This window comes from Streptomyces sp. NPDC059564 (assembly GCF_042735575.1).
Classification (GTDB): Bacteria; Actinomycetota; Actinomycetes; order Streptomycetales; family Streptomycetaceae; genus Streptomyces.
On the sequence record NZ_JBHWBP010000028.1, the window covers coordinates 1 to 41,995 of the forward strand.

The following is a 41,995-nucleotide window of genomic DNA, read 5'->3' on the forward strand; positions in this document are numbered from 1 at the left end:
GGCCCGCCAGCTTGGTGACGGTGCCGTTCTTCTGCACCGACTCGGCAGCGCCGCCGACCGTGTCGACGATCGGGTCGACGGCCTGCGGGGCGCTCTCCACCACCTGGACCGCCATCCGGGGCCTCGCGAGGCCTTCGAGCGGGCCTTCCCGGCCTGACCGCGGCCGGCCCCGCCGTAGCCGGCTCCGCCGCTGCCCGCCGGTGGGCAGCGGCGGGCAGCGGCTGGGCCGGGTCACTGCCAGCCGTAGCGCTCCCGAAGACGGTCCGTGACCAGCCGGAACCGGCCCCGGTCCAGCGCGCAGGCCTCGCGGCGCATGCCCGACTCGTGCACCCGCAGCACCCGGTCCAGGTCCACCCAGGACTCCCGCCCCGCGGCGTCCCAGGGTCCGGAGCCGATCGGCACCCACTCCCGGTCGGCGTCGTGCCGCTTGCTGGAGAGCTGGACGGCGAGCAGGGTCCGCCCGCCCGCCTCCCGCGCGACCACGAGCACCGGGCGGTCCTTGCCGCGTCCGTCGTTCTCCTCGAAGGGGACCCAGGTCCACACGATCTCGCCGGGGTCCGGATCCCCGTCCGGATCGGGCGCGTACTCCATGCGGACCGGTCCGATGGCGCGCGGGTCGGCCTCGGCGGTGGCGGCGGAGCCGTCCCGTCCGGGCTGCTCGACGTGACTGTTGCCGTGATGCGAAAGTGCCGTCATCCGGGGCAGGTTACTGGGTTTCGCGGCGCCTGTCGCGCAGCGTCCGCCACCCCGGGCGGGAAACCCCCTCGGCGGTGAAGCCCCTGCTCAGCGCCTATGGCGGGCCGGTCCCCTGGCATGATCGAGTCCGAGATCGAGGGAGATTCATGCGCAGGGAGAAAGAGGCGCCGCCGAGCGGAGCGGCAGCCGGCGGCGTACGGCGCCGGGGCGCGGGGCACGCCTTCGCCCAGAGGATCACCGACGGCCTCGAACCCCGTACGTGGATCGTCGCCGTCGCGGTGCTGACCGGCTGGCACGCCGCGGGATTGGCCGGAGTCGGGTGGGGCGTGTTCTCCGCGTTCTTCTGCGGGGTCGTGCCGATGCTGTGGATCCGGTGGGGGCAACGGCGCGGGTACTGGGGCGACCGGCACGTGCGCCGCCGCCAGGACCGGCTGATCGTGCTGCCCGGAGTCATCGCCTCCGTGGCCCTCTGCATCGGCGGCCTCGTGCTGCTCGGTGCGCCCCGGGAGATGACGGCCCTGGTCGTGGCGATGCTCGCGACGCTCCTCGGGATCCTGGCCGTCACCACCCGCTGGAAGATCAGCGTGCACACCGCGGTCGCGGGCGGAACCGTCGCCATCCTGGCCCTCACCTACGGGCCCTGGCCGCTGGCAGGCAGCGTCCTGGTCGCCCTCGTCGGCTGGTCCCGCGTCCGGCTCGGCGACCACACCCTCGCCCAGACGCTCGCCGGCGCGGCCCTGGGCGCCGCCCTCGCGGGCGCGGTCTTCCTCGCCCTGCGCTGATGTCGGTTCCGCCCGGCTTTCCTTGGCGTCTCCTTACCGCCGCCTTAAGCGGAACCTAAGGTTCGTCGCGATCGGGCGGGGAGGGCCGAATGTCCGTTTCGCTGGGGCTAGCGTGCTGCCGCACCCCCAACTCACCGGTAATACAGAGGCAGGCACGCGATGGGCAGTACGAGCGGTCACCGCCGCAGGACCAGCGGCAAGGCGAAGGCGACGGGAGCGATCGTGGTGGCGGCGGTGATCGGTGGCGCCGCCTTCGCGTTCACCGGCACCGCCCAGGCCACGTCGGTCGGCGCCGTGTACACCACCTCCAGTTCCTGGAGCGGGGGTTACACCGGCCAGTACGTCGTCACCAACAACACGGCCGAGGCCCAGCCGGACTGGACCCTCCGCTTCGACCTGCCCGCCGGCACGAAGATCGACTCCCTGTGGAACGGCACCCACACCGTCGACGGGCAGCACGTGACCGTCCGGCCCGCGAGCTGGAACCGCACGCTGGCACCCGGGGCGTCCGTCACCATCGGGTTCGTGGCCAGTGGGGCCGGCAGCCCCGGGAGCCCGAAGGGGTGCCTCATCAACGGGGTGAAGTGCTCCGTCGACCAGGGCGCGACGCCGCAGCCCAGCGGACGCCCCACCGGCGCCCCCACCCCCGCGCCGACGGCCCCGACGGCCACCCCGACCCGGACCGCGACGGCGACCCCGACTCCGACCGCGACGTCGACGGCGACCCCGACCGTCCCCGCACCCGCCCCCGGCGCCGGGGCGCGGTTCGCCCCGTACGTCGACACCTCCCTCTACCCGGCCTACGACCTCCTCGAGACCGCGGCGCGCACCGGCGTCAAGGAGTTCCACCTCGCCTTCGTCACCTCGGGCGGCGGATGCACACCGCTCTGGGGCGGCGTCACCGACCTGGCGAGCGACAAGGTGGCCGCGCAGATCGGCGCGCTGCGCGCCAAGGGCGGTGACGTACGCGTGTCGTTCGGCGGTGCCTCCGGGCGCGAGCTGGCGCTCAACTGCGCGAGCGCCGACGAGCTCGCGGCGGCGTACGGGAAGGTCATCGACCAGTACCGGCTCACCAAGGTCGACTTCGACATCGAAGGCGCCGCCCTGCCGGACACCGCCGCCAACTCCCGCCGCGCACAGGCCATAGCGAAGCTGCAGAAGGCCCACCCCGGCCTGGACGTGGCGTTCACCCTGCCCGTGATGCCCGAAGGCCTGACCCAGCCGGGCGTCGCCCTGCTGGCCGACGCCCGCAAGAACGGCGTACGGATCGACGCGGTCAACATCATGGCCATGGACTACGGCCCGGCGTACAGCGGGGACATGGGGCAGTACGCCATCCAGGCCGCGACGGCGACCCAGGCCCAGATCAAGGGGGTGCTCGGACTCTCCGACCAGGCCGCCTGGAAGGCCGTGGCCGTCACCCCGATGATCGGGGTCAACGACGTGGCGACGGAGGTCTTCACGGTCTCCGACGCCACGCAGCTGGCGGAGTTCGCCGCGGCCAAGGGGATCGGGCGCCTCGCCATGTGGTCCGGGACCCGTGACAAGCAGTGCGCGGCCGGAGCCGTCAACTACGCGGACGCCAGCTGCAGTTCCATCCTCCAGGAGCCGCTGGCCTTCACCAAGGCGTTCAGCGCCCTGCGTTAGAGGCGCGCAGCACCGCCAGCACCTGCGCCGTGATCCCGTTCTCGTTGCGCTCGAAGTCGGCCCCGGTCAACTGGCCGGGGTCGGCGGGCAGTCCGGTGAGCACCGGGGTGTGCAGGTGGCCGCCGGGCAGGTCCGGGCGGAGTTCGAGGCGCAGCCGGTTGGAGCGGTACGCCACCTCGTTGGAGAGGTAGCCGCCGCCTCCGCCCGCCACGGCGCGCGAGCCGGGGGTCGGCCCGTCCTCCCGGTCCACGGGGCCCTGCTGCCCGGCCGGTATCTCGGTGACGGCGGTGTTCAGGCGTACGGGGTAGGGCGTCTGGACGGTGGTCATGGCGTCCGTGGGCAGGCTGGTCCGCAGGAACTCCGCTCCCGGGCCGAGCCCCGGCGCCGTGACGGGGTGGTCGTACGTACCCCCCGAGAGGGCGGCCGCGTTGTCCGGGTACGGGTCCGCCGAGCGGGCCCGGCCCGCCCAGGCCTCCAGGGTGAACAGCCCGGGATAGCCCTGGCTGATGCTGGTGATCATGTCGGCGGAACGCGGGCCCGCCGCCAGCCGGGGGCCGTAGGCGCGCTCGACGATCCCGGCGTCGAAGTCGGCGTACCGGACGGGCAGGACGACCGCCCGGAACTCGGCCACCGTCCCGTCGGCCAGCGTCATCCGGCGGCCGTTGAGCTGGAGCGCCGCCGAGCCGGACGGGTTGGCCCGGCGCAGCTCGGCGTCCAGCCCGAAGGGGTCGAACCCGCTGACGAAGATCCGCCGTACCCCCTGGGCGGCGCGGAACTCGTTGGAGGTGAGACCGCGCGAGGCGTCCTCGAAGCGGGACTTCAGGGCCGCCCGGTCGACGGGGAACGCCGGCTGCCAGCGGGCGAGCCGTACGGTCATCGCCAGCCGGGCCCAGTACAGCGGCCGGTCGTCGCCGGTGGCCAGGTCGCCGCCCGGCCGCCGCCCCTGCGCCCGGTTCACGGCGGCCTGCCACAGCGCCTCGCCCCACGTGCCGAGCAGCCGCTCCGCCTCGGCGGCGTCGCGCGCGGAGCACAGGGCGGCCGGGAAGCGGCGTACGAAGGTGTCCAGCCCGGCCTGTTCGGGGAACGCGGCGGTCCGGGGATCCGCGAGGCGGCTCTGCTCCGGGTCCGGCGCGGGTACGGAGTCCGCGGTGACGGTGCCGCGGCAGCCGGGCGCGGTGTCGGCGTGGGCGGCGGCCGGCGGGAGGACGGCGGTGACGCCGAGGAAGGCGGCGGCGAGGGCCGCACGACGTAAGAACATCATGCGGTGTGACATTACATAGGCCTCGCGCAGCCACGGAGGAGGAGTTCCGGCCTTCCGGTCCGGCCTTCCGGTCGGGCCTTCCGGTCCGGCCTTCCGGTTCCGTGTTCCCCCAGCGCCGTCCGGTCCGCTACGGAGCCCCGTGCTCCGCCGCCGCCCCCGGCGGCCAGTGCTCCGCCCAGCCCTCGGCCGCCTCCAGCTGCGCCGCCAGAGCCAGCAGCCTCGGCTCCGCGTTCGCCGGGCCCAGCAACTGCGCGCCCAGCGGCAGCCCGTCCGGGGTGAACCCCGCCGGGACGCCGATGCCCGGCCAGCCCAGCACGTTCCACGTCCACGCGTACGGGCACGCCGCGATCATCGCCCGGTCCGTGGCCAGCGCCCCCAGACCGGCCAGGGCGCCGATGCGCAGCGGCGGCGTGGCCGTCGTCGGGGTGAGCACCACGTCGAAGCGGCCGAACAGCTCTCCGACCCGGCGCCGCAGCAGCCCCTCGGCCCGCCGCGAGAGCCGTAGCGCCGCCCCGCCCAGCAGGCGCCCCGTACGGGCCGCCCCGTGGGTCCGCGCGTCCAGCAGCGCGGGATCCGGAACCCGGGCGGCCAGCTCGCGCACCCCGGCCGTGGCGCGCGGGACGAAGGCCAGCCCGATCGGGCCGTAGCGCGGATCCTCGGCAACCACCTCGTGCCCCAGCGCCTCCAGCCGCCCCGCCAGCCGCTCCACCGCCGAACGGACCACGGGGTCGAGGGGAGTGGCCGACGCCGTGAAGGCCGTCCCGAAGGACAGGGCGATCCGCAGCCGGCCCGGCGCGCGCCCGGCCGCCTCCACGGCGGAGAAGGGGGCCGGGCGGTGCAGGTCCCCGGGGTCCGGGCCGCTCGCCGCCTCCAGGAGCAGGGCGGCGTCCGCCACCGTGCGGGCCAGCACGCCGTTGACCGTGAGCCCGTGGAAGGCCTCGGGCTCCGGCCAGGTCGAGATGCGCCCGCGCTGCGGCTTCACCCCCACCAGGTGGGTCCAGGCCGCGGGGATCCGTACCGAACCCGCCCCGTCGGAGCCGAGCGCCGCCGGCACCAGCCCGGCCGCCACGGCGGCGGCCGAACCGCCGGAGGAACCGCCGGGCGTGCGGGCCGGGTTCCAGGGATTGCGGGTCTCGCCGAAGGCGTGCCCCTCGGTGAACGGCCACTGGCCCAGTTCCGGCGTCTGGGTCTTGCCCACGATCACCGCTCCGGCCGCGCGCAGGCGGCGTACCGCCTCGCTGTCGGCCGTCCGCGGCGGGAAGTCCCCGGCGCAGCCGAAGGCCGTGGGCTCCCCGGCGACGTCCATGTCGTCCTTGACGGCGATCGGCACGCCCAGCAGCGCCAGCCGTGCACCGCGGGCCAGCCGTGCGTCCGCCGCGTCGGCCTCGGCCAGCGCCGCCTCGGCGCGGACGACCCGGAAGGCGTTGAGGGAGGCCTGGGACGCGGCGATCCGCTCCAGCGAGCGCTCCGTCAACTCCCGTGCCGTCACGTGACCTTCGGTCAGTGCGGCCGCCATCTCCCGCAGCCCCGCCGGGCCTCGGCGCACGGCACCGCCCAACACCCCCGGCGCCTCCGCGGAACCGGACGCACGCGACGTACCCGCCATCGGACTTCCCCCCTTACCGATCGGTAGTACCGACGGTAAGGGGGGAGGCCGCGATCCGGAAGGGACGAAGGATCTAGACCCAGCCCTCCAGTGAGGCCATGAACCCGTCGAAGTCGTCCCGGTGGATGGTGTGTCCCGCTCCGGCGACCGAACGGACCTCGAATCCCCGCTCCCGGAGCAGCGCGGCCCGCTCCGGGGAGATCAGGAAGCTCGGATCGGCGAGCTGGACGAGCGAGGGGACCACCGGCGCGGCCGGCAGCAGGTCCCGGCCGGTCAGCGGGGCCAGGCTCAGCGCCGTGGCCTCGTCCCACACCGCCAGGGTCCGCTGCTCCACGTCCACATCGGCCTCGTCCCAGCGCGGGTTCATCGCCCGGATCTGCTCCTTGCCGGCCGTCTTGAACGAGGCGAACACCTCGGGGCCGAAGCCCGGTTCGGGGAAGGCCAGGTGCCAGGCCGGGTCCGAGTACACCGCCCGCGCCGGCCTCAGCCGGTCCACGGCCAGGGCCAGGGTCAGACCGCCGAGGGAGTGTCCGATGGCCAGCTCGGCGCCCGTCGGCAGGCTCTCCACGACGTCGTCCGCGAAGAGTTCGGGGCTGTACTCGCCCCGCCCGCTGGCACCGTGGCCGCGCAGGTCGACGGCGATCACCCGGTAGCCGAGCCCGGCGAGGGCGGGACCGACCCGGCGCCAGGTGCGGTGGTCGGCCATGATGCCGTGGACCAGGAGGGCGAGGCGGTCGCCCTCGCCCCAAGTCTGCGTGTGCAGCTGCACGGTGGAGCCTTTCTCGGAGGAACGGAGCAATGCGATAAGGAGGAGAAGAAGTCAGCGGACCCCGCGGATCGGCCGGACGGCAAGGGCGCCCGCCACGGCCAGTACGGCGGCGACGATGAACAGCGCCGTGTACCCGCCGCTCACCGAGACGATCAGCGAGGCGATGAAGGGCGCGACGATCTGCGGTCCGGCGTTCGCGACGTTGAGCACGCCCATGTCCCGCGCCGCGTCCTCGGCCTTGGGGAGCACCATCGTCACGAGCGCGGTGTCCACCGCCATGTAGCAGCCGAACGCCAGCCCGTTGACCACCGAGAAGGCCAGCATCGCCGTCCAGCTGGCCGACACGGCCGGGATCACGAGCGCGACCGCCGACAGCAGGGCCGAGGCGCCGACGAACAGCTTGCGGCGGTTCATCCGGTCGGACAGGTAGCCGCCCAGGACGGTGGAGAGGACCATCGCCACGCTCGTCAGCGGCATCAGCAGCGCCACAGCGGCCTCCGGCTTCATCCCCTCCGGCAGCACGGTGTGGTCCTGGAGGATGTACAGCTGGTAGCCGCTCACCGCGAAGTAGCCGAGCACGAGCAGCGCCCGCCCGATGAACGCCCAGCGGAAGTCGTGGTCCCGCAGGGCGCTGCTGAAGGCCGCCAGCTGGGCCCGGGCGGGCAGCGGGGCGCGGGCCGGGAGCCGCTGCTCGCGGGCGCAGGCGGTGAACAGCACCGCGGAAGCCGCCACGAGCGCGCCGAAGACGAGGTAGCCGGTGCGGTAGTCGTCGGAGAACGCGGCTCCGGCCAGCGCGCCGAGGGTGGACCCGAAGGGCAGCCCGAGGCCGACGGCGGCCGAGGCCTTGCCCCGGGCCGTCAGCGGGATCCGGTCGGGCACCACGGAGGTGAGGGCGGCCTGGTAGACGTTCATCACGGCCTGGCCGAGGCACCAGGCGATGGTGATGAGCAGGACGGTGTCGGCGAATCCCAGCAGGAACATCGCGGGGACCGCCGCGAGTCCGCCGCCCAGGATCCACGGATTGCGCCGTCCGCTGCGGTCGGACAATGCGCCGGCGACCGGGTTGAAGACGGTCGCGAAGATCGCCGAGACCCCCGCGATCAGGCCGAAGTTGGAGACCTTGTCCGCCGGGTCGATGTGCTCGACCTGGAGCGCGAGCAGGATGCCGGCGACACCGACGTAGAGGGCGTACATCGCGGAATTGCCGACGAGCAGCAGCGGCAGCAGGCCTCGCGTGGGGGCGGGAGCGGCGGACGCGTCGGAGGTGGCGGCGGCGGTGCCGGTGCCGGGGGAGGAAAGGGCCACGGTGCCCTCCTGGGCAGCGAGTGCGAGCGGATGAGGGGGTGCGCGCCACCCCGTCGCGACGGCGGGGGTGCGTCGGAGCGCGACGGGGCGGCGGCACGGCTGGGCACGACGTCGACACGTGCGGCGCCACCTCGTGAGGAAGGGAATGTGACGCCTGGGTTACACGTGTCAATGAATCGTGTAACCACTGTGTAGCATTCGTTTCAGGCCATCCGCTAGACCCCGGTCGTGATCGGTCTGGAAAGATGCGACGGCAATGTCTCACTCACCGAACCCGCCGACCAGCGCCGACGTCGCCCGCCTGGCCGGCGTATCGCGCGCGACGGTCTCGTACGTGCTGAACAACGCCGAAGCCGTGCGCATCAGCGAGCCGACGCGCCGCAAGGTCCGCGAGGCCGCCGAGGAGCTGGGCTACGTCCCGCACGCCGCCGCCCGCAGCCTGCGCGCCGGGCACACCCGGATCGTCCTGCTGCCCACCTCGCACGTACCGGTGGGCCCCCTGTACAGCGCCTTCCTCAACGAGCTGCAGTGGGCCCTGCGCCGCCTCGACTACACGGTGGTGCAGTACGGCAGCCTCGGCCTCGGCGGCGACGAGGCCGCGCGGGCCTGGGCCGAACTGCGGCCGGTGGCGGTGATCTCGCTCGGCGAGATCACCCTGTCCGCGCACAACGTCGCCACGCTCAAGCGGGCCGGTGCCCGCGCGGTGATAACGCTGGGCCCGGTCGCGGTGCCGGGGGCGCACGCCCTCGTGATGGACCAGACGGAGGTGGGCGCGAAGGCCGCCGCCCACCTCGTCGAACGGGGCCACCACCGGATCGGCGTGATCGTTCCGGAGGAGGGCGGGCTGGAGCTGTTCTCCGCACCCCGCCTGGCCGGAGCCGGGACGGTGCGGGGCGCGCGGATCGAGGCGCTGCCGATGGCCTACACCGAGGAGTCGGCGGCCGCGCTGGCGGCCCGGTGGCGCTCGCTGGGCCTGGACGGGGTGTTCGCGTACAACGACGAGTACGCGATGCTGCTGATGCGGGCCCTGCAGGACGCGGGTCTGCGGATCCCCGAGGACGTGGCCGTCATCGGCGCCGACGACCTGCTCCTCGGGCGGCTGCTGCGGCCGAGGCTGAGCACGGTCCAGATCGAGATGCCCTCGGGGGACCACCTGGCCTCGCTCGTGGACCGGGCGGTACGGGAGCCGTCGGAGATCACCCGGAGGCACGACCTGATGGCGGCGGTGGCGCTCCGGCGCGAGTCCACCTGACGCCATCGGCGCCTCCCCGGTACGCCGCGGGGGGCCGTTGACAGGCGGCGACGCTGGGGCGGAGACTGCGGGCGCGCCCCACCGGGCGTGCCCGGCGGCGTGCCCCGGTGCCCACACCGGCACCGCCGCGCCGCCGCCCGTACGGATCCGCGCAGGAGAGACCCCATGAGCATCCGCACCGTCCGCGACGTGTACGTCGTCGACGCCGTCCGCACCCCGATCGGCAAGTTCGGCGGGGCCTTCGCCGGGGTCCGGCCGGACGACCTGGCCGCCCATGTGGTCCGCGCCCTGGTGGACCGTACGCCCGACCTCGACCCGGCCCGCATCGACGACGTCGTCTTCGGCGACGCCAACGGCGCGGGCGAGGACAACCGGGACGTGGCCCGCATGGCGGTGCTGCTGGCCGGGCTGCCGGTGACGGTGCCCGGCGTGACCGTCAACCGGCTCTGCGGATCGGGCCTCGAAGCCGTCGTCCAGGCGGCTCGCGCCATCGCGCTGGGCGACGCCTCCGTCGCCATCGCGGGCGGCGTCGAGTCGATGAGCCGCGCCCCCTGGGTGGTGCAGAAGCCCGAACGGGCCTTCCCCGCCGGGCACCAGCAGATGTGGTCGACCACCCTCGGCTGGCGGATGACCAACCCGCGCATGCCCGCCGAGTGGACCGGCTCCCTCGGCGAGGGCGCCGAACTGATCGCGGAGAAGCACGGCATCAGCCGCGAGGCACAGGACCTGTTCGCCCTGGAGAGCCACCGCAAGGCCGCCGCGGCCTGGGCCGCCGGCCTGTACGACGACGAGGTCGTCCCCTACCCGGGCGTCGGCCTCGTGCGCGACGAGTGCATCCGCGAGGGGTCCACCCCCGAGTCCCTGGGCCGCCTCAAGCCCGCCTTCCGGAGCGACGGTTCGGGCACCGTCACCGCCGGGAACTCCTCCCCCCTCAACGACGGCGCCGCTGCCCTGCTGCTCACCGACGAGGCCGGGCTGGCCGCCACGGGCCGGGAGCCGCTGGCCCGGATCGGGGTCTCGGCTGTCACCGGCATCGAGCCGCAGCTGTTCGGCCTCGGTCCGGTCGACGCCGTCGAGCGGGCGCTGTCCAGGGCCGGCCGAGGCCTGGCCGACCTGTCCGTCATGGAGCTCAACGAGGCTTTCGCCGCCCAGGCGTTGGGCTGCCTCGCGGCCTGGCCGGAGCTGGACCCGGCCGTCGTCAACCCGCGTGGCGGGGCCCTCGCGATCGGCCACCCGCTCGGTGCCTCGGGCGCCCGCCTCGCGGGCTCCGTCGCGCACCAGCTGGCGGCCGCCGGGTCGGGCACGGGCATGGCGGCGCTGTGCATCGGCGTCGGGCAGGGCATCGCCCTCGTCCTGGAGCGCTGAACCCGCGCACGCCCACCGGCCGAGGCCTCGGCCGCCGCCTTGGCCGCTGCCCCGGCCGCCGCCTCCCGCGCGGCAACGCCCGGACGTCCCACGGAAGTCGATCATTTCCAGTCACCGGACCCCGTCAACTGCCCAATAACTGAACAGAAGTGGTGCCCCCGGTCTGGCACGATGGCGCGTGCTGCCGCCCCCCGCCCCGCCCACCCCCTTCCGGAGGCCCCGCGTCATGCCGCTGCTCGATCCGACACTCTGGCAGGACGGACCCACCCTCACCGGAGGTACGGCCCCGGTCGTCGAACCCGCGACCGGCCGTACCCTCGCCACCCTCGACCTGGCCGCTCCCGCCGACGTGGCGGAGGCCGCCGTACGCGCCCAGGCCGCGCAGCGCGACTGGGCGCGGGCCGGCCACCTCGAGCGGGCGGCCGTACTGCGCCGCGCCGGGGACCTGTTCGCCGCTCACGCCGGTGAACTGCGGGACTGGCTGGTCCGGGAGTCGGGCTCGATACCCGGCAAGGCGGACTTCGAACTGCACGTCGCCGCCCAGGAGTGCTACGAGGCCGCCGCGCTGGCCTCCCGCCCGGCCGGTCAGGTGCTGCCCAGCGAGGCGCCCCGGTTCTCCTTCACCCGCCGGATCCCCGCCGGGGTGGTCGGGGTGATCGCCCCGTTCAACGCCCCGCTGATCCTCTCCATCCGCTCCGTCGCGCCCGCGCTCGCCCTCGGCAACGCCGTCCTGCTCAAGCCGGACCGCCGCACCGCCGTCGGCGGGGGCCTCGCGCTCGCCGCCGTGTTCGCTGCCGCCGGACTGCCCGCCGGGCTGCTCCACGTCCTGCCCGGTGGGGCCGAGACGGGGGCCGCGGTGGTGGCCGACCCGCGCGTGCGCGTGCTGTCCTTCACCGGCTCCACCGCCGCCGGACGGTCCGTCGGGGAACTGGCGGGCCGTCACCTGACCCGCGCACACCTGGAGTTGGGCGGCAACTCCGCACTCGTGGTGCTCGCCGACGCGGACGTCGAGGCCGCCGTCGCGCAGGCCTCCTGGGGCTCCTTCTTCCACCAGGGCCAGATCTGCATGACCGCCGGACGCCACCTCGTCCACGCCTCCCTCTACGACGAGTACGTCGAGCGGCTCGCCGCGCGCGCCGAGGCCCTGGCCGTCGGGGACCCGTACCGCGAGCGCGTGCACCTGGGCCCGCTGATCGACCGGACCCAGCTGGAGCGGGTCCACGCCCTGGTCGAGGCCAGTCTCGAACAGGGCGCCAAACTCGTCGCCGGAGGCACCCACCAGGACCTCTTCTACCGGCCGACCGTGCTCGCGGGCGTCGCCGACGACACCCCCGCCTACTGCGAGGAGGTCTTCGGCCCCGTGGCACCCGTACGGTCCTTCGCGACGGAGGACGAGGCGGTGGAGCTGGCCTCGGCCGGCCCCTACGGGCTCTCCCTGGGCATCGTCACCCGAGACGCGGCGCACGGCCTGGAGCTGGCCGGCCGCATCCCCACCGGCATCGCCCACATCAACGACCAGACCGTGAACGACGAGGCCGTGGCCCCCTTCGGCGGCATCGGCGCCTCCGGCACGGGCGCCCGCTTCGGCGGCGAAGCCAACCTCGACGCCTTCACCGAGCTGCGCTGGACCACCGTCCGCACCACCCCGCCGGGCCACCCGTTCTAGTACGGGCCGGTACGGGCGGAATGCGACGGACCGGTCGATCGTTCACCCAGGACACGCAGCAATCAGGAGGTCTGGACACCGTGGCTACAGTCGAGCTCACCAAGGAGAACTTCGACCGGACGGTCAGCGAGAACCCGTTCGTACTGATCGATTTCTGGGCCGGCTGGTGCCGCCCCTGCCTCCAGTTCGCCCCGGTCTACGAGAAGGCCGCGGAGGCCAACCCGGACCTGGTGTTCGCGAAGGTGGACACCGAGGCCCAGCAGGAGCTGGCCGCGGCGTTCGACATCACTTCGATCCCGACCCTGATGATCGTCCGGGACCAGGTGGCCATCTTCGCGCAGCCCGGAGCGCTGCCGGAGGCGGCCCTGACCGACCTGATCGGGCAGGCCCGCGCCCTCGACATGGACGAGATCCGCGCCAAGATCGCCGCCTCCGCGTCGCCCTCGCAGGGATCCTCGCCCGAGGCCGAGGGGACGTCCGGCACGCCGGAGGCCTGAGATTGCCGGACGCGGCCCCCGGCCTGCGGTGACACTGGACCGCATGACTGAAGCCGTGGAGTACGACGTCGTGGTGCTCGGCGGGGGACCGGCAGGCGAGAACGTCGCCGACCGGACCCGCGCCGCCGGGCTCAGCACGGCGCTGGTGGAGAGCGAGCTCGTCGGCGGGGAGTGCTCGTACTGGGCCTGCGTCCCCAGCAAGGCCCTGCTGCGCCCGGTGCTGGCCCGCTCGGAGGCCCGCCGGGTGCCGGGGCTGGCGGGTGCCGTCCAGGGCCCGCTCGACGCGGAAGCGGTCTTCGCCCACCGCGACGAATGGACCGGGCACTGGAAGGACGACGGCCAGCTCGACTGGCTCGATTCCATCGGCGCCCACCTCTACCGCGGCCACGGCCGCCTCTACGGCATCCGCAAGGTCGCCGTCACCAGCCCCGAGGGGGAGCACCACGTGCTCTCCGCCCGGCACGCCGTGGTCGTCGCGACCGGCACGCGGGCGATGGTTCCCGACCTTCCCGGCCTCGCCGGGGCCCGGCCGTGGACCAGCCGCGAGGCCACCTCCGCGCGCCGGGTGCCGGGCCGGCTGCTGATCGTGGGCGGCTCCGTCGTGGCCGCCGAGATGGCCACCGCCTGGCAGGCCCTCGGCTCGCGGGTGACCGTCCTCGTACGGGGTTCCCGGCTGCTGCCGAGGATGGAGTCCTTCGCCGGGGAGCTGGTCGCCGAGGCGCTGACCGGGGCCGGTGCGGTGGTGCGCACCGGAGTGTCCGTCGAGGCCGTCGTACGGGACGGCTCGACCGGGCCGGTGACGGTGGTGCTGGAGGGCGGCGAAACCCTGGAGGGCGACGAGCTGCTGATCGCGACCGGCCGGGAGCCGCGCACCGACGACATCGGGCTGGACACGGTCGGGCTGACGCCCGGCGGCTGGATCGGCGTCGACGAGAGCTGCCGGGTCGACGGCCACGACTGGCTGTACGCGGTCGGGGACGTCAACCACCGCGCGCTCCTCACCCACCAGGGCAAGTACCAGGCCCGGATCGCGGGCGCCGCCATCGCCGCCCGCGCGGCCGGAACGGAGCTGGACACCGCCCGCTGGGGCGCGCACGCGGCCACCGCCGACACCGCGGCCCTGCCGCAGGCCGTGTTCACCGACCCGGAGGCCGGCGCGGTCGGCCTGACCCTGGACGAGGCGGAACGGGCCGGGCACCGGGTGCGCGCCGTGGACCACGACCTCGGCAAGGTTTCCGGGGCGGGCCTGTACGCCGAGGGGTACCGGGGGCGGGCCCGGATGGTCGTCGACCTCGACCGGGAGGTGCTCCTGGGCGCCACCTTCGTGGGCCCGGGCGCCGCCGAGCTGGTGCACGCGGCGACCGTCGCGGTGGTGGGGGAGGTGCCGATCGACCGGCTGTGGCACGCGGTTCCGTCCTTCCCCACCATCAGCGAGGTGTGGCTGCGGCTGCTGGAGACGTACAGGGGGTAGGCGCAACCCGCTGAGCACAAGAGGACCGCCCCCGGGGCGTTCGCCGTCCCGGCCGCAGTGTGTGTCACGTGGCCCAGGTACCGTCGCTCCGGCACCGGCTAGACGTGACTTTCCGTCACCATCGCCGCCCGGCAAGATCTACCTCACCAAGCGGAACACCGGCAGGAAGCCGGACCGGACAGGGTGGAGGTGGTGACGGTGCGGCGTGAAGTACGAGCGTGCTCCCGGCCGCCTCCACCGCTTCGAGTCGGCCGCCCTCCTCCGGTCCCAACTGAGCTGAAACCCAACGGTGTTGCGGCCGGGATCCAGTCCGCCCGGCCGCCCGCCCGGCGCCGTGGCCGCGCCCGCCCGAGGCCGCCGTCCGCCACGAGTACCACCCGCACCGAGCTGGAGCAGACCGTCGCCGGCACCTTCGGCGAGAAGCCCGCCGGTCACCTCGCACCGATCACGGTGGGTCGCCACCACGAACCTCCACGCCCTGACGTAGGGCCCGTGCGCCCGCACCCGTACCGCGCCGTGCCGGTCCGTCCGACGTACCCCTTCCCCCTCATCCGAAAGCAGCCCCTCATGAGCGCCGTTGCCGCCCGTCTGAAGAAGTCCGCCACCGCCACCGCCCTGGCCGCCACCCTCCTCGCCGGGGCGAGCGCGACGCTGGTCGCCACCCCGACCCCGGCCGCCGCGGCCGATTGCTCCGGCAAGGACGGTGTAGAGGGGGGCAACTGCACCAGCGCCCTGATCGGGGCCGTCTTCGACACCGTCCGGTTCGTGCTCGGTTCGGCCAAGCAGGCCAAGCTGGAGAACGCCGCGTTCACCCAGGGCATGGTCACGAAGCTGAGCAGCGTCGCACCCGGATACAACATCCTCGTCTTCAAGACCAACGGGACGGACGCCTACGACACCCCGTGGTTCAAGAACGACTATTCGGCGAACATGCGCGGGGTGATGTACGAGGACAGCGTCCGGCTGAACCACCTCGATGCCGAGGGCGGGCCGCAGGGCTACGACGACTTCAAGATCTGGGTCTTCGCCGGTGAGTCGACCTTCGTCAACTACGGTGACGGCGGCTTCATGAACTGGTCCTTCCTCGGCTACGACTCGGACACCAGCGCGCACGGCGGCCGGACCATCCACTTCCCGGCCCGGGTGGTACCGGCGTCCGACGGCAGCGTCACCCCGCCCCCCGGCACCCCCTCGACGCCCAAACTGCCCTCAGGCGGCGCGAACATCATCCCCGCCGTCACCAACCTCAACGGCACGACCCCCGGCATCCCCGCGCACAACGATGACGACACCGGCTCCGTCATCCACACCCGGATGGGATTCGGCACCGGCGACTCGGGTGCCGCCCAGCTGACCGGTACGTTCCACCCGGGGGGCAAGAACGGCCGGGTTCCCGCCGCCACCAGCCCTACGGGCGGGACCGTCACCGCCGCCACCAGCGCCGCGGCCAAGTCCACCGGCTGGCTCTTCACCCAGGACACCGCCACCGGGCGCTACAAGATAACCAACGCCGTCACCGGCCTCGCCCTCACCGAGAACACCAAGAGCTACCTGGCCGAGGCCCGGCCCTGGACGGGCGCCGCCAACCAGAAGTGGGAGCTGTACTCCCTCGGCGACTACCAGTACCAGATCCGCGTCAGCGCCGACGACTGCCTCACCTACGACGAGGACAACAAGGCCCTCGGCGTCTGGACCTGCACCAACGACGCGAACCAGCGCTGGACGGTCAAGCCCTGACCATCCGGCCGCCCGACTCCGCCCCTGCCCGGCCCTGCCGGCGGGGGCGGGCTCGTGTCCGTGCACCCGTCCCGGGATCACGTCAGGAGGCTGGGGGGAGGCCGTGGCCGTGGCTGAAGGCGAACAGGGCCAGCTGTACGCGGTTGGTGGCGCCGGTCTTGCTGCGGATCCGCCGCAGGTACGTGTCGACCGTGTGCGGGCTGAGGTGGAGACGGTGCGCGATCCCGTCGTACGTGGCTCCCTCGGCCAGGAGCTCCAGTACCTGGACTTCCCTGCCGCTCAGGGCGGGGGTGGCGGTTGCGGGTCTGGACATCTGAGCACTCTCCTGGCTGATGGGGCGTCGGATGGGCACGGCGGTGACGGCGACGCTCAGTGCAAGGGCTTGCAGAGGTTCTCGCACCCGCCGCCCCACGACGTGTCGTCCGTGTGCGAGATGCCGCCCGCGCCCGCGGGGTTCTGCGGTTCGGCGAGCGCGGCCGGTGCGCTGATCCCGAGAAGTGCCGTGAGCAGTACGGCCACGGTGAAGAAACGCTTCATGAAGTCCTCCTGGAGGGATCCCGGAACAGCTCGCCGAGCGATCTCGGCCTGTGATCTAGCATGTCGGGCTAGGTGATCCGGCGGCCATCGGCCGACCGCCTCACCAAGCTGGGTGGCAGCAAGATGACTGGGGGACGAACGTGCATCTTTCCGATGAACCGGACGTGCGGGCGGACGGAACGGAACCCGATCAGGTCGACGTGGCGGTCTACTCCTGGGTACTGGAACACCACAGGCTCGAACCCGCCGCCATCGCCGCCGAGTTGGGACTGGACCCGGACAGCGCCGCCGCCTCCGTACGCCGGCTGACCGACCTGCGCCTGGTGTACCCGGATCCGCAGGACCCGGTGGCGGGCCATGCCGTCGCGCCGGAGACCGCGATGGCCCGGCTCGCCGCCCCCGTCGAGGCCCGGATCCGCCGCCAGCAGGAGGAGCTGGCCAAGGGGCAGGCCCAACTGGCGGGCTTCTTCCCGCACTACCGGCGGCGCGGGCGGGCCGGCGCCGGTGAGGGGGTCGAGGTCATCACCAGCCTGGAGGAGGTACGGGCGGCGCTCGACCGGGCTTCGGACAACTGCCGGAGCGAGGTGCTGGCCAGCCAGCCGGGCGGCGGCAGCCGCGTGCCGGAAGCCATGGAGGAGGCCCTCGGCCGCGACCGGGCGCTGCTCGCCCGCGGGGTGCGGATGCGCACGCTCTACCACCACACCGCGCGCTTCAACGGCCCCAGTCAGGCGTACGTGGCAGCGGCCTCGCCGCTCGGAGGCGAGTACCGCACCGTCCATGACCTGTTCGGCCGCGTCATCATCTTCGACCGCGAACTCGCCTTCGTCCCCACGAGCGACGGTTCCTGGGGCGCGGTGGCGGTGCGTCAGGAGTCGCTGGTGGCCTACCTGCGCGAGATCTTCGAGCAGTCCTGGTCCTGTGCCCGGCCGTTCTCCGCCGCCATCGAGGACGGCCTGGAACAGGTCTCCCAGGAGATCGACCAGACCATCCTGCGGCTGCTCGCCGCCGGGCTCAAGGACGAGACGATCGCGCGCCGTCTGGGAATGTCCCTGCGCACCGCGCGGCGCCACATCGCGGACATCATGGGCCAGTTGGACGCCGAGAGCCGGTTCCAGGCAGGCGTGGCCGCCACCCGCTCGGGGCTGCTGGGCGAGTAGCGGTACCCCGTGCCACCCGGGTCACGCGCTCCGTGACCGCAGGCCCGGGACCGGGTTCGCGTGACTGTCCCGGCACCCCCTCGGAACCCATGATGGAGCTCAGCGAAGGGCAGCCGCCCGACGCGGGACTTCAGGAGCGAGGACGACGGTGCAGTGGGGACAAGAGGACCAGGAGCACGAACCGGCCGGTGAGAGCGGCTACCTCCTGGAGCTCGCCGCCTTTCTCTCGGCCCGGTCCGGTGGACGGCCGGCCGTCCTCTGGACGGACTACGAGCCCCCCGTCACCGGCGATCCGTTGATGGCGGAGGACGCGGCAGGCCTCGCCGCCGGGCTGAGCGCACTGCTCGGCCGCACCGTGCGTGCCATCCCCCAGGACCCCGGGGATCCGCACGCGGCTCGCATGCGGCGGGCGGAGTCGGAACTCCTGGTGCTCCAACTCTCCTCCGCCACCGACATCCTGGTCGGTGCGCCGGCCAACCCGAGTACCAGCGCGACCGGTTGTGCCGACACGGCCGACGTGCACCCGGCGCCGGTGGCGGTCCGGCTTCGGGGCGGCCAGGCACTCTTCGTCCCCCGCCGCTCCACCTGCACCCTGCGCCCCGAGCCCGGCTCCCGCCACGCGGTGCTGCAGATCGCGACACCGCTAGCCGGGTGAGGCCCCGCTCACCGCGCCCGGCGGTAGCTGCTGCCGTCGCGGGTCCGGGTGAGGAGGCCCGAGGTGATGAGGTAGCGGCGTAGCGCGGAGCAGTCCTCGTGCACGGTCCGCAGGGCGTCGTTCACCTCGGGCTCCGTGTACGCGCGGTCCGCCTCGAAGAGGGTCTCGGCGAGGTGGGCGAGGAGCTGCTCGCGACGGGCGGCCTTGCGCGGAACGGCGACGAGCCGTCCGCCGGAGAAGAGGTCCTGGACCCCGCGTCGGCCTTGATCCGCGGACGGCTGTTGCTCGGTGATCTGTGACATGCCGTCGAGCTTCACCCGCCCCCGTGCCGCCGGGCAACGCATTTTCCGCCGCCGCCGCCGCCCGCCCGCCGCCCGCCCGCCCGCGCATGCGGAACGCGCCCCACCCTTCCCGGGGGCGGTGGGGCGCGAGGGGTGTGGCGCCGCGGAGGGTCAGGGGGCGACGGTGATCTGCTGGGCCGGGTCGGTGGTGTCGGTGACCTTGTATACGGCGTTGAAGGTGGAGAAGGTCGCGCTCGTGGGGCAGCCGAAGCCACCGGTGACCGTGACCGGGACCGAGGCGTTGGTGAAGGTCAGGCTCGGCGGCGCGCCGTTGGTCCAGGTGCCCGGGACCGACGCCGGACCGGCGGGGGCCGCGGTGACGGTGCAGGTCGCCAGGCCGGTGGTGTGCACGACGAGCCCGCCGGTCGGCACCGTCATGGTCGCCGTGACGGGGGAGCCGTTCTGCATCGACACCGCCCAGGCGCCACTGGTGGTCACCGTCGGGGTGACCCCCGGGATGCTCGACGTACACGAGCTGTAGGTCGGCGGTGAGATGGGCGACGAGACGGGCCCGGCCGCGTTCTGGTTGCCGGGGGCGGCCGGCACCATACCGGTGGCGACGGAGACCGAGCAGGTCACCGTGACCGAACCGGCCTTGAGGGTGGCCTTCCCGCTGAGGGTGGCCTTGAAGGCGTGCCCGGCCGGGGTGACGGTGGTCGACCCGGCCAGCGGTAACGGCGCGGCGGTGGCGGTGGCGGAGGCGACCGTCAGGGCGGCCGCGGCCGCCGTCCCGAGGGCGAGAGCGGTACGCGTACGGCTCATGGCTGTGCTCCTTGGGGATCGTGGTGCGGGGTGGGGGCGGGAGCGGAGGATGCCCCGGGGGCGGAGGGATCCCCGGGAACGGCGGAACCACCGGCAACGGCGGAACCGCCGGGGGCGGCCGGACCACCGGGAGCGGCGGAGCCCCCGGAGCGGCGGCGCCGGGCCGGGCCGGGCTGCCAGGCGAACATCAGCCCGCCGCCGAGGATGCCGAGCAGCGTGCCGATCAGGAACCCGCCGAGGTTCGACAGGACCAGCGAGGCGGTGGCGATCAGCGTGGTGAGGACCCCGGCGAGGGAGCGCTGCCGGGGGGAGAACCAGGCGGTCAGCCCGAGGACGATCATGATGACCCCCATCAGGACGGACGGAATGCCCGCCACCCCCTGCTGGAGCATGATCTTGAGCGGTGCGAGCGGGAGTACGCAGATCCAGGCCCCGGCCAGGACCGCGAAGAGCCCGCCCCAGAAGGGCCGGGCGCGCCGCCACCGCCGCCAGCGGCTCAGAAGCATTCCTTCTTGCCCTTGCTGATGTTCATGCTCAGCCCGGAGAGCTTGAAGGTGCCGGCGTTGGTCGCCCACGCCGTCTGCTGGAGGTTGGCGATGGTGACCGTGTCCGCCTGCTGGGCGAACAGGTCCTGCAGGCCCACCGCTTCGGCCGGGCCCTTGTCGAGGGTGGAGGCGTCGCGGCCGATCTCGATGTTGCTGAAGACCGCGTCACCGGAGAGCTGGGTCGCGTCCACGAACAGGTTGCTGGCCTCGACGGGATCCTTCTGACCTGCCGTCAGGTTGAGCGAGATGTCCCCGATGACCGGCAGGGTCGTGACCACCGACTGGCAGAGGCTGTGCAGCTTGGCCTCCTTGATGGCGGTGACCGCCACCGGGATGAGCTCCTCGCGGGCATTGACGTCGACGCTGCCGTACTGGGCGAAGCCCTCGCCCTCCAGGCTCTTCGCCGACACCTTGAACTGCTGCCCCGACACCGCGAAGGAGGCGGCGAGCGCGCCCTGCGCGAGGGCGATGCCGAGTCCCGCGGTCACCGCCACGGCGGGCACGGTCAGCAGGGCGAACCGGCGCCAGCGGACCCGGCCCTCGCCTCTGTCCCCCTCGCCGGGCGGTTCGGATAAGTTCGGTGATTCTGCCATGAGATCGTCCCTTATCTCGGCTGTGCACCTTTGTTACCGACGAGTTGAATGTAAGAGTGCCAATGGTGGTTGGCAAGGTTGCGCGAGCGCACCCTTTCGGCCGACTCCTACTGCTCCGTACGCAGTAGTTCGGCGACCTCCGCCTCCACCCGCCGCCCCATCGCCCGGGCGAACTCGGCGGCCACGACCTCGCCCGCCACCGGCCGCAGCGCCGCCACCGCCTCCCGGATGTGATCCAGCTGGGTGGCCGAAAGACGCTCCAACCCCTCGGAGCCGATCACGTGCCGCCGGAACAGTGCGACGAACCGGTCCGCGAGCGCGGCCGCCTGCACCTGTACGAAGTCCCCCGCGTCCAGGATCTCCGCCATCGGCACCCCCTGCCGCACCAGCGCCACCGTGGCCTCCAGCAGCCGCCGGCTCGGATGCGTGACCCGGTCCCCGTCCAGGCGTACGTAGCCCAGCTCGGCCGCCCGCCGGGTGTCCTCGGCCGAAGCCGCCGGGCCGAAGAGCTCGCGCAGCTCGGCCCGGGTCATCGTGACCGGGTCCTCCTGCACCCAGTCCCGGGTCATCTCCCGTTCCAGACCCAGCAGTTGGGACAGCCCGCCGCCCTGCTCCCAGGCCGCCAGCAGCTCCGCGATGCCGTTGACGGTGTAGCCGCGCCCCAGCAGGTCGCTGATCAGCCGCAGCCGCGTCAGGTGGTCGTCGGAGTACCAGGCGATGCGGCCCTCGCGACGCGGCGGGGGGAGCAGCCCGCGCTCCTGGTAGTAGCGCAGGTTGCGCACCTTGACGCCCGCCGCCGCGGCCACGTCCTCCTGGCGGTAGCGCCGCTCGCCGCCGGCGGCGCCCTTCCCGCCGGCGGCGCCCCTCCCGTCGTCCGGCCTGCCGTCCGTCTGCGCCTCGGTGCTCACGCGGCCGAGTGTAGGAGCTACCGGCAGGTCACATCGGCTGCTGCCGCGCCTCGCGCTTGACGGCCCGCAGGACCACGAACTTCGGCTCGCTCGCAGCGACTTCGCTGTTCCCGAAGAGGCGTCGCAGGTGCGTGTGGTAACCCATGTGACGGTTGGCCACCACCCACAGCTCCCCGCCCGTGCGCAGCACCTTGCGGGACTGCGCGAACATGCGCAGCGCCGTCGCGTCCGTCGTCGCCTGGTGGGAGTGGAAGGGCGGGTTGCACAGCACCAGGTCCACCGAACCCGGCTCCAGCATCGCCACCCCGTCGCCGACGTGGAACTCCGCCGTCCGCCGGCCCTGGGGGACGTTGGCCTCGTAGGTGGCCCGCGCGGAGGCGACCGCCTGGTACGACTCGTCGGTGAAGACGACCGCCGCGTCCGGATCGGCGACCGCGACGGCCGTGCCGACGACACCGTTGCCGCAGCCCAGGTCCACGACCCGGGCCCCGTCGGTGTTGGTCGGGATGCTCTGCAGGAAGAAGCGGGTGCCCACATCCAGACGGTCCGCGCAGAAGATCCCGGCGTGGTTGACCACGGTCAGCCCGGCGCCCGAGCCGCCGTCCGCGTCCACCGTGTACGTCAGCGGCCACGGTCCGGCGCTCTCCGGCCGGGTCGCGCCCGGGGTGCCGGGGGTGCAGAAGATCAGCCGGGCCTTCTTCTCGGCCAGGGAGGTCTTCGTCGGCCCGAGGATCTTCTCGAAGAGGCGCAGCGTGGAGGTGTGGATCTCCTTGACCATGCCGGTGCCCACGACCACGGTGCCCGCGTGCACGTGCGGGGCCAGCCGGTACAACTGGTCCTCCAGCAGCGCCAGGCTCTTCGGCACCCGGACCAGCAGGACGTCGATCCGCGCGGGGGGTGCGTCCTGCGTGGTCAGCAGGGTCACCGTGGACTTCGAGGTGCCGATGCCGGCCCGGTCGAGGTTGGCCTCGGTGGCGGCGCGGGCCAGCGAGGAGTCGGTGATCTGCGTGGGGTGGTGGGCGGCCAGGGCGGTCGTCAGCGTGCCCCAGCGGTCACCGATGACGGTGATCTGCCCGGCGCCGGCCAGGTCCACCGGGCCGCGCTCGCCGGTACCGGCCGCGAGGTGGCGCAGCAGGTACTCGTCGGCGGCGTCCCAGGCCTGGAGCCGATCGCGCGGGTCGATGGGGAAGCGGGTGAGTTCGTAGGAGCCGAAAGGCGTGGTCAGGCGGTTCATATGGGACCCAGGCTAGCCGAGAGGGCCCCCCGGCCCCGCACACGCGGGGCCGGACGGTGCGCTACTGCGGGAACTCGCCGGCCATCGCCGCCGCGATCCGCAGGTGCGGACGGGCCTCGTCGGCCCGGCCGCGCCGCTCCAGGGTGCGGCCGAGCATGAGGCGCGCGTAGTCCTCCACCGGCCACCGCTCCAGGATGGCGCGCAGCTCGCGCTCGGCGCGGGAGAGCTGCGCGGAGTGGTAGTAGGCGCGGGCCAGCAGCAGCCGGGGCGCGAGCTGCTCGGGGGCCTCCTCGGCCACCCCGGCCAGCACCTGGGCGGCCGTCGCGTACTCCTTGGCCTCGAAGAAGAGCTGCCCGCGCGCCCAGCGCTCCGCTGCCGTCCCGTGCTCGTAGTAGGTGTCCTGCGGCGCGTTCATCGCGTCCATGGCGGCCCTTCCGCTCGTCCCTCTCACTGTCGGTGCCTGCAACACCGGGCCGGGCCCGTACATTCCGTAGGCTCCCGTTCCCCTCCAGCACTAAGTTGTGCGGTATGAGCAATCTCGATCGCCAGCCCGCTCTCGCCACCTGTGGCGGACGCGGCTTTGTCGTCGCCGAACCGGTACGCGAACTCCTCAGCCCGCGCACCGTCAAGCTCGGGGAGTCCACCGAGGTCCGCCGCCTCCTGCCGAACCTGGGCCGCCGCATGGTGGGAGCCTGGTGCTTCGTCGACCACTACGGCCCCGACGACATCGCGGACGAGCCCGGCATGCAGGTCGCCCCGCACCCGCACTCCGGCCTCCAGACGGTCAGCTGGCTGCACGAGGGCGAGGTGCTGCACCGCGACAGCGTGGGCAGCCTCGCCACGATCCGCCCCCGCGAGCTGGGCCTGATGACCTCCGGCCGGGGCATCAGCCACTCCGAGGAGAGCCCGCGCCCGCACGCCCGCTTCCTGCACGGCGCGCAGCTGTGGGTGGCCCTGCCCGACGCCCACCGCGACGTCGCCCCGCACTTCCAGCACCACGCGGAACTCCCGACGGTCACGGCCCCGGGCCTGACGGCGACGGTCATCCTGGGCACCCTGGACACGGCCACCTCGCCCGGCACCGCGTACACCCCGATCGTCGGCGCGGACCTCACCCTCGCGGCGGGCACCGAGACCAGGCTCCCCCTCGACCCGGACTTCGAGTACGCGGTCCTCTCGATGTCCGGCGAGGCCCGAGTCGACGACGTCCCGGTCCTCCCGGGCTCGATGCTCTACCTCGGCTGCGGCCGCACGGAACTCCCCCTGCACGCCCTCTCGGACGCGAGCCTGATGCTGCTGGGCGGCGAACCGTTCGAGGAGGAGATCGTCATGTTCTGGAACTGGATCGGACGGTCACACGATGATATCGCGCAAGCTCGCGAAGACTGGATGAACGGGTCCCGATTCGGTGAGGTGAAGGGCTATGACGGCCCTCCGATTCCGGCCCCCGAGCTCCCGCCGACGCACCTGAAGGCACGCGGACGGGTACGCTGACCTGCGGTTTTCTGGCACAGGTCGACCAGCCGAGATCAGCCGAGGAGAGGTCGTACCGCGTGCGGAGACCGTTCCGGCGGGGCGGGCTGCGAAGGGCTCCGGGAAGGCCTCTCCGGGCCCTCGACGTTTCCCAGGTGTGACCAGCTGGGGTCAGCTTTGCCAGGACCAATGCTGACTTTGGTGACAGTTCGTCAGGACGCTGGGTGACCTTCGGTGGCAGCGAAGGAGGCGGGGCCGGGGTTCTCGGGCTGGGTGTGGCGGGTTGCGCGGAGCGTAGTCGTCAGAGGTTCGCCGCATGTCCTGGATGCAGAGGGCGTGTGCGGCGTTCGATCGGTCCGGGGGTAGGCGGCTAGTGATCCCCCGGCCGGCGTCGACGTGGCCGACGCGCTCACTCGTCGAGAGTCGGGGTCCGCCCGCGTGGGCAGCCGCGAGGTGTCGAGCTTTTTGCCGAGCTCGCCGATCGCGCCCAGGGGCTACTGGGTCGACAGCGCGGAGCGGCCGTAGGGGGCTTGCTGATCCGCCACGGTTCGCCGAGCGGCATGAGGACCTCCGCGCCAACGACGCCCCGTGTCCGCTCTCCCGGGACGGCGGCGGTTTCACGCCACCCGATAGGGGGCGGGCCGACTGAGACCTGTATATCGCTCACAGTGCGCAAGTGGATACTTTCCGTGATGCATGCTGATCTGTGTGCCAGTTCGGGCGGCCGTAAATGCCGAGTTGCGGGGCCGGGACTGTTCTCCGTTGACTTGAGGAGGGTGTTCGTGGCCGTTACGACGACTGCGGGGCGTGAGGACGACCAGAACCTGTGGCGTTCGGTGTTCACGACGGCCGGCGGCTGGGGAGCGGACGGGATGTTCGCCGACCACAAGAGCGCGGCAGCCCCGGCCCTCGCGGCCACGGGCGACGGGACGCTGGTGTGCGCCCACCGCGGAGCCCGCAAGGGCGACGAGGAAGTCCTGCCGCTGCGCTGGACGTCCTACAAGCCCACCGACATGCAGCCGCTGCTGGACCGGGTCGCCGGGCTGAAGGCCCGCCGGACCGAGGAGCCGGCAGGGTCGGAGCCGCAGGCCCTGGACAAGGAGCTCCGGGCGGCCACGGGCGACCTTGATGTGGCCCGCACATGGACCCCGGACGCGGACATCAGCGGGCAGACCGCTTGGGAGACCCCTGCCCTCGGATGTCTCGGCGGTACCCTGGACTGCGTCTACCGGGGGCACTTGGACCGGGGGCTGCCGCTCCTGTACTCCACCTCGTTGTACAAGAACGCATGGTCTGAGCCGCGCGCACTCGACCTCAGCGATGTGATCGAAGGCGACCAGACGGCGGCCAGCGCGCCCGCGCTCGCCGTCTACCAGGGCAGGCTGCACCTCGTGCTGGTCCTCGCGAACCTGGGCATGATCATTCACTTGTCCCGCGACAGCTCCGCAGAACGCTTCCAGACGGAGATGGACAGTCGTTGGAGGGCGGTGAAGGACGACAAGGGCTCCGAGGTCGTCGGACCCCCGGTAGAACGCGTCACGAGCGACTTCCACCTGGACGGCTACCCCGCCAACCTCGCCCTGGCCGAGCACGACGGCCTCCTGCACCTGCTCTACCGCCGCAGCACGGGCGACACGCGCCTGTGGCACGCCACCTTCAACGGCACCAAGTGGTCCAAGGGCGCCGCCCTGGAGGGCCACACCAGCCGGCACGGCGCCGCCCTCGCCGTCTACGACGGCAAACTCCACGCCGTCCACCCTTCCCCGGACGACGACCTGCTGCGCCACGCCGTCTACGAGAACGGCAAATGGAGCACCGGACAGCCCATCGCCGGCCACGAGAGCCGCAACACCCCCGCCCTGCTCACCTACCGCGAGGCCGACGGCGGTGAGAGCCTGATCCTGGTCCACCGAGGCGTCGACACCTACGTCGCCCCCGTCCCGCCCGTGTACGTACCGGCCCAGGTCGAGACGCTCCATGAGAGCACCTACAGCGCCAAGGGCTCCGACTACGCCGCCGGCGGCTGGACATGGACCGGGCACCAGATCAAGCTGACCCGAGCCACCTTCGACAACGGCTCCCAGGGGCTCGTCGCCTGCTGGGCGGCGGACGTCCAGTACCACTCGGGGGTCTTCTGGCACTACGACGGCGGCATGCTCTCCGGCGAACTGCGCCTGCGCAGGAACGGTAGCGCCGAGGTCATCGGCACCCGGTCCGTCGGCACCACCGACCTGACGGGGCTGCACGAGTCCACCGTCACCTGGTCAGGTCTGGAGCCCGGCTCCTACGAAGTCACCCTCTCCAAGGGTGCCAAGAGCGGAGGCTACTGGTCCTTGCGGCGCCACGGAGACGCCACCCACCGCGCAGCCGCCGACGTGGAACTCTGGGCCATCCGAGTCGGCATCGACATCCCCTCCTGACCCACCTCTCCACGGCGGAGCCACGCCCTTTGCTCGAAGGTGGCTCTGCCGTGTCCGGGAGAGCCCGCCGGTGGCTCGGGCGGAGTGGCTCAACGCGTCCGGCGAGGAACCGGAGGAGTGCCCCGATGCGTCCGCACCCTGAGCGGGCACGGCCACGCCCGGGGCCTTGCGCGAGGCGGCCCGTGCCGCCCGACGTACGGACGGACCGGCCGGTCTCCACCCGCGCCAGCGTGCGCTGGACGTCACCGAGGTCGTCCAGCAGCCTCATGCTGCGGAACTCCCAGGCGCGTGCCCCCGGTACCGGGCCGGTGCGCCCGGAACCGGGGGCGACCCGGATTCCGGCGGATGCGGTCGCCGGGCCCCGGGTTCCTTCTGATGCCGCGTCTACTCGGTCGCTTCGTGAAACGGGATCGGCGCGTCGAAGACGTCCACGACGAACTCCGAGGACCCGTTGCCCTCGTAGTCCTCGTCACGATCACTGCGCAGCAGCGTGTGAACCCTGACCCACTGTCCTTCCCCGCTCGCGGCCTCCGCCAGCTCGAGCGCGCAGCGCACCGGGCCGAGACCGCCAAGCGGCTGCTCGCTGGTCCAGGTGCTCAGAAGCTTCACGTCGGCGGGAAGAGCCCAGGTACGGGGTTCGGCGCTCGCCGGGACGGACACCTCGTCGTCGCGCAGCTGGAGTACCCATTCGACGTCGCCGTCGGACCGGCGCTCGTTCGACATGCGGATCCCGAGCCCGATCATGTAGGCGCCGTCGAGGTACTCCTCGAGCTCGCCGTCGATGGCCCTGAAGTAGACGGCTTCCCGAACGATGCCGATGGGCCCGTACGGTGTGAACGTTCCGAGTTCCGGCGCGGGCCTGCCCTGGAGGTACTGCCGTACGGCCATGCGTACCGGGTGCGGAGCCCGGTCGAGCACCGTCCCGAGGGCAGCTCCGTCCTGGTCGAAGAGGTGACCGTTGAGGGCCTCGACGAGTTCGTCGCTCAGGGCCAGGTCGGCCGATCCCAGCGTGGTGACCACTTCCAGGCGCTCGTGGGGGTCCTTGACGAGGGCGAATACCCTGCATCGTCCGGGGCTCATGTGCGCGATAAACGAATGGATCATTTCCGGTCTCGTTTCACGTCTCGGCACGGCAGCGCGACGCGCCTCCGCATCGGTACCGCCGTCGTAGTCAGGGGAGAGGGCCCGCACATCGACGTGTCGCGCGAGTTGCGTACTCGTGCGCATGGCCGACAGACAAGCCGCATGTCAGGCCCGGCGCTTGAGCCCGGGTCCGCGTAGCGACGTGAGGCTATCACCAGTGGCTGTACCACCGTGGAGGATTGGGTTTCCTACGCGGGTGCGCCCTCGGCTGCTCCCCGAAAGAGGACTGTGGAACAACGGAGCGGCGCTCCCGTCACTCGCAGCGGTGAACGGAGCCGGCCAGGGCGACCGCCGACACCGCGCCCTGCGGAAGAGTACGTACGAGTAGCGCTGTTGGCGGGGTGGCTTCCGGCGGCCGCCGCCAGCCCGCGCCGCTGGCCGGCTGCCGCGTGCTCTGATGAGTGGCATGGCCGGTTCGCCGGAGACGGCCGACTGCATGAGCAGGGCGAACGCCTTGGCGTGGAGCTCGATCTCCCCCGGTTCGTGGTCAGCTGCGGACGCGGTTGACCCGGCCCTCATCCCACACCGGTTCATCCGCCTCCACCACCCGGCCGTCCTCCCGGAAGACGAGGAACCGGCTGAACACCCTTGCGAACCAGCGGTCATGGGTCACTGCCACCACCGTCCCGATGAAGCCGGCCAGAGCCTGCTCCAATGCCTCGGCCGAGATCAGGTCGAGGTTGTCGGTCGGCTCGTCCAGCAACAGCAGTGTCGCACCGGCGAGTTCCAGCAGCAGGACCTGGAAGCGTGCCTGCTGACCGCCCGACAGGGTTTCGAAGTTCTGACGGCCCGCGCCCGCCAGGCCGTAGCGGCTCAGGGCTGACATGGCGCCCTGGAGGTCCAGTCCGGGGCGGTCGCCCTCGCCGGCGCCGAGGATGTCGGCCGGTGTCCGGCCGGCCCATTCCGGGTGCTGGTGAGTCTGGGCGAACAGCCCGGGCCGGACGCGTGCGCCCAGTCTGCACTCACCGGTGTGCGCCACGGTCGTGGCCGTGTCCGTGGAGACCTCGCCCAACAGGCGCAGGAAGTGGCTCTTGCCGGATCCGTTCGAACCCAGGACGCAGACCCGGTCTCCGAAGAACACCTCCAGGTCGAACGGACGCATCAGGCCGCCGAGTTCAAGGTTCTTGCAGGTGATCGCGCGGATGCCGGTCCGGCCGCCGCGCAGGTCCGGTGCGACCCGCTGCCGGCGCGGCGGCGCGGGTGGCGGTCCGACTGCCTCGAACTTCCCCAGTCGCGTCTGGGCCGCGTGGTACCGCGAGGCCATCTCGTCACTGATGGAGGACTGTTGGCGCAAGGTACGGACGAGCTCCTTGAGCTGTTCGTGCTTCTCGCTCCAGCGCTGCCGCAGCTCCGCCGCGCGCTGCCAGCGGGCTTCCCGGGCCTCGCCCCAGGTGGCGAATCCGCCGCCGTGGGTCCAGGCCGTTCCGCCCTCCAGCGTCACGACCTGGCCGGCCGTGCGGCTCAGCACCTCACGGTCATGGGTGATCAGCAGCACGCCCTGCCGGGTCTGGGCGAGTTGCTCCTCCAGCCAGCGCTTACCCGGAACATCCAGATAGTTGTCCGGCTCGTCCAGCAGCAGCAGTTCGGCCGGGCCGCGGAGCAGGGCCTCGAGGACGAGTCTCTTCTGCTCCCCGCCGGACAGCGTCGAGACCTCCCGGAACTGCGCGGCCTGGAAGGGGACGCCGAGTGCGGCGACCGTCACCGTGTCCCACAGCACCTCGTGGTCGTACCCGCCTGCCTCGCCCCAATCCACCAGAGCCTGGGCGTAGCTGACCTGGGTGGGCTCGTCGTCGGCCTCCATCATGGCCAGCTCGGCCGCGTCGAGAGCGGCGGCGGCTCTCCGCAGCGGCGGCGGCGCGACGGTGAGCAGGAGGTCCCGGACGGTGCGGTCGTCGCGCAGGCTGCCGATGAACTGTGGCATGACCGCGACGGCGCCCTGACTGCGGAACGATCCGCGCTGCGCAGGGATTTCGCCCGTGAGGGTGCGTAGGAGAGTGGTCTTGCCCGCACCGTTGTTGCCGATGAGAGCGACCGTTTGACCTGCCGGTACCCGGAATGAGACGTCACGGAACAGTTCGCGGCCGTCGGGGAGAACGTGACCGAGGGAGACGGCTTCGAGGTAGCCCATGGTGCAAATGCTAGCGGCCGAACATCCGGGAGGCGATTCGGTTCCGGCGGCCTGCCCGATGGATTTCCGATCTCGTGACGTATCCTCAGTTCTTTTTCATCGGCTGATACTTATTCGTCTGATCAGGATATTCACTCGCCCGGTTTCTGTGCCGCCCCGATCCTTGCATCATGCACTGGCCGTACGGGAGGGTTGTGCTCGAAAGGAGCTTCGGGGAGAGGCCATGTGATCTCACCCGGGGTGACCTGCGCCTGCGTAGATGCGGATGCGTGCGCGGTGTTTCGTTCCTTGTTCAGGCGTGCCACCTCCCCCATGGAAATGCGAGAGCCAGTCAATGCCGTCCATTGCCGCCACGCACTCCGCGGTCCCTGCCGCGCGGGTGGATCCCGTCACCGTCGCGCTCGTCGGAGCGGAATTCGGATGGGGAAGCTCGGGAAAGCTGAGCGCGGTGCTCTCGGCGCTGCGGGACCGGTCGACACCTCCCCTGCGGTTCGTCGGAATGGCGTCGGGACTGGGCCGGCCCCTGCTCGCCGAGCACGCGGTCGACGGCTGGCACGACCTGCCGGACGATCCCGGCCGGTTGGCCCCCGCGGTAGGGGAGTTCGTGCGGTCACAGGGGGTGCGGGCCGCCGTGGTCGTCCTGGACGGCGCGGCCGCGACGGCACTGCTGGCCGTCGGCGTGCCCACGGTTTTCGTCGACAGCCTGCCCTTCCTCTGGTCCGAGGGTGACCGGGCCGCGCTGCCGCTGGACGCGACGGTGTATTGCGCCCAGAAGAGCGTCGAGCTGCCGCCAGAGTGCCGGGCCGTCCTGGCAGACGCCCGGGGGCTGCGCTGGGTCGAGGCCGTCATCGCCCGACCCCGTGCCTCGGAGCCGGAGCCGGAGCCGGAGCCCGGCGCCCGGCGGGGCGCCGGCCGCCCGTACCGCAGGGCACTGGTCAACCTGGGCGGTCTGCGGGCGCCGAGTCTCGTCGATCCGGAGCAGTACCCCCGCCTGGTCGTCCCGGCCGTCCTGGAGGCCCTTGCCGCCTACGGCATCGAGGAGGTCCACATCGCCGGCAACCTGCCCGGCGACCTGGCGGGCCGCCTCGTCGACTCGTCCGTCACCCCGCCGCGAACGACCGCCGGCCCGCTCGGGCACAGCGAATTCCTGGAACGGCTGGAGGCCTGCGACGTACTGCTCACCTCGCCCGGTCTGACCACCCTGCTCGAAGCGGGCGGGCTGAACGTGCCCACCGTCTGCCTGCCGCCGCAGAACCTCAGCCAGATCTTCAACGGCCGGTACCACAGCCAAGCGCTCGGGACCCGGCTTCGGGTGCTCTGGCCCAAGGACGTGCTCGTCGAGGACGAGGCCCTGGCGCTCCGTTCGGAAGGCGAGGACCACGCCCTGGAGCGGATCTACGGGGCGATCCGGGCGGCCGCGCAGGGCGACGGCCGGCAGGACGTCAGCCACGCCCTGCGCGACGGCGTGCTGGGCGCGCTGCACCGCTCCGCCGACGTCGACGAGTGGGGCGCGCTCACCACCGCGGTGGGCACCGGTGGCGCGGCGCAGGTCGCCGACGCGCTGCTCGAGGTCCTGGGTGCCGCCGGTCCGCTCTCCTGACCCGCCCGAGCCGCGCGTTCCGGCCGACCCGGTCACCGCCCGGTGCCGTTCCACCCGCACCGTCCCACCCGTCCCGTGAGCCGAAGGTCTCCACCCCGTGCGTACACGCGATCGCTACCTCTTCATCCGGATCCTCGAAGCCTGCAACGCCGACTGCTTCATGTGCGAGTTCGCCCTTTCCCGCGACACGTTCCGTTTCTCCCGGGAGGACTTCGACGACCTGGTGCCCAAGGCCAGGGACGCCGGGGTGGGCTACGTCCGGTTCACCGGGGGCGAACCGCTGATGCACCCGGAAGTGGTGGAGCTGGTGCGCGCGGGCACGGCCGGCGGGATGAAGATGTCCCTCATCACCAACGGCTCGCTGCTGCCCCGCATGGCCGCCGCCCTGGCCGAGGCGGGCCTCGCCCAGGTGATCGTCAGCCTGGACGGCGCCTCGGGCGCCACCCACGACGTCTACCGGCGTTCCCCCGGCATGTTCGACAGCGGGCTGCGGGGTCTGCGGGACGCGGCCGCGCTCGGTGTCCTCCCCAGGGTCAACACCGTGGTGGGACCGCACAATTACACCGAGATGCCACGTCTCCAGGAGGTCCTGACGGAGGCGGGGGTGCGCCAGTGGGAGCTGTCGGCGCTCAAGCTCGACCGCACGATCACCTACCCCGACGCCGGCCACGTCCGCAGCGTCTGCGATCCGATCTACGACGCCGACCCGGCCGCCCTGCTGGTACCGATGGGCAAGCGCTTCTACGGCGACACCCCGCGGGAACAGGAGCGGTACTTCACCGGGTCCGTCACCCCGCGCGCCGCCGAACCGCTCTGCCACGTCGCCGACGACGTCATCTACGTCGACGGCAAGTACGGGCGGATGTACGCGTGCAGCTGCATCCCCCACCGGGAGGGCGACGACGGGCCCGGTGGTGCACCCCTGCGGGAGCGGGGAGTGATCCGGCTGGACACCCCGGTGTTCCGGGCGCACGCCGACTACTTCCGCGAGCGCGGTCCCGAAGTGTGCAGCGGGTGCTCCACCACCGCCGCCGGATACAGCGACGACGTGGCCCGGCTCGGGGCGGTGGGAGCATGGCACTACTGAACCCGGCAGGGGCGCCCCCGGCCGCGCCGGACGGCGGCGGCGCCCCCGGCCCGCGGGTGCTGCTGAGCGCCCGCGAGGACCAGCTGGACTCGACCCTCGCCCTCGGCCGGGTTGCCGCCCACCTCGGCGACCTGCGCCGGACCGGCTGGTCCGAACTCGAACCCCCACCGGTCGCGGCGCTGGTCTGCGACGACGTGGCCGCCACCGAGCGGCTCCTGACGCTGGGCGTACCGGTGGTGCACTTGCGATCGGGGCCCGCGAGCACACCCGCCGGCGAAGCGCCGCCGGACCGGGCGCTCGTACGGGTGCACCGGCCGGGGTGGTTGCCCCCGCCCGCGCCGCCGGCCCGGGGCGCACGGCCCACCGGAGTCCTCGCGCCGCGGCGCACCGGCCGGAGCCGGACCCGCTCGGGCACCCTCCTGCTGATGTCCCTGTGGCACGTCCCCGACACCGAAGCGGAGGCCTTCGCCTCCGGAGCGCTGCGGGAGCTGGTCGCCGCCGCGCTGCACCACACCGGGAGTTGCACCGTGGTCGCCGACACCGGGCTCGCACGCGTACGGTCCGCCCTGGCGGAACATCCGGGCCTCCGGGTGCTCCGGGCCGCCGAGGCCGACCCGGACGCGCTCCACGCCGACGCCGCCGTGTTCCTCGCCTCGCCGGTGCTCGGGGCGCTCGCCCTCGCACAGGCGCGACGGGCACCACTGGCACTGCTGCCACCGCTGGGACTCGCTCAGCGGGCCCTCGCCGAACAGGTCGGCGAGGTCCTGCCGCTGCCATCGGCCGACGACCCCGAAGATCCGCGCCTGTGGGCACCTGCGGCGTCAGCCGGTCCGTGGCACCTGCTCGACCCGGCCCTGGACGACCTGCGCGGTGCGCAGCGGGTCGCCCGTACCCTCCGCCAACTCGCGCTCGCGCCCCTGTGAGCCCTGCCCCGCGCCCGCCCACCGCGGGGCCGTGGCGCCCCGTGCGTTCACGCCGCCTCATCAGCCCGCCGGTCCGGCCCCGCCGTTTCCGGCCACCTCACCCACGTCGTCCGCGTCGTGCTGGAGCCGCCATGTCCGACACCCTCCGCGAACCCGTACCCGCCACCCGCCCCGAACTGATCCGCCCCAGGGTCCCGGAGACCGACTGGGGCGACTGGCGCTGGCACATGCGCCGACGCATCACCAACGTCGAGAAGGCCAGGCAGTGGATCAACCTCAGCGCCGACGAGGAGGAGGCCATCGCCGGGGTGGCGGGCAAGTACCGTTGGAGCGTCACCCCGTACTACGCCTCCCTGATGGACCCGGACGACCCCGCCTGTCCGGTCCGCCTGCAGGCAGTGCCGGCGCTCGGGGAGCTGATGGAGTTCCCCGGGGCCGAGGTCGACCCCGTCGGGGACACCTACTACCGCAAGACCAACCGGGTCGTGCACAAGTACCCGGACCGCGTGATCATGCTGATCACCGAGGCCTGCCCCGTCTACTGCCGCCACTGCACGCGCAAGTTCCACACGACCGACGTCGACGGCACCTACTTCCGTGACGACGAGGGCGGCTCCTTCGACGAGGACCTGCGCTACATCGCTGACCACCCGGAGATCCGGGACGTCCTGCTGACCGGCGGCGACCCGCTGTCCTACCAGGACGGCAAGCTGGAGGAGATCGTCGCCGGGCTGCGGGCGATCCCCAGCGTGGAGATCATCCGGATCGGCAGCAGGTTCCCCGTGCTGCTGCCGCAGCGGATCACCGAAGACCTCTGCTCGATGCTCTCCCGCTACCACCCGGTCTGGCTGAACACCCATTTCAACCATCCGAAGGAGATCACGCCGGAGGCCTCGGCGGCCGTGGACCGCCTGCTGCGGCACGGCATCCCGGTCGGGAACCAGACCGTGCTGCTGCGCGGGATCAACGACGACGTCGCCACCATGCGCACCCTGATGACCGAGCTGCTGCGGATCCGGGTCCGGCCGTACTACCTCTACCACTGCGACAACGTCACCGGGGTCTCGCACTTCATGACGACGGTGGAGAAGGGCTGGGAGATCATGGACGGCCTCCAGGGCCACATCACCGGGTTCGGCGTCCCCCAGTACGTGCTGACGACCAGGATCGGCAAGATCCCGATCGCGCGGCCCTCCTTCACCCCCACCCCCGAAGGCCTGCTGCTCCGCAACTACCGAGGCCAGGAAATGGTCGTCGGCGGTGACGCGCAGCCGATCACGGAGCGCGACACACCATGAGCACACTCGACAAGCGGCTCGGGCAGCGCTTCCTGCCCTACGGAGCGAACTACCTCGACTGGTCCGACATGGCGGAACTGCGGAAGGTGATCGAGCACCAGGTCCTGTTCCGGTACCAGACCGAAACCGAGAGCATGGCCTCCCGCCTGGAGCGGACCGTGGCCGAACGCCTCGGTGCGGGCCACGCGCTGGCCGTGCACAACTGCACGGAGGCGTTGAGGCTGGCGCTGATCTCCACCCGCCCGGCCATCGGCGACCTGGTGCACATCCCGGCGGTGACGTTCGTCGCGGTGGCCGGTGCGGTGCTGTCGTGCGGTCTGATCCCGGTGCTGGTGGACGCAGACGACTCGCTCTCCATGGACCCGACGCTGCTGCCGCCGGACGCGCAGCGGGTGATCACGGCCCATATGGAGGGCACCGTGGCGCCCCTGCCGGTGGACGTGCCCTACCTGGTCGAGGACTGCGCGCAGTCCCTCGGCGCGCGCCTCCCCGACGGCCGGTACGTCGGGACGGCGGGCTACGCCGGGACGTTCAGCTTCCACCACAACAAGGTCCTCACCTCGGGCGAGGGCGGGCTCGTCCTCACCAACGACGACGAAGCCTGGGCGACCATGCGCCGCTATCACGACCACGGCTCGGCGCGGGTGCCCGGCCGCTACCCGACGTGGGACGAGGACGCCCAGTTCGGGGAGAACTTCGTGACCAGCGAGCAGGTCGCGGCCGTCCAGTGCCAGCAGTTCCGGCACCTCGACGAGCTGCTCACCGGGTTGGAGCGGATGTACGCGATCGCCATGAACGAACTGCCCGGCCGGCCCGACCTGCAGGTCCGGCCCCGGGCCGCCGGCGACGTGAAGGTCAGCCTGCGGTTCCGGTGCGAGAGCAAGGAGCTGCGGGACGCCGCGGTGGCCGCGCTCACCGAGGCCGGCATCGCCAACTGGACGCTCGGCAAGTACCTGCTGCCCGAGCATCCCGTGCTCACCGGCCGTCGTTCGCTCTACCGTGACGGCTTTCCGTGGAACCACGCACCGGAGGGACCCCTCACCCTCAGCCGCGACGGCTTCGCCCGGACCGGGGACCTGCTGGACCGCACCCTGTGCGTGCCGCTCTCCCCGGAACTTCCGGAGGAGGAACAGGCGCTCGCGGCCAAGGCCGTCCGCCAGGTGCTGGAGGCGGTGTGAGCGGCGCCGAGGTGCTGTTGATGGTGGACGACCGGCCGTCGTCCTTCACCCGTTACGCGGCCCGGGAGCTGGCCGGCCGGCTGGTTCTGCTGCGGTTCGCCGACACCCGGCCGGACCTGCCGGAGGACTACCTGCTGGAGACCGCGCACCTGCCCGCCTTCTGGGTGCGCGAGGACGCCCCGGTGGCCGAGGAGGCCCGGCGGTACCGGGAGTGGGCGGCCGGGCTGCCGGTACCGCCGACCCGGTTCTGCAACCCGTCGGAGCCCCGGCAGGCCGAGGCCCAGCGGTTCGCGGAGCTGGCCGGCCTGCCGCACCTGACCGAGCGGCAGGTGGCCCTGGTCCGGGACAAGGCCGCCATGAAGGCGTGCTTCCGTGAACTGGGCCTGCGTACCGCGGAGTTCGCTCGCGTGCGGTCGGGAACCGAGGTCGAACGGTTCGCCGGCCGGCACGGCTGGCCGGTGGTGCTCAAGCCGGTGGACTCGTTCGCCTGCGTGGACACCTACCGGCTCGACGGGCCGGGCGACCTCGCGGGGATCGACCTCGCGGCCCGGGACTGGATGGTGGAGGAGTACCTCGGAGGCACCGAGTGGGAGGTCTGCGCGATCGTCCTGGGCGGCGAGGTCCTCGACGCGTGGCCGAGCGCCATGCCCTGCCGTCCGCTGGACATCGTCGACGGCGCGATGAACGCCAACATCAGCGTCGGCACCGGCGAGGGTCCGCCGGTCGACCTGCGGGCGCTCGTCCAGCGCATCATCACGGGGATGGGCATCGACCACGGCTATGCCCACATGGAGTTCTTCCTGATCGACGGCGAGGTGTACGCCGGTGAGATCGGCGTACGGCTCGCGGGCTGCGAGATTCCCGCCAACCACGGCCACGCGTACGGCTTCGACGTGTTCGGCGCCACCCTGGCGGTCTACCTCGGCCGCCGCCCGGACCTCGACTACCGGGAGCGCCGCTGCGCCGGCGACCTGCTGCTGCCGCTGCCCGGCAGCGGGCTGGTCGGGCGGATCACCTCCCGGGACGAGCTCCTGGGGATGCCCGGAGTCATCGACGCGGTGCTCAAGGTCCGCGCCGGTGACACGGTGACGGCCCGCCGGGCCTCGCACAACGCCTCGGGGTACGCCCATGTCGTGGGAGCCTCGGTCGGGGAGGTGGAGACCCGCATGCGCGAGGTGCTCACCCGTTTCACGATCGAGGTGGTGGCGCAGGAGGCGGCGTACGCCGTCCCCATCTGACCGCCGCCCGAGCCGCCCGCCCGAACGGCGGCCCGGCAGCCGACCCGTCCGCACCGCGCCGCGCCGCCATCGAAACGGAGACCGACACGTGACCAGCGGCCTGCCCCGTCGCTTCCTCGACCTGCTCACGCGTCCCCGGGTGGCCGGGGCGGCCTGGTGGAGCGTCGTCTCCAGACTGCCGGTCTACCTGATGTCGCTGGCCCTCGTCCTGACCGTCCGTGAACAGGGCGGCAGTTACGCCCAGGCCGGACTGGTCGCCGCGCTGTACACGCTCGGGATGGCCCTGGGCAGCCCGCTGATCGCCCGCCGCCTCGATCGCAGCGGCCGCTCGGCGGTGCTGACCGCGACCGCCTTCGCCTACCCGGCGGCGCTCGCCGTCCTGGTGTGGGCGACCCGCCCGGGCGGGTGGGCGCAGCCGGTGGCGGCGGTCGTCGCGGGGGTGGTGCTGCCTCCCGCGAACGCCTGCATGCGCTCGCTCTGGGCGCGGCTGCCGCTCCGGGAAGAGGAACGCGAGACGGCCTACCTCTGGGAGGCCCTGCTCACCGAGGTCCTGGTGATCGGCGCGCCGCTGATGCTGGCGGCGCTGATGCTGGCCGGCTCGGCGGGCCTCGCGCTGACGGTGATCGCGGCGATCGGCGGCCTGGGCACACTCGGGCTCGCCTGCACCCGGCTGCCGGCCGGCACCGAAGAGGTGCCGGCGGCGCCGAAAGGCCCCCGCCACCCGCTGGGCCCGCTACGGGAGCCGGCCCTGCTGGCGCTCACCGGCATCATGGCCGTCTCCGCGGTGCCCATCGGTCTGCTGACCCTGGCGATCCCGGCGTTCGTCGACCGGCACGGGGCTCCGGGCGGCGCGGGCGTGGTGTACGCCTGCTGGGGTGTCGGCAGCGCGCTGGGCGCCGTCTGGCTCGGCCGGTCCCAGTCCGAGGTGGCCCCCCAAGTGCGCTTGCCGCGCCTGCTGTTGGCGTACGCCGTCGGCACCGGGCTGACGCTGCTCGCGGGCTCGCAGGTGGGCCTGGCCGTGGCGCTCGCGGTGGGCAGCGTACCCATCGCCCTGGTCTCCGCCACCGAGATGAGCCTGGTGAGCGGCATCGCCGACGGACGGTCCATGGCGGAGGCGTTCACCTGGGCGTCGCTGGCCACCGTCCTGGGCGACGCCCTGGGCCAACAGGCCGGCGGGCTGCTGATGGATCCGTTCGGGCCCCGGACGGTGTTCGCGGCGGCGACGGGGACGGCCCTGGTCGCCGCGGGGCTGGCCTTCGCCTGCCGGGGGCTGCTGACCCGCCGGGCGGTGCCGACGGTGAAGTACGCGGCATGACGGCCGTGCCCGCCACCCGAGGCCCCCCCGCCGGCCCCTCCGTTCACGCGCACCCCGGCGCGAGCCGCTCCTCTTCCTTCCCGCTCCCACTGCCCGCCCCCCTTCCCTCGCGCCCCGGCGCGGGCAACACGAGGTGGTCCACCATGAACGCCGCGCTCACCGAGCAGCGAACCGACCGGCCGTCCGGGCCGGCCCCCCTGTTCCGTCCGGTCACCCGGCAGGAGTTGGCCCGGGCCGTCCGGGAGTTCCTGGACTCCCCCCGGCTCCTGCCGGTGCCGGTGCCGACCGAGGACCGCGCCGATCTGGCGGAGAGCGTCGAGCTCGCCGGCCGGCTGTACGGCGGCCTGCGGCGGCCGCACCCGCTGGACGTCGGCATCGTCCTCGGCGAGGCGCACCTGCCCGAAGGGCTCGCGGAGCTGGCCCGTCCGCTCGCCCGGACGTGGGTGGGCGAGGAAGAACTGGCGGACGTCGCGGCGTTCCGGGCCCGGCACGGAGGTTCGCTGCTGCTCGTCGGCTGTTACGACCGGCTGACCCTCGATCCCGTCCGGGCCCTGCTGATGGCGACCTATCGCGGCCCGCGGCACGGACTGACGCTGCTGAGCGGCCGCGACGGCGCCTCGGTCTGCTGGAACGTCGCCAAGCAGTACGCGGAACCCGCTCTCGACGTCGATGCGCTGGGCCTCTTCACCGACACCGACCGGCCGCCCCGGCTGCCCGGCGTCCAGGTCTTCGACGACCGGGACTTCGAGCGTGCGGACATCCAGGCGGAGATCCTGGGCACCCGGTGGCGGCGGGTGGGCTTCCAGGGGCACGGCAAGGACGACAGCGTCAACCTCGGCGAGTTCACCATCTGCGGTCTCAACGCCTCGGCCCCGGCCACGCCCGGCCTGCTCGGCCCGCGCTGCGCGTACGGGCTGCCCTGCTACAAGCCGGAGGACAAGCTGGTCCCCCTCAACCGGGTGGAGGCCGTGGAACTGGTGCTCAGCGCGTGCAACAGCGGTCCGCTCGCGGACCTCGCCCTGTACGACCCGAAGTACCAGCTGTTGCTGAACGCGCTCGACGGTCCGGCCCGTACGGTGGTCTCGGCCGTGTCGGTGCACGACTCCGACCGGCCGGAGAACGTCGCCTGGATGCACGGCGCCCTCATCGGCGCGGACTCGGTCGACACCCTCAACGCCAGCCTGGCGGGCTCGCACCCGTACCCGGCGTTCATGCGGTTCGGACTGCCGGGGGCACCGCAGGACACTCCGGCGCCGCCCGCCCCGGCGGACCACCGCCCCGACCCGCTGCTGCTGACCGTGGGCGGCCGGCTCACCGCCTACCTCGCCTCGGACCTGCTGCCGCACAACCACCCGTTGCGACCCCGGCTGACCAAACTGGCCCGGAAGGTCGACCTCTGGGTGGCCAGGCCCACCCATCTCGCCGACCAGTCGCCCGAGCAGATCGAGGCCTCGCTCACGGCGGACCTCCAGTCCCTCGACCACGTGATCACCGAGCAGGTCGCGGCCGAACCCGAGACCGAGCTGATGAACTACCCGGCGCACTTCGGCGACCGCAGCAGCCTGGACCCGGAAGTCCGGGAGGTCACCTGCCACTGCGGCCGCCCCGCGCAGGAGTTCACCCGGCGGGGCCTGCTCCCGCACGTCCTGGACACGACGTGCGCCGTCTGCATGCGGTGCGGCGATGTCACCTTCCGGATCCCGGATGCCCCCACCCTGCTCGCCCACGCGGCGGACGAGGTCGAGCAGGGCGGGGTGCTGGAGGTACGGGCCGCGGTCACCGCGGCCCGCACCGGGCCGGTCCGGCTGGGCCTCTTCGTCCCGACCTACCTGCGCGAGGACACGACCGTGGAGCCGGCCACCACCAGGCTCCGGCTTACCGGTGGGCGGGCCGAGGACGTCGCGTTCCGCGTGCGGTTCGCCCCCCAAACCGCCCCGCAGGCCTATTACTTCACGGTGTTCGCCGTACAGGACCTCGCGGTCTCCACGGCGCGGCGCCACTTCGGAGTCGTTCCCCGAACCACCTGACCGACCGCCCGGTGCCCGACCCTCAGTGCCCGACCCCCGCCCACACCCCCGTAGGGAGCAGACCAATGGAAAGTCAGAACGTCGCGGAGCGGGGCGCCTCGCCCCAGGACAAGCCGGCGATCGAACTGATCGAGCAGGACGGCCAAGTGACCCTCAGCATCGGCGGTGAGCAGGCCATGCAGGCCTGGGAGCGGGACCTGATGTGGGCCTCCGCCGACATGCTGTGCGCGTACGGACGGGACTTCTACGAGGTCGGGCTGGGCCTCGGCCTGTCCGCGCTGCGCATCGCCGGCAACCCGGCGACCCGCAGCCACACGGTGCTGGAACTCTTCGACGAGGTCGAGGACCTGTTCCGGGCCCGGCACCCCCACGTGCCCGACAACCTCACGGTCGAGCGCGGCGACTTCTTCGAGCGGATCTTCGAGCTGCCGTCGGAGAGCATCGACGGAATGTTCTTCGACCCGGCCCTCGACATGGACGTCTGGACGGACGCCGAACTGTGGGCCAGGACCATGCCGGAGGTCGTCCGCGTGCTGCGCCCCGGCGGGGTGTTCATCCCGTTCTTCAGCACCAAGCCCGAACTGCGCTGGCAGTACCTCCCGCACTTCCGCCGGATCCGGGTCGAGCGGCACCCCTTCGTCGCCTACGACACCACCGAGTACACGCACGGCGGCACCACGGGCGACGCCTTCATCCAGTGCTTCCTCAAGGACTGATCCCGGCCGCCCCTCAGCCACGCCCGACCGCGCGCCGGTCGGCCCGCACCCGACACCGCGCACCAGCGCCACTCCGGAGGTAACCCCATGGCCATCACGCAGCCCCTCGGCTCCCCTGGCTCCCGCCCCGACCTGGGGATCCGCTCGATCTTCCTCGCCGGCCCGTTCATCCAGCTCCTGGACCCCGAGACCGGAGAGATGCCGGCCGACGCCCGGGCCCCGTTCGACGTCCTGATCAAGCACTTCGAGGCACAGGGACTCTCCGTGCACAACGCCCACCGCCGCGAGGCGTGGGGGGCGGAACTGATGCGGCCGGAGCAGTGCACGAAGCTCGACCAGGACGAGATCCGCAAGGCCGACGTCTTCGTGGCCCTGCCGGGCCACCCGGCCTCCCCGGGCACCCACATCGAGATCGGCTGGGCCAGCGCCTTCGACAAGCCGATCGTCCTGCTGCTGGAGCGCGACCGGGAGTACACCTTCCTCGTCCAGGGCCTGCACACGGTCGCATCGGTGGAGTACGTGCTCCACACGGACATCGCCACCTGCCTGCCCGCCGTCGACCGGGCGGTGGACCTGGCGGTCCTGCGGCAGCGGGAGGGCAACGGCGCCCGGTGACCGGCCGGCGCCCGGGACCGGACTCCGGCAGCGGCCGGAGCCCGGTCC

38 protein-coding genes are annotated in these 41,995 nt (G+C 72.7%); 22 read left to right on the forward strand and 16 right to left on the reverse strand.

The genetic code is table 11. The features are described from left to right. Nucleotides 1–231: 231 nt before the first annotated feature. The gene (locus ACFV0Q_RS08335; protein ID WP_385002356.1) at nucleotides 232–696 is read right to left on the reverse strand and encodes a type II toxin-antitoxin system PemK/MazF family toxin; all 465 of its coding nucleotides are present in this window, start codon (nucleotides 694–696) and stop codon (nucleotides 232–234) included. A 146-nt stretch (nucleotides 697–842) separates the two neighbouring features. Between ACFV0Q_RS08335 and ACFV0Q_RS08340 the strand changes: the two genes are divergently transcribed. Continuing rightward, nucleotides 843–1,478 carry a hypothetical protein gene (locus tag ACFV0Q_RS08340; protein ID WP_385002359.1) on the forward strand — a complete coding sequence of 212 codons (636 nt, stop codon included), beginning with the start codon at nucleotides 843–845 and terminating at the stop codon, nucleotides 1,476–1,478. A 159-nt stretch (nucleotides 1,479–1,637) separates the two neighbouring features. Further along, nucleotides 1,638–3,125: a cellulose binding domain-containing protein gene (locus ACFV0Q_RS08345; RefSeq protein WP_385002362.1), complete on the forward strand. Its 1,488-nt coding sequence runs from the start codon at nucleotides 1,638–1,640 to the stop codon at nucleotides 3,123–3,125. Here the strand turns inward: ACFV0Q_RS08345 and ACFV0Q_RS08350 are convergent. From ACFV0Q_RS08350 to ACFV0Q_RS08365, 4 genes are all read right to left on the reverse strand, one after another. Further along, a complete protein-coding gene (locus tag ACFV0Q_RS08350; RefSeq protein ID WP_385002365.1) occupies nucleotides 3,109–4,386 on the reverse strand; it encodes a pyroglutamyl peptidase in 1,278 nt (425 codons plus the stop codon). The two genes, ACFV0Q_RS08345 and ACFV0Q_RS08350, sit on opposite strands and share 17 nt — an antisense overlap. A gap of 127 nt (nucleotides 4,387–4,513) precedes the next feature. After that, nucleotides 4,514–5,902, reverse strand: coding sequence for an amidase (locus tag ACFV0Q_RS08355; RefSeq protein ID WP_385002458.1), 1,389 nt, complete (start codon nucleotides 5,900–5,902; stop codon nucleotides 4,514–4,516). 163 nt (nucleotides 5,903–6,065) lie between these two features. Continuing rightward, the gene (locus ACFV0Q_RS08360) at nucleotides 6,066–6,761 is read right to left on the reverse strand and encodes an alpha/beta fold hydrolase (RefSeq protein ID WP_385002368.1); all 696 of its coding nucleotides are present in this window, start codon (nucleotides 6,759–6,761) and stop codon (nucleotides 6,066–6,068) included. Between the two features lie 51 nt (nucleotides 6,762–6,812). Next, a complete protein-coding gene (locus tag ACFV0Q_RS08365; protein WP_385002371.1) occupies nucleotides 6,813–8,066 on the reverse strand; it encodes an MFS transporter in 1,254 nt (417 codons plus the stop codon). Between the two features lie 256 nt (nucleotides 8,067–8,322). Here ACFV0Q_RS08365 and ACFV0Q_RS08370 point away from each other — a divergent pair, with 256 nt between their 5' ends. From ACFV0Q_RS08370 to ACFV0Q_RS08395, 6 genes are all read left to right on the forward strand, one after another. Then, nucleotides 8,323–9,318, forward strand: coding sequence for a LacI family DNA-binding transcriptional regulator (locus ACFV0Q_RS08370; RefSeq protein ID WP_385002375.1), 996 nt, complete (start codon nucleotides 8,323–8,325; stop codon nucleotides 9,316–9,318). A 165-nt stretch (nucleotides 9,319–9,483) separates the two neighbouring features. Then, nucleotides 9,484–10,683 carry a thiolase family protein gene (locus tag ACFV0Q_RS08375; protein WP_385002378.1) on the forward strand — a complete coding sequence of 400 codons (1,200 nt, stop codon included), beginning with the start codon at nucleotides 9,484–9,486 and terminating at the stop codon, nucleotides 10,681–10,683. A gap of 226 nt (nucleotides 10,684–10,909) precedes the next feature. Then, nucleotides 10,910–12,349: an aldehyde dehydrogenase family protein gene (locus tag ACFV0Q_RS08380; RefSeq protein WP_385002381.1), complete on the forward strand. Its 1,440-nt coding sequence runs from the start codon at nucleotides 10,910–10,912 to the stop codon at nucleotides 12,347–12,349. 80 nt (nucleotides 12,350–12,429) lie between these two features. After that, complete coding sequence (locus ACFV0Q_RS08385) at nucleotides 12,430–12,846, forward strand: thioredoxin family protein (protein ID WP_385002384.1); 417 nt, start codon at nucleotides 12,430–12,432, stop codon at nucleotides 12,844–12,846. Between the two features lie 43 nt (nucleotides 12,847–12,889). Further along, complete coding sequence (locus ACFV0Q_RS08390; protein ID WP_385002387.1) at nucleotides 12,890–14,317, forward strand: dihydrolipoyl dehydrogenase family protein; 1,428 nt, start codon at nucleotides 12,890–12,892, stop codon at nucleotides 14,315–14,317. Between the two features lie 567 nt (nucleotides 14,318–14,884). After that, nucleotides 14,885–16,054, forward strand: a complete 1,170-nt coding sequence (locus tag ACFV0Q_RS08395) for an RICIN domain-containing protein (protein ID WP_385002390.1) — start codon at nucleotides 14,885–14,887, stop codon at nucleotides 16,052–16,054. An 82-nt stretch (nucleotides 16,055–16,136) separates the two neighbouring features. Here ACFV0Q_RS08395 and ACFV0Q_RS08400 read toward each other — a convergent pair whose 3' ends face one another. Together ACFV0Q_RS08400 and ACFV0Q_RS08405 are read right to left on the reverse strand one after the other, a co-directional pair. Next, complete coding sequence (locus tag ACFV0Q_RS08400) at nucleotides 16,137–16,367, reverse strand: response regulator transcription factor (RefSeq protein ID WP_385002393.1); 231 nt, start codon at nucleotides 16,365–16,367, stop codon at nucleotides 16,137–16,139. Between the two features lie 56 nt (nucleotides 16,368–16,423). Further along, on the reverse strand, nucleotides 16,424–16,591 hold the full coding sequence (locus ACFV0Q_RS08405; RefSeq protein ID WP_385002396.1) for a hypothetical protein: 168 nt from the start codon (nucleotides 16,589–16,591) through the stop codon (nucleotides 16,424–16,426). A gap of 140 nt (nucleotides 16,592–16,731) precedes the next feature. Between ACFV0Q_RS08405 and ACFV0Q_RS08410 the strand changes: the two genes are divergently transcribed. Both ACFV0Q_RS08410 and ACFV0Q_RS08415 read left to right on the forward strand, forming a co-directional pair. After that, a complete protein-coding gene (locus ACFV0Q_RS08410; RefSeq protein WP_385002399.1) occupies nucleotides 16,732–17,748 on the forward strand; it encodes a LuxR C-terminal-related transcriptional regulator in 1,017 nt (338 codons plus the stop codon). Between the two features lie 148 nt (nucleotides 17,749–17,896). Beyond that, nucleotides 17,897–18,403 carry a hypothetical protein gene (locus ACFV0Q_RS08415; RefSeq protein WP_385002402.1) on the forward strand — a complete coding sequence of 169 codons (507 nt, stop codon included), beginning with the start codon at nucleotides 17,897–17,899 and terminating at the stop codon, nucleotides 18,401–18,403. A gap of 8 nt (nucleotides 18,404–18,411) precedes the next feature. On the opposite strand, the gene ACFV0Q_RS08420 is transcribed toward ACFV0Q_RS08415, so the two are convergent. The 7 genes from ACFV0Q_RS08420 to ACFV0Q_RS08450 form a co-directional block, all read right to left on the reverse strand. Beyond that, entirely contained in the window at nucleotides 18,412–18,705 is a 294-nt protein-coding gene (locus ACFV0Q_RS08420; RefSeq protein WP_385002405.1) for a DUF2087 domain-containing protein, read from the reverse strand. Nucleotides 18,706–18,855: 150 nt separating this feature from the next. Beyond that, on the reverse strand, nucleotides 18,856–19,506 hold the full coding sequence (locus ACFV0Q_RS08425; RefSeq protein ID WP_385002408.1) for a hypothetical protein: 651 nt from the start codon (nucleotides 19,504–19,506) through the stop codon (nucleotides 18,856–18,858). Continuing rightward, nucleotides 19,503–20,012 carry a DUF6114 domain-containing protein gene (locus ACFV0Q_RS08430; RefSeq protein ID WP_385002411.1) on the reverse strand — a complete coding sequence of 170 codons (510 nt, stop codon included), beginning with the start codon at nucleotides 20,010–20,012 and terminating at the stop codon, nucleotides 19,503–19,505. Before ACFV0Q_RS08430 ends, ACFV0Q_RS08425 begins: the two co-directional genes overlap by 4 nt. Beyond that, complete coding sequence (locus tag ACFV0Q_RS08435) at nucleotides 20,003–20,644, reverse strand: DUF6230 family protein (protein WP_385002414.1); 642 nt, start codon at nucleotides 20,642–20,644, stop codon at nucleotides 20,003–20,005. Before ACFV0Q_RS08435 ends, ACFV0Q_RS08430 begins: the two co-directional genes overlap by 10 nt. Before the next feature lie 107 nt (nucleotides 20,645–20,751). Beyond that, nucleotides 20,752–21,552 carry a MerR family transcriptional regulator gene (locus ACFV0Q_RS08440; RefSeq protein ID WP_385002417.1) on the reverse strand — a complete coding sequence of 267 codons (801 nt, stop codon included), beginning with the start codon at nucleotides 21,550–21,552 and terminating at the stop codon, nucleotides 20,752–20,754. A gap of 28 nt (nucleotides 21,553–21,580) precedes the next feature. Continuing rightward, nucleotides 21,581–22,777: a methyltransferase gene (locus ACFV0Q_RS08445; RefSeq protein WP_385002460.1), complete on the reverse strand. Its 1,197-nt coding sequence runs from the start codon at nucleotides 22,775–22,777 to the stop codon at nucleotides 21,581–21,583. Between the two features lie 70 nt (nucleotides 22,778–22,847). Continuing rightward, nucleotides 22,848–23,201: a tetratricopeptide repeat protein gene (locus ACFV0Q_RS08450; RefSeq protein WP_385002463.1), complete on the reverse strand. Its 354-nt coding sequence runs from the start codon at nucleotides 23,199–23,201 to the stop codon at nucleotides 22,848–22,850. A 113-nt stretch (nucleotides 23,202–23,314) separates the two neighbouring features. Here ACFV0Q_RS08450 and ACFV0Q_RS08455 point away from each other — a divergent pair, with 113 nt between their 5' ends. After that, on the forward strand, nucleotides 23,315–24,280 hold the full coding sequence (locus ACFV0Q_RS08455; RefSeq protein ID WP_385002420.1) for a pirin family protein: 966 nt from the start codon (nucleotides 23,315–23,317) through the stop codon (nucleotides 24,278–24,280). Between the two features lie 761 nt (nucleotides 24,281–25,041). Further along, nucleotides 25,042–26,679, forward strand: a complete 1,638-nt coding sequence (locus tag ACFV0Q_RS08460; RefSeq protein ID WP_385002423.1) for a hypothetical protein — start codon at nucleotides 25,042–25,044, stop codon at nucleotides 26,677–26,679. 384 nt (nucleotides 26,680–27,063) lie between these two features. Here the strand turns inward: ACFV0Q_RS08460 and ACFV0Q_RS08465 are convergent, their stop codons facing one another. Then, a complete protein-coding gene (locus ACFV0Q_RS08465; protein WP_385002424.1) occupies nucleotides 27,064–27,783 on the reverse strand; it encodes a hypothetical protein in 720 nt (239 codons plus the stop codon). A 526-nt stretch (nucleotides 27,784–28,309) separates the two neighbouring features. Continuing rightward, on the reverse strand, nucleotides 28,310–29,950 hold the full coding sequence (locus tag ACFV0Q_RS08470) for an ABC-F family ATP-binding cassette domain-containing protein (protein ID WP_385002427.1): 1,641 nt from the start codon (nucleotides 29,948–29,950) through the stop codon (nucleotides 28,310–28,312). Between the two features lie 334 nt (nucleotides 29,951–30,284). Here ACFV0Q_RS08470 and ACFV0Q_RS08475 point away from each other — a divergent pair, with 334 nt between their 5' ends. The 10 genes from ACFV0Q_RS08475 to ACFV0Q_RS08520 all read left to right on the forward strand — a co-directional run bounded on the left by ACFV0Q_RS08475 (nucleotide 30,285) and on the right by ACFV0Q_RS08520 (nucleotide 41,947). Next, nucleotides 30,285–31,550 carry a hydroxymethylcytosylglucuronate/cytosylglucuronate synthase gene (locus ACFV0Q_RS08475; protein ID WP_385002430.1) on the forward strand — a complete coding sequence of 422 codons (1,266 nt, stop codon included), beginning with the start codon at nucleotides 30,285–30,287 and terminating at the stop codon, nucleotides 31,548–31,550. Between the two features lie 97 nt (nucleotides 31,551–31,647). Continuing rightward, complete coding sequence (gene blsE / locus ACFV0Q_RS08480; protein ID WP_385002432.1) at nucleotides 31,648–32,637, forward strand: cytosylglucuronate decarboxylase; 990 nt, start codon at nucleotides 31,648–31,650, stop codon at nucleotides 32,635–32,637. Next, a complete protein-coding gene (blsF, locus tag ACFV0Q_RS08485) occupies nucleotides 32,625–33,560 on the forward strand; it encodes a CGA synthase-related protein (RefSeq protein ID WP_385002435.1) in 936 nt (311 codons plus the stop codon). The genes blsE and blsF overlap by 13 nt, the downstream gene beginning before the upstream one ends. Nucleotides 33,561–33,691: 131 nt before the next feature. Next, nucleotides 33,692–34,858 (forward strand): arginine 2,3-aminomutase, encoded by a 1,167-nt coding sequence (gene blsG, locus ACFV0Q_RS08490; RefSeq protein ID WP_385002438.1) that lies wholly within the window; start codon nucleotides 33,692–33,694, stop codon nucleotides 34,856–34,858. Then, a complete protein-coding gene (locus ACFV0Q_RS08495) occupies nucleotides 34,855–36,036 on the forward strand; it encodes a DegT/DnrJ/EryC1/StrS family aminotransferase (protein ID WP_385002441.1) in 1,182 nt (393 codons plus the stop codon). The genes blsG and ACFV0Q_RS08495 overlap by 4 nt, the downstream gene beginning before the upstream one ends. Next, on the forward strand, nucleotides 36,033–37,274 hold the full coding sequence (locus tag ACFV0Q_RS08500; RefSeq protein ID WP_385002444.1) for an ATP-dependent carboxylate-amine ligase: 1,242 nt from the start codon (nucleotides 36,033–36,035) through the stop codon (nucleotides 37,272–37,274). The genes ACFV0Q_RS08495 and ACFV0Q_RS08500 overlap by 4 nt, the downstream gene beginning before the upstream one ends. Nucleotides 37,275–37,362: 88 nt before the next feature. Further along, nucleotides 37,363–38,589: an MFS transporter gene (locus ACFV0Q_RS08505; RefSeq protein WP_385002447.1), complete on the forward strand. Its 1,227-nt coding sequence runs from the start codon at nucleotides 37,363–37,365 to the stop codon at nucleotides 38,587–38,589. Nucleotides 38,590–38,732: 143 nt separating this feature from the next. After that, nucleotides 38,733–40,616: a hypothetical protein gene (locus ACFV0Q_RS08510; protein ID WP_385002450.1), complete on the forward strand. Its 1,884-nt coding sequence runs from the start codon at nucleotides 38,733–38,735 to the stop codon at nucleotides 40,614–40,616. A gap of 65 nt (nucleotides 40,617–40,681) precedes the next feature. Further along, nucleotides 40,682–41,332 (forward strand): class I SAM-dependent methyltransferase, encoded by a 651-nt coding sequence (locus ACFV0Q_RS08515; RefSeq protein WP_385002453.1) that lies wholly within the window; start codon nucleotides 40,682–40,684, stop codon nucleotides 41,330–41,332. A gap of 87 nt (nucleotides 41,333–41,419) precedes the next feature. After that, nucleotides 41,420–41,947, forward strand: coding sequence for a nucleoside 2-deoxyribosyltransferase (locus ACFV0Q_RS08520; RefSeq protein WP_385002456.1), 528 nt, complete (start codon nucleotides 41,420–41,422; stop codon nucleotides 41,945–41,947). The last annotated feature ends 48 nt before the right edge of the window (nucleotides 41,948–41,995 follow it).

Excerpts from the sequence above, each read along its gene's own strand:
- ACFV0Q_RS08335 (WP_385002356.1), bottom strand. The coding sequence starts at position 696 with ATGACGGCACTTTCGCATCACGGCAACAGTCACGTCGAGCAGCCCGGA.
- ACFV0Q_RS08340 (WP_385002359.1), top strand. The coding sequence starts at position 843 with ATGCGCAGGGAGAAAGAGGCGCCGCCGAGCGGAGCGGCAGCCGGCGGC.
- ACFV0Q_RS08345 (WP_385002362.1), top strand. The coding sequence starts at position 1,638 with ATGGGCAGTACGAGCGGTCACCGCCGCAGGACCAGCGGCAAGGCGAAG.
- ACFV0Q_RS08350 (WP_385002365.1), bottom strand. The coding sequence starts at position 4,386 with ATGATGTTCTTACGTCGTGCGGCCCTCGCCGCCGCCTTCCTCGGCGTC.
- ACFV0Q_RS08355 (WP_385002458.1), bottom strand. The coding sequence starts at position 5,902 with ATGGCGGCCGCACTGACCGAAGGTCACGTGACGGCACGGGAGTTGACG.
- ACFV0Q_RS08370 (WP_385002375.1), top strand. The coding sequence starts at position 8,323 with ATGTCTCACTCACCGAACCCGCCGACCAGCGCCGACGTCGCCCGCCTG.
- ACFV0Q_RS08375 (WP_385002378.1), top strand. The coding sequence starts at position 9,484 with ATGAGCATCCGCACCGTCCGCGACGTGTACGTCGTCGACGCCGTCCGC.
- ACFV0Q_RS08380 (WP_385002381.1), top strand. The coding sequence starts at position 10,910 with ATGCCGCTGCTCGATCCGACACTCTGGCAGGACGGACCCACCCTCACC.
- ACFV0Q_RS08390 (WP_385002387.1), top strand. The coding sequence starts at position 12,890 with ATGACTGAAGCCGTGGAGTACGACGTCGTGGTGCTCGGCGGGGGACCG.
- ACFV0Q_RS08395 (WP_385002390.1), top strand. The coding sequence starts at position 14,885 with ATGAGCGCCGTTGCCGCCCGTCTGAAGAAGTCCGCCACCGCCACCGCC.
- ACFV0Q_RS08400 (WP_385002393.1), bottom strand. The coding sequence starts at position 16,367 with ATGTCCAGACCCGCAACCGCCACCCCCGCCCTGAGCGGCAGGGAAGTC.
- ACFV0Q_RS08405 (WP_385002396.1), bottom strand. The coding sequence starts at position 16,591 with ATGAAGCGTTTCTTCACCGTGGCCGTACTGCTCACGGCACTTCTCGGG.
- ACFV0Q_RS08420 (WP_385002405.1), bottom strand. The coding sequence starts at position 18,705 with ATGTCACAGATCACCGAGCAACAGCCGTCCGCGGATCAAGGCCGACGC.
- ACFV0Q_RS08425 (WP_385002408.1), bottom strand. The coding sequence starts at position 19,506 with ATGAGCCGTACGCGTACCGCTCTCGCCCTCGGGACGGCGGCCGCGGCC.
- ACFV0Q_RS08430 (WP_385002411.1), bottom strand. The coding sequence starts at position 20,012 with ATGCTTCTGAGCCGCTGGCGGCGGTGGCGGCGCGCCCGGCCCTTCTGG.
- ACFV0Q_RS08435 (WP_385002414.1), bottom strand. The coding sequence starts at position 20,644 with ATGGCAGAATCACCGAACTTATCCGAACCGCCCGGCGAGGGGGACAGA.
- ACFV0Q_RS08450 (WP_385002463.1), bottom strand. The coding sequence starts at position 23,201 with ATGAACGCGCCGCAGGACACCTACTACGAGCACGGGACGGCAGCGGAG.
- ACFV0Q_RS08455 (WP_385002420.1), top strand. The coding sequence starts at position 23,315 with ATGAGCAATCTCGATCGCCAGCCCGCTCTCGCCACCTGTGGCGGACGC.
- ACFV0Q_RS08465 (WP_385002424.1), bottom strand. The coding sequence starts at position 27,783 with ATGATCCATTCGTTTATCGCGCACATGAGCCCCGGACGATGCAGGGTA.
- ACFV0Q_RS08470 (WP_385002427.1), bottom strand. The coding sequence starts at position 29,950 with ATGGGCTACCTCGAAGCCGTCTCCCTCGGTCACGTTCTCCCCGACGGC.
- ACFV0Q_RS08475 (WP_385002430.1), top strand. The coding sequence starts at position 30,285 with ATGCCGTCCATTGCCGCCACGCACTCCGCGGTCCCTGCCGCGCGGGTG.
- blsF (WP_385002435.1), top strand. The coding sequence starts at position 32,625 with ATGGCACTACTGAACCCGGCAGGGGCGCCCCCGGCCGCGCCGGACGGC.
- blsG (WP_385002438.1), top strand. The coding sequence starts at position 33,692 with ATGTCCGACACCCTCCGCGAACCCGTACCCGCCACCCGCCCCGAACTG.
- ACFV0Q_RS08495 (WP_385002441.1), top strand. The coding sequence starts at position 34,855 with ATGAGCACACTCGACAAGCGGCTCGGGCAGCGCTTCCTGCCCTACGGA.
- ACFV0Q_RS08510 (WP_385002450.1), top strand. The coding sequence starts at position 38,733 with ATGAACGCCGCGCTCACCGAGCAGCGAACCGACCGGCCGTCCGGGCCG.
- ACFV0Q_RS08515 (WP_385002453.1), top strand. The coding sequence starts at position 40,682 with ATGGAAAGTCAGAACGTCGCGGAGCGGGGCGCCTCGCCCCAGGACAAG.
- ACFV0Q_RS08520 (WP_385002456.1), top strand. The coding sequence starts at position 41,420 with ATGGCCATCACGCAGCCCCTCGGCTCCCCTGGCTCCCGCCCCGACCTG.